The organism is Burkholderia sp. RF4-BP95 (genome assembly GCF_001521985.1).
GTDB lineage: Bacteria > Pseudomonadota > Gammaproteobacteria > Burkholderiales > Burkholderiaceae > Burkholderia > Burkholderia diffusa.
Window position 1 is genome coordinate 1 of record NZ_LOSX01000051.1, and the last position, 43,280, is coordinate 43,280.

General features: G+C 57.4%; 32 protein-coding genes and 5 pseudogenes. 26 read left to right on the forward strand and 11 right to left on the reverse strand.

Annotated features, from left to right (window positions below; all coding sequences use genetic code 11):
* Window positions 1-275: 275 nt before the first annotated feature.
* Window positions 276-554 carry an HU family DNA-binding protein gene (locus WS46_RS18285; protein WP_059534367.1) on the forward strand — a complete coding sequence of 93 codons (279 nt, stop codon included), beginning with the start codon at window positions 276-278 and terminating at the stop codon, window positions 552-554.
* Between the two features lie 1,139 nt (window positions 555-1,693).
* Here WS46_RS18285 and WS46_RS35445 read toward each other — a convergent pair.
* Both WS46_RS35445 and WS46_RS34135 read right to left on the reverse strand, forming a co-directional pair.
* Entirely contained in the window at window positions 1,694-2,086 is a 393-nt protein-coding gene (locus tag WS46_RS35445) for a hypothetical protein (RefSeq protein ID WP_156437315.1), read from the reverse strand.
* 539 nt (window positions 2,087-2,625) lie between these two features.
* Window positions 2,626-2,835 (reverse strand): annotated as a pseudogene (locus tag WS46_RS34135) (zinc ribbon domain-containing protein); the annotation flags it as partial.
* Between the two features lie 332 nt (window positions 2,836-3,167).
* Between WS46_RS34135 and WS46_RS35450 the strand changes: the two are divergent.
* Both WS46_RS35450 and WS46_RS35455 read left to right on the forward strand, forming a co-directional pair.
* A complete protein-coding gene (locus WS46_RS35450) occupies window positions 3,168-4,775 on the forward strand; it encodes a hypothetical protein (protein ID WP_156443153.1) in 1,608 nt (535 codons plus the stop codon).
* Between the two features lie 131 nt (window positions 4,776-4,906).
* On the forward strand, window positions 4,907-6,211 hold the full coding sequence (locus tag WS46_RS35455) for a hypothetical protein (protein WP_156437317.1): 1,305 nt from the start codon (window positions 4,907-4,909) through the stop codon (window positions 6,209-6,211).
* Between the two features lie 1,449 nt (window positions 6,212-7,660).
* Here WS46_RS35455 and WS46_RS35460 read toward each other — a convergent pair.
* Entirely contained in the window at window positions 7,661-8,236 is a 576-nt protein-coding gene (locus WS46_RS35460; RefSeq protein ID WP_156441327.1) for a hypothetical protein, read from the reverse strand.
* 229 nt (window positions 8,237-8,465) lie between these two features.
* On the opposite strand from WS46_RS35460, the pseudogene WS46_RS36495 reads away from it, so the two are divergent.
* Window positions 8,466-8,565 (forward strand): annotated as a pseudogene (locus WS46_RS36495) (IS200/IS605 family transposase); the annotation flags it as partial.
* A gap of 161 nt (window positions 8,566-8,726) precedes the next feature.
* Here the strand turns inward: WS46_RS36495 and WS46_RS35470 are convergent.
* Window positions 8,727-9,008: a hypothetical protein gene (locus WS46_RS35470; RefSeq protein ID WP_156437319.1), complete on the reverse strand. Its 282-nt coding sequence runs from the start codon at window positions 9,006-9,008 to the stop codon at window positions 8,727-8,729.
* 1,748 nt (window positions 9,009-10,756) lie between these two features.
* On the opposite strand from WS46_RS35470, the gene WS46_RS18305 reads away from it, so the two are divergent.
* From WS46_RS18305 to WS46_RS18330, 5 genes are all read left to right on the forward strand, one after another.
* A complete protein-coding gene (locus tag WS46_RS18305; protein WP_059524645.1) occupies window positions 10,757-11,326 on the forward strand; it encodes a disulfide bond formation protein B in 570 nt (189 codons plus the stop codon).
* A gap of 166 nt (window positions 11,327-11,492) precedes the next feature.
* Window positions 11,493-12,557 (forward strand): hypothetical protein, encoded by a 1,065-nt coding sequence (locus WS46_RS35475; protein ID WP_156441329.1) that lies wholly within the window; start codon window positions 11,493-11,495, stop codon window positions 12,555-12,557.
* 171 nt (window positions 12,558-12,728) lie between these two features.
* Window positions 12,729-14,297, forward strand: coding sequence for a hypothetical protein (locus WS46_RS36100; protein WP_175981540.1), 1,569 nt, complete (start codon window positions 12,729-12,731; stop codon window positions 14,295-14,297).
* 67 nt (window positions 14,298-14,364) lie between these two features.
* Window positions 14,365-14,982, forward strand: coding sequence for a twin-arginine translocation signal domain-containing protein (locus WS46_RS18325; RefSeq protein WP_175981542.1), 618 nt, complete (start codon window positions 14,365-14,367; stop codon window positions 14,980-14,982).
* A 61-nt stretch (window positions 14,983-15,043) separates the two neighbouring features.
* Entirely contained in the window at window positions 15,044-16,861 is a 1,818-nt protein-coding gene (locus WS46_RS18330; RefSeq protein ID WP_063888594.1) for a GMC family oxidoreductase, read from the forward strand.
* Here WS46_RS18330 and WS46_RS34140 read toward each other — a convergent pair.
* Complete coding sequence (locus tag WS46_RS34140; RefSeq protein WP_175981544.1) at window positions 16,856-17,455, reverse strand: Ivy family c-type lysozyme inhibitor; 600 nt, start codon at window positions 17,453-17,455, stop codon at window positions 16,856-16,858. The genes WS46_RS18330 and WS46_RS34140 overlap by 6 nt on opposite strands.
* A gap of 785 nt (window positions 17,456-18,240) precedes the next feature.
* Between WS46_RS34140 and WS46_RS35480 the strand changes: the two genes are divergently transcribed.
* From WS46_RS35480 to WS46_RS18360, 9 genes and pseudogenes are all read left to right on the forward strand, one after another.
* Window positions 18,241-18,651: a hypothetical protein gene (locus WS46_RS35480; RefSeq protein WP_156441331.1), complete on the forward strand. Its 411-nt coding sequence runs from the start codon at window positions 18,241-18,243 to the stop codon at window positions 18,649-18,651.
* A 772-nt stretch (window positions 18,652-19,423) separates the two neighbouring features.
* Window positions 19,424-19,564, forward strand: coding sequence for a hypothetical protein (locus tag WS46_RS35485; protein WP_156437323.1), 141 nt, complete (start codon window positions 19,424-19,426; stop codon window positions 19,562-19,564).
* Between the two features lie 98 nt (window positions 19,565-19,662).
* Window positions 19,663-19,956, forward strand: a complete 294-nt coding sequence (locus WS46_RS34145; protein ID WP_082722059.1) for an H-NS family nucleoid-associated regulatory protein — start codon at window positions 19,663-19,665, stop codon at window positions 19,954-19,956.
* Between the two features lie 219 nt (window positions 19,957-20,175).
* Window positions 20,176-20,618: pseudogene (locus WS46_RS36500) on the forward strand (transposase); the annotation flags it as partial.
* A 1,258-nt stretch (window positions 20,619-21,876) separates the two neighbouring features.
* The gene (locus tag WS46_RS18340) at window positions 21,877-23,052 is read left to right on the forward strand and encodes a porin (protein ID WP_059524630.1); all 1,176 of its coding nucleotides are present in this window, start codon (window positions 21,877-21,879) and stop codon (window positions 23,050-23,052) included.
* A gap of 164 nt (window positions 23,053-23,216) precedes the next feature.
* Complete coding sequence (locus tag WS46_RS18345; RefSeq protein WP_059524647.1) at window positions 23,217-23,849, forward strand: thiol:disulfide interchange protein DsbA/DsbL; 633 nt, start codon at window positions 23,217-23,219, stop codon at window positions 23,847-23,849.
* A gap of 118 nt (window positions 23,850-23,967) precedes the next feature.
* On the forward strand, window positions 23,968-25,107 hold the full coding sequence (locus tag WS46_RS18350; RefSeq protein WP_059524632.1) for a DUF2827 family protein: 1,140 nt from the start codon (window positions 23,968-23,970) through the stop codon (window positions 25,105-25,107).
* Entirely contained in the window at window positions 25,104-26,279 is a 1,176-nt protein-coding gene (locus WS46_RS18355; RefSeq protein WP_059524634.1) for a DUF2827 family protein, read from the forward strand. The genes WS46_RS18350 and WS46_RS18355 overlap by 4 nt, the downstream gene beginning before the upstream one ends.
* Window positions 26,280-26,281: 2 nt before the next feature.
* A complete protein-coding gene (locus tag WS46_RS18360; protein ID WP_059524636.1) occupies window positions 26,282-27,250 on the forward strand; it encodes a glycosyltransferase in 969 nt (322 codons plus the stop codon).
* Between the two features lie 172 nt (window positions 27,251-27,422).
* On the opposite strand, the gene WS46_RS36505 is transcribed toward WS46_RS18360, so the two are convergent.
* The 3 genes from WS46_RS36505 to WS46_RS18370 form a co-directional block, all read right to left on the reverse strand.
* On the reverse strand, window positions 27,423-27,674 hold the full coding sequence (locus WS46_RS36505; RefSeq protein ID WP_082722061.1) for a hypothetical protein: 252 nt from the start codon (window positions 27,672-27,674) through the stop codon (window positions 27,423-27,425).
* A gap of 1,240 nt (window positions 27,675-28,914) precedes the next feature.
* Window positions 28,915-32,622: an ATP-binding protein gene (locus WS46_RS18365; RefSeq protein ID WP_059524638.1), complete on the reverse strand. Its 3,708-nt coding sequence runs from the start codon at window positions 32,620-32,622 to the stop codon at window positions 28,915-28,917.
* A 6-nt stretch (window positions 32,623-32,628) separates the two neighbouring features.
* A complete protein-coding gene (locus WS46_RS18370; protein ID WP_059524640.1) occupies window positions 32,629-33,246 on the reverse strand; it encodes a response regulator transcription factor in 618 nt (205 codons plus the stop codon).
* A 712-nt stretch (window positions 33,247-33,958) separates the two neighbouring features.
* Between WS46_RS18370 and WS46_RS18375 the strand changes: the two genes are divergently transcribed.
* The 3 genes from WS46_RS18375 to folC all read left to right on the forward strand — a co-directional run bounded on the left by WS46_RS18375 (window position 33,959) and on the right by folC (window position 36,717).
* Entirely contained in the window at window positions 33,959-34,723 is a 765-nt protein-coding gene (locus WS46_RS18375) for a hypothetical protein (RefSeq protein ID WP_156437326.1), read from the forward strand.
* 108 nt (window positions 34,724-34,831) lie between these two features.
* Window positions 34,832-35,278, forward strand: a complete 447-nt coding sequence (locus WS46_RS18380) for a hypothetical protein (protein ID WP_059524649.1) — start codon at window positions 34,832-34,834, stop codon at window positions 35,276-35,278.
* Window positions 35,279-35,367: 89 nt separating this feature from the next.
* Entirely contained in the window at window positions 35,368-36,717 is a 1,350-nt protein-coding gene (gene folC / locus WS46_RS18385; RefSeq protein WP_082722065.1) for a bifunctional tetrahydrofolate synthase/dihydrofolate synthase, read from the forward strand.
* Between the two features lie 302 nt (window positions 36,718-37,019).
* Here folC and WS46_RS18390 read toward each other — a convergent pair.
* A pseudogene (locus WS46_RS18390) lies at window positions 37,020-38,178 on the reverse strand (IS3 family transposase).
* Window positions 38,179-38,958: 780 nt separating this feature from the next.
* On the opposite strand from WS46_RS18390, the gene WS46_RS35490 reads away from it, so the two are divergent.
* Window positions 38,959-40,284, forward strand: a complete 1,326-nt coding sequence (locus WS46_RS35490) for a hypothetical protein (protein WP_156441333.1) — start codon at window positions 38,959-38,961, stop codon at window positions 40,282-40,284.
* Between the two features lie 223 nt (window positions 40,285-40,507).
* Here WS46_RS35490 and WS46_RS36915 read toward each other — a convergent pair whose 3' ends face one another.
* Window positions 40,508-41,146: a tyrosine-type recombinase/integrase gene (locus tag WS46_RS36915; protein ID WP_373558366.1), complete on the reverse strand. Its 639-nt coding sequence runs from the start codon at window positions 41,144-41,146 to the stop codon at window positions 40,508-40,510.
* Here WS46_RS36915 and WS46_RS18400 point away from each other — a divergent pair.
* From WS46_RS18400 to WS46_RS36920, 4 genes and pseudogenes are all read left to right on the forward strand, one after another.
* On the forward strand, window positions 41,128-41,862 hold the full coding sequence (locus tag WS46_RS18400) for an SIMPL domain-containing protein (protein WP_059533526.1): 735 nt from the start codon (window positions 41,128-41,130) through the stop codon (window positions 41,860-41,862). The genes WS46_RS36915 and WS46_RS18400 overlap by 19 nt on opposite strands.
* Before the next feature lie 84 nt (window positions 41,863-41,946).
* Window positions 41,947-42,111: pseudogene (locus WS46_RS35495) on the forward strand (hypothetical protein); the annotation flags it as partial.
* 88 nt (window positions 42,112-42,199) lie between these two features.
* A complete protein-coding gene (locus WS46_RS35500; RefSeq protein ID WP_156437329.1) occupies window positions 42,200-42,355 on the forward strand; it encodes a hypothetical protein in 156 nt (51 codons plus the stop codon).
* 186 nt (window positions 42,356-42,541) lie between these two features.
* Window positions 42,542-42,667 carry a transposase DNA-binding-containing protein gene (locus tag WS46_RS36920; protein WP_082722064.1) on the forward strand — a complete coding sequence of 42 codons (126 nt, stop codon included), beginning with the start codon at window positions 42,542-42,544 and terminating at the stop codon, window positions 42,665-42,667.
* Between the two features lie 25 nt (window positions 42,668-42,692).
* Here the strand turns inward: WS46_RS36920 and WS46_RS35505 are convergent, their stop codons facing one another.
* Window positions 42,693-43,172, reverse strand: coding sequence for a hypothetical protein (locus WS46_RS35505; protein ID WP_156443154.1), 480 nt, complete (start codon window positions 43,170-43,172; stop codon window positions 42,693-42,695).
* Window positions 43,173-43,280: the final 108 nt, after the last annotated feature.

Below are 43,280 nucleotides of genomic sequence, written 5' to 3' on the forward strand. Positions count from 1 at the left end.
CTGTCCATGGCAACGACCTCCCGGGGAAAGTTCTCAGCAGCCTACTCGCTGAGAGGTGGGGGTGACCATCCCATTACGGCTGGACATTGCGTTTGCACGATGCACCGATCTGCGGCATAACACCGGATGTTCGGTCTCGATGGCGGGGTCACGGCGAAAGTGCACGGCATGCCGGCAGGACGGCGTGATTTTCAGTCCTTCCGATTCCCGCCGGTTTGCCTATTAGCAGCGGTATGCGGTAGGGTGCGACTTTTACTTCGTGAGCAGAACTGTCTATGAACAAGCAGGAACTGATTGACGCCGTCGCTATCGGCTCGGGCATCAGCAAGAGTGAGGCGGCTAAAACCGTTCAGGTGTTACTGGATGTCATCACAGACGCAGTGAGCCGCGGGGAAGCGGTGCAACTTATTGGCTTTGGGGCATTCTCGCAGGGGAAGCGCGCGGCGCGTGCGGGTCGAAATCCCACGACAGGTGCGGAGATCGTGATTGCAGCGGCGAACACTGTGAAGTTCGCCGCTGGTAAGGCGTTCAAGGATGCGGTGAACGCGTCGTGACGCAGCGTGATGCGGGTCACGCTGCCTATGCAGGCCTGCACCCGTGAGATTTCCGGGGTCGTTGCGTGGATGCGCACTGCAGCCGCACGCAGCGTGAATGCTCTGATGACGGTGACTTATTGAGAGATCGGGTGACGGATCGTGGAATTCGAACAGGGTGGCGAAGGAGGGGTTGCTTATGGCGAGGCAATGATTCGGCGCTTGGGTGCCGACTTGTCGGAGCGATTCGGCCGGGACTTCGGTTGGCGGAATTTCGCAAAATGCGCGTTTTACTTGAGCCGGCCGGCTGCCCCGATTGTGCAGACGCTGTCTGCACAATCGCCCAAATCATCAAAAGCGATCGCGAACAGTGCGCTTGACCTGAACACCATCCCCTAGGCGTTCCGTTGCCTTGGTCGGCCTACGTGCGCCTCCTTTCGGTAAAGACGCCAGCCGCGCACGACATTTGACGTCCCCGCCTTTAGGCGGGGACGTCAACGCTACCTCGATGCGCTGGAGCAAGTGCAGTGCACCAACATACCGGACGTTGGTTTGCCAATTCGATCGGATGTGCGACCCACCATCAGCTGACTGAGGTCGCAAATGCTATATCCGGTCACACGGACTGGAAGAATCCATAGGGCAAAGCGGCTTTCCACCCAGGGCGCATGTCAATGCCTCCTTCAACTAAAAGTTTCTACGTAGAAACTTTTCGCAAACGAGACCCGACAAAGGTGAGAGGTGGCTGCGCAAATTCGGAGAGCTGGGTAAGTGGAACAACCGGGGGCTTGAACCGCTTGGGTTTTCTGAACAGTGCCGAGTGTTAGTGTTCGGCCTTTCTGCCGGTGCTACCCGAACACCGGGTTCGCATTCACGCCGTGCCGTCATGCTACGCCTGAGTCCGTCTCTCGCTGCGAACGCTTCTTGCACAATCGTCAGTTTCTCTTCGATGGAACGCCGCCGCTGCTGCAGTTCAGACAGAATTTCAACGCCTTCCACGTTATGCCTAGGCTTGAAACAAGTCACAAGATCACCTCTTATTTTAAGAAGTTGCTCCGCGTCCTGGGATTCGGCGGCCTTCTCCACTGGGCAAGATGGGTTCGATGGTGGCGCGCCTGCACGATGTGAATCAGAACCTGCCGTTTCGCTGGTGCAAGAATTTATCGGGAGTTGCGAACAGTCAACTCGAACTCAAAGCTCAGCGACCAAGCCGACGGCGCATCGACCACCCAATCATGCTGACTATCGTAGGGGAGCGTCAATCGCCCCTGTGCTTCATGCCAGGCAGGCGGATTCATCGGGCACGGCGCGAGCATGCCCGGACGCGGTTGTGGTCGCTCCACGTGCAACACAAAAAAACGTACGGTAGGTCCGGAAGGGGCGATCGGAATCCACTGTGCACGATAGGGCGCGTCGTTGCAGCTTTCTGCCTCCCACGTGCGTGCGATGAGCCGCACCGTCCAGTTTGATTCGTCGGTTTTGACGGGTACGTGCAGATGCCAACGGCGCAGTCCTGTCGCGAGCGGCGGCAATGTGCCCGCCTGTTCGTTCATCCGGTCGGATCGCATGACTGGCCCGCACGCTGCGAGTCCCAGGAGCCCACCTGCCAGTGCGAGCGCGCGCAGCCTTGGCCGCCAATCGAACGACAATGGGCAGCGGAGTAGGGAGGGGATGCACCAAATGCTAACCATGGGTTATCCACGTTGCTCGTGTCAAGTGACAATGATTACGGGTGTGATTCGATGGGGCGGATCACTTCAAAGCAGTGAGCGATACGGACAAGCTTTGCGTAGATAAATCGCCTACGTTGTCCAGTATGTCATGCGATTCCAGCCAGTGATTTCCGAATTCGTTGGGCGATCAATCGGCTTTGGCGTGACCGTGAGGCGCGCAATGTGGGCTGGACTGGCGGATCTCGCGCCACGATGGTGACACGCGATCACGGGATGTGCACTGGTCTGCAGAGACCTCGTTGTTGACATCTCCGGCCTGAATGCATGGGATTCCTACCGCTCCCAAAACGATGATGCTTGCTTCACATCGCCTCGGCGGGTTCCTGCTTCACGGAGGGGCTCGACTGCACCGACTCTCCTCAGGCGGCAACGCGGTGTCCCCGCGCCATGACATTGATCGCGCCGACCACGTCGGCGTTTTCCTCGAAACCGCATTCGATACAGGCGAACCGCGGCTGCGTAAGCCGATTCTCCGCGCTTACGCAGCCGCTTGTGTGCGTGGGCCGCACCGCAATAAGTCAGCCGTCGTTCCATGCCAGCTTGTAGCCCAGTTGGCGACGCAACTCGAAGCAGCATCTTTGCCGGGGACGGCACGGGGTGCGGCAGCCCCGTCGGGTTGCTCGATGACTAGCGTCAGGGAGAGCCATATGATTCGATCAAGGTCGCCGCGTATGCCGACGACGCGACGGTTACGCACTGGATTCTCGCTGAGGTGCGGTTTCTGCGGATTTGCTCCGTGTGCGATGGGGGACCATCTGCCGATCGATTGGCATAGTGTGTGGGGGCGATCGTGAACACATGGTTTTCGACTTCGCCGCCTCGTGTACGCCGTGCAAGCTGGTCTCTTCCATCGGAACAACGTAAGCGTAGTTCGACTATCACAAGCGAGCTGCAGTTCATCGTGCAGGACCTGAATGAGATTGCGCAACGGCACGGCTTGCCCAAGTTTGACTGGATCCCGACGAGTGAGTCCGCCGCAATTGCAGTCCGCTATGGAGCGGTACAACTTCGGAGGAGCCTCGCACACAAATGGCAGACCCTTGACCCTAAAGTTGCTCAAGCGAACGCTCAACGTAGCCAGATTCAGGCACGACTCACATCGGTTGGCCTCACAGCCAGCACGTCGAGAAAGCAATCGGAAATTGCGACAGTATCAGATCCTGCTCGTCGCCGAAGGTCGCTGAACCTGGACGAATGGCCCGATTCACGAGGGCGCGTGGTAACCGGCCTGGATGCGTCGCCTTCCGTCGAAGCGAATGCGGATGACTCGGCGTCAGGCTTCGGTGCTATCGAACAAGAACGCGCCCACCGCATCGGCGAACGTATTGTCCTGGAACAGCATATCAGTCGCATTGCTGAGTACGTCCGACATCTTGAGAAACAGTATCCGGTGCCGTCGCGTTATTCGAGGGCAGGCGGGGCAGTCGAATTGTGCCCGCTTGCTCAAGTTTCATCATCGAACGAGATCCTGGCTTCTACTGGTCTGCGGCGTCGCATCGCGCCTAGGGGGGGCGCCGATGAGGTTGATGTCACGATAGAACAACGCGCTCAGGAAGTCGGCGATCGACCCGTCGCGCTGTCTGCATGGAGGGTTGGCGCGGCGTGGGGCACGCACCTTCTTGTCAGCGCGGCAGTGCAGTTCATTGCAAGAATGAGTGGCAGTTTGGTTGACGTCGTTGTTCAACAGCTTCCCGAAGCCGTGGGTTGCATTGGCGGTTATCTCATGGTCCCGTTGTCGGTTGGCGCGTCCAGTGCTTATCTTGGGCGCCGAATGGCCCGTTATTTCGGATTTGGAGATCGCGGACGTCAAGCCATCTGGATGGTGGTGTCGGGGGGCGTGGGCAGTCTTTTGAGCGTGGCGGGCCTTTTCAGCATGGCGGAACTGATGGCCGAGCAGCCGACCCCGTGTCTTATTGTGATGGGGGGGGCTATACATCACATCGTGCTTTCCTGGATCGAAGCGATTGTGACCGATGCATTGCGCGATTGCGGGCCGCGTCCATTGCGACCAGAATCGGCATGGATGTTGCTGATGCCCCTTGCGAGCTGCGTAGGCAGTCTATCACTGGTTACCCCGTTGGCCTTGACATACCCGATCGGAAGCTTGGGCGGTGTGTTTGCGGCCGACACGCTCGGCGCTATTGGTCACGCTTCCGGCCAGACGTGGTTTCTCTTTTGGATTGCGAATCGAGACGTCCGAGCGTCTCGGGAAATTGTTAGCCACCGGGCATGGATGCGCACGCCACACTATGACGATATCGTCATGCGTGGAACGGCTGGAACCGGGGCAGCTTCCATACAGATTCTTGTTGCGGGTGCGTTGCAGCAAGCGATGCGGGCGGTGGTCGTGGCAGATGAATCGGGTTACCCGATTGCCAACATGATGATGGGCTTCATTGTCCATGATGTTCTTCGCCTTCCGCTCGAACTGAGTGAGGCGGTGCGTATGCGATCGGGCGCGGAGGCGCCATCGGTTGAGCTAGTTCGATATATACGGACAGACGCATGATGGAGCGTATGACAAGTTGTGGGGTGGAGTTGACGGGCCGACAAATCGAAGCCGCACGGCAACGGCGTCGCAACGGCTGGCCGTTTCGGCGTTGACGCCGAGGGCTATGCTGACGATTGATGCACGCAATCATGGATCGACTCGCGGGTTCGTCACAGTTGCAGCACTCGCCATCTCCTGTCGCTTCTGCTTTAGCAACGAAAGAGTTGTTGTCGGTCCTGGTTGGAGATCTGCGCTCTGTGAGGCAATCGATAAATGAGATTGCAGAGCGACGCGGGATGGGTATAAGTCTGCGCCGCGACGCGCGGCTTGATACGGTTGAGGTGGCGTGCGGCGCTGTCGCAAAGAAGCTCACGAGCCGTCATGACCGTGTGGAAAAGGAGCAAAGACGCGTTGCACAGCATATTGATGGTATTCAGAATCACCTAACTGACCTGAAATCATTGCACAGCGGCATGGTCATGTTGGACGATCATGCGTTAATGCAACGCGAGGCTGGTTGGCGCGACTGGTGGAACCGGTTGACATCTTCGTCTTATCGTAGGCGGTGTGAGCGTGCCACGCGTGACTTCGGATCACCCGCCACGGTTGAGCGGGTTCGGAAGCGTCTGATTGATCGTGATCGCTCGTTAATGCAAGAGCAAAGCAATTTAGTTCGAGAGTGCGCGCAATTGGCGGAAGAGGTCGAATGCATCGAAGCTTGCCGTCAGCAGATCAGGAACGCACGGCAGCGTGCGGATGTCCAGTTGGTGCGTCCGCCATTCGAATCGGAGACGGTGATCCGACGGTACGAGCGAGCATTCGGCAATATCTATTCGACCGATGTGGGCGCGCATGTGATTAATCGATTGCTCTGGGATGAGGTGGCCTTTGATACGGAAAAGTTGACGAAGGCGGTTGTGCAGGCACTCGAGGCTCGTCATGGCCCAGATATTTTTAAGAAAGGTGGGCGTGTAGATCGTGACGAGATCGAGGATCTCTTGCGTTACATCGATCGTGCTCAGCTTGAAGAATACCTCAATGAGCGATACAAGCACGGGCGCACATATCCCCAGTCTCAGGAGCTCTATCGCGGTCACGCCGTGTCTCGCGGTGGCCTCGCGCAACTCCGTAAATGGGGGCGCGATACTAGGATCGCGGTGAGGCCTGGTCGGTTATGGTCCTGTACGCCAGTCGAGTCACTCGCGAGAGAATATACAGGGGCGATCGAAGCGACGGCCTCTTCGCCTGTCCTGCTTAAGATTTCCGGAAAGACCGCCTTTCGGGTCCCGGCTGCTTGGCAGCCTGTAACCGAGAAATCTGAACGTTTGCTGGCGCATTGCTGCATGTTCAGAGTGGTCGGAGTAGTACCGCGGAGCAATGGACTATACGTTGTGCTCTTGAAGGAGTTGCTGACCGGTTTTGATCAGTGTCAGGTTTTCCCAATGCCACATTAGCTTACGCGGTTTGCGTGATATTGACTCAAACACGTCGGTACATTTTGACTGCCGTAGTGGAGCCGCTCTCTCAAATTTCAACTGATCAAAAAATTGCCGGGCAAGTCAGCGCTTGATCAGGTTCGCGGCGAAGCCGGCAGATACCTACGTGCAAATGATCCGGGAAAAAAGGTAAACCCGCACGGTGGGGAATTGAGATGAACTGTCGGGCAAGGCACCACGGAATGAACGGGGAGTATCTGATGGATCGGGCGCTGACGGTGCGGTGGGCTGCGCTCAGGCTGGCCGATGGCCATAGGTGATCGGAGTATTTTCGTCGTCTTCATGTAGCCATTTTTTGGGGAGCATTGCCATGATTGCACGAACTACAGAATCTCGTCAGATGATGCCACGGGCATCATCATTACCGTCAGCGTCCGCTAGATCTGCATTCGCGAGCTCGCTAAATGAGGTTTCCGTCGGGTTGAGAGGAATGCTTAATAGCAAGTGTGATGGCTGGCTTCACGTCGATCAACGGAGTGATCTATTTCATTCAACCGTCGCGTTTTGTCGGGACGTGATGGATGAAGAGTTGACCTCGCTGGCGGCGATGCGTGTTGTCGAAAGTGGGCTACCAGGCGGATCGCCATCCGTGTCGAATATCGAAGGGACGGCGCAGTGTTCGACGAGTGGGGTGTCCGCAGGTGGTGCCAGACATCGGTATGCGACCCGAGCGACGGTGCATGCAGATCCAGAACGATCAACATCTGACTTCACTGCCGACGTGACGTGTGCGGAGACGGGGGAGGGGCAGTCAGAGGCGAGCGACCGAGTCGATGAGCATGCTTATGCGAGGCAGCTCGCCCGCTGTTTGGGGCTGCAGGTATTGTGCAAAATGATGAATTACGTTTCTAATGCACATCCTTTAGTCGTCGCCGACGTTGCCTCGGAAGGTGTGCATGTCACCCGATTGTGAGTGCGACGCAAAAGTGCTAACGATGGACGGTGACGTAAGGGGCGTGTTACGACGATCGGTGTGACAGTGTTCACCGAGAGGGCTCGTCGGTGCTGGACCGCATTCCACAGAAGAAGGGCGTATTAGCAGGTGGTATGTACGCGGTCAATTAATGACGCCTGTCAGAGTCGTGGTGTGGAGCGAGAGACTCAGCGCCATTCGGCGGGCATGGCTCAGGGCAGCAGCATGGCGTAGTCGTCGGCAGTCTGCGCGAGCGCAATGCGTTCGTTCATCTTGGCTGCATGAAAATAGGGGCATGCGGACGCGGACGCTCGTGGAACGGCTGTTCACGCGCGTCAAGGCTTGCCCCCCCTCGAGGATGTATTTGCATGCGGGTTGTGCATCTAGGGTATCACTGATTGTCCAACACGCTATGGGCAGCAGCACGTGTCACACAATCAGTGTTTCTCTAGTCCCTGTTCATATTCTTTGCCACTTGGCGCGCTCAGACGAATTCAGAGTATTTCAATGTCGCCTGTGGTTATCGTCTTTTTAATATTTTTAACAAATTCCAGGGTATATTTAGAAATAGCGCTTTTGATTTTTCTTCGATCGGTCGACGAAAGTATTTTTCGTGTGAAGTCAATCTGCGCCTTGTAGACTTCAGAGCTTCGCATTTTTAGTCGGTGTTTAAGGTAATTGGGGCGTTTAACTAGTTCGTTGTTGCAATCGATATAGAAGTGATTCCCCGACATGTTTGAAAGTGAGTCGCTAAATTTTACATATGTGGTTAATGTGGTCATGTCCTCGATAAGGTTCTTGCATGATTCAGTTGTTATGCCGTATTGATCAGGGGACGCGTCAACCGACGACAGTCTCCACTGGCCGTTTCTTATATATGTGACAGTTCCCTTGAGCAGTGGACGACTGACGTCGATGCTGTCGTAAGGCGGCGGATTGTCTGTTGGTCGCATTGGTGCCGACGGTGCGCGTGAGTTACAAGAAGTCAGTTGCATGAGATAGCCCAAGATATCGGTTAAAAAGGTGACTTTAACAGTCACGCTGGAGCTGGAATTGTTGAATTCGCGCATTCCAGAGGGCGCGGGGCGAACAAAATGGGTGCGTGGTCAAGCGTTTGCGTGCACTGATTCGCCGCATGGGAATATAGTGCAATTGGCTTACGGTAGCCGGCTGGCTGCCGGATTTCCCGCTACTCGCGCATGCCGCAAGCGTTATCGAACTCCCGGTCCGGAAAGCGTTCGATATTTGAATATGAAATTGCGGCAGCAGTTTGGAGACTTCCATCCTTGGCTCAGGCGCAGGGGCGTACTGTGGTCCCCCTCGGATTTCGCGTCATCGTGTGGCGGCGCGCCGATAGATATCTTTCGACTATATATTGGAACAGCAATCGCCCCATTAAGGACGCCTGCGGCGTCCGTGCTCTTGCCCCCGGACTAAACTCCGGGGCTTCCCGCACATCTGCTGAACCCGCAATTCTGCCGGCTACGGCGGACAATTCTTGGTCGTTTGCGGCACCTTCTTTCAGCAGAATATCGGTGGCCATCTGAGTGGATTTCGCGGTCACAAGGCCGTGAGTTCTAGTTCGTTGATGTTCTTTTTCACAGCGATCACGCGGGCGCCGTTGCCAAGCCTCATCAAATAGCGAAGTCGGTCTCGTGCCGCTTGAGGATCCTGTTGCATCATCTTGGCGCTACGAGCAAAGCATCGATCGGTATTGTTGACCTTCCGCAGGTGCGTGGCGAAGTGCGAGAAACGAAAGGGTGGGCGAAGCGTGCGGGGCGAGGCAATCACCACCCGACTATGATATCCGCGGAGATAGGCGGCTAGGCGAGAAACAATCATCTTGTGGCACTCCCAAGTTGGCAACAGCTGCACATCACCAAATTTCCCAAGGCTTGCGCTACTCGATTTCGATCGCGGGGATGGCGCGGGTCAACTCGCCCAAGGCGTCATGTGCTTGCGGATTTCAATTGCCATTACAAACAACTTACAATGTTGCGTGGCGTGATTGGTCCGCGGGTGTGGTGTCGTGTGGTCCAGGTTGAGTGGTTTTAAGGTGGAGTGTGGTGATGGCGTCTGAAAAATCGGGTGGAATTTGCAGGTGGCTGGAGTGGGTCTGGGGACGTGGGATGCGTGGGGCCGACGGGCGGGGCGAGTGCGGGAGGCTACTCAGGTGTTTTTCTGATTCCTGGAATGGTCGGGTGCGGACAGAAATGGCGCGCCGAGTCTTACCTGGCGCGGATGCGTGGATCGGAGGCCGTCCTGCGATGTGCGCCCAAGGTCAGCGTGGCAAAGGTCGTGCTCATGCGATGACTGGTTCGTGCCATTCCGTGGTCTCAGTCAATTTTGGGGCGATGGGGGAGGCATTGAGTAATGCGCTTGTCACTGGTCTGACGCCTGATCTGTTGTTCGTCACGATACTGGGCTCCAGTCTGATCGTCGTGGGTCACTTATCGTTCAAGGCCTATTTGTCGCATCGGACGCAGGAAAGGGAATGTGTCGTGGCGGTCCGGCAATGTCTCGCGATGAGTCGGCAGGAGACCAAGCGCCTCGGCATGGTGCTGCAAGCCTTTGGTCGGCTTGGTGACCGGTGTGCCGGGCCACCGCCCCGCGCCGTGCGGGCGACAGCCCCGGATCGTCGCGCATGCAATATGTTGTGCGATCTTCGTCGGGTGCGTAGCGCACAGCAGGTGTTGCCGCGCCTCAAATCACCTTGTCGCTTGCTGCGTGTCGATATCGTATTTGTTGGGCAGGCACATGCCGATATCGACGAACCTTCGCCAAGGCGATTGTCCGGGATTCGGCGATCAATCTGAAGCGCCTTTATTGTTTTTCCAAGGGGGCGGGTTGATCAAGGAGGTCAAAAAAGGCGGGAAAAATGGCGCTCAAGGTACGATAGAGCTCGTGTGAGGCGAAACTTAAGGTAGGCGCGGTGCGGTAGACGCTGGGCGCTTCGAGGAAAAGGTCCGTGGAGGGGGCCGCAGCAGGGTACAGGCTGGAGCGTTAATTGAACGGGGCTGCCGTATAGTAGTTTGCCGCTCGCAACAGACGCCGTGCGCGCGTATGGTTCGTGACCAGTTCAGCAGTGGTGGAGCGGCGCCTCGAGTGTGGTGTCCTATCGTTGTCATGTTTGCGCAGGGTGAAGTCACGCAACCAGCGGGTCAAGGACAGACGCGATGAGTTGACGTGTGCGTAATCCTGGCGATGGTGTTGAACGGGGGCGCTGGGGATGGCTGCTCGGCCTGATGGGGCATTAATATGGCGGCCTTTCCGATTGGCAACTTATGTCGGATCGATGGACGGGGGGCATCTCAGTGCGCAATACTGACGTGACGGGCCTGCTCGTGAATCTTGGTCACTTAGGAATTGCCATGCACGTATGGAGTGGGACAGCATCAGCAGCGGGCTGCGATTGGCGTGGGCCTATGGATTGGGTCGCTGGCCTGTGGGCGTGCATGCGACGTCACGCGGTGGAGTAGCGAATGTGAATTCTCTTTCGCAAAATCAGCCTCATCTGATTTTTGCCGGGGAGTCTTCGTTAGACAATGAACTGTCTCGGATTTTGGGGCAATTTTAAGATGGGGTGGAGTATGCGGCTGGTCTATTCGCGTGCACTTGTAATTGCGGGGCTTTTTGGAATCAACGCAATTTTGTTGGTGGCGTTCATTGAGCAGATTGTTTATCACGATTTGCCGTGTCCGTTATGTTTGTTGCAGCGGGTCGGATATATTGCAGCGGGGATGGGGTTGGCGCTGAATTTGCGGTTTGATGTGCGGCCCAGCCACTATGCGATTACGTTGTTTGGCGCCCTGTTAGGGGGCGGGGTGTCTGCTCGGCAATCCTTGCTTCATATCGTGCCTGGTTCCGGGTCGTATGGTGGCGAGGTGTGGGGCATGCATATGTATGTGGCAGCGTTTTTGGGATTCGTGGCCATTGTCATGTGCGTCGCGTTCATGATGCTGTTCGACAGCCAATTTTACGAAGAAGGCAATCAGATTCGTTCGGGGCAGGCAGCGACGACGCATTCGCTCGGCGGAATGGCGCTGATAGCCGTCGTGTTATTTGCTGTATTGACATTGGGAAATGCGGTGTCGACGGCGCTTGAGTGTGGTGCTGGACTTTGCGTGGCAAATCCGACTTCGTACATGTTGTTCGGCTAACCGGCGTAATGCAGGCGATGAGGCTATTTACGTTGTGTCGGAGGGAGAAATGCCGGAGTCTATCCATGTTTGGCCAAAAAGACCGGCCATTGCCCCAAATGTGACGAAGGCGACAGGCCCCGCACGACGGCACTGTGACAACGCAGAGTGTCCCGATGAAAAATGTTTGATCGATGAATTGGCTGATACGGTCCGTTTCTGGGACGACATGGATGATGCGATGCAGGCGCTCGATGTCCTGATCGATATTGCAGCGTGTCGGCAAAGTCTCGATTCGGCGCGCCGTGCGGTGAATACGATTTTATCCCTATATCGGGATGATCAGGTATCGCTTGGTGTGCTTGATGCATTTGGTGCCAAATTAGCGGATCTATATCGAGTTTTGCGTGATCGTCCGGATGGCAACTTTGGGATGCCTGTCGCACTGCTGCATCTTGGCGCGCAAATTGCGCGAAACGACGGTGGAACGAGCGACGACTTGCTCAGCTCGAAAGAGTGCGATGCAATCGATCAGCGGCTGCAAGAGGCGGCTGATATCCACGACGAAAAATCGCTGCTGAATTTTGCGCGGCAGGTAACCACCGATGAAGTAAGTGCCTATTTCGCTACTGTCTCGTTGGCACTCGATGCCGTGGTCGACATTGGCGCGGATAGGGTGGCGCAGCATGGCGCCGACCCGGCATATTTCACTAGTGCAGTGCAGGCATGGAAACAGGAGCATCGAGTTCACCCCTTGCTTTGGGTGCCACTTATATCGAAAAGTGAGAACCATTTTTTGCTGCTTGCATTTGAGCGAGACCGGAATGGGAAATCGTACGCGACGGTCGTGGATACGCGTGGTATGTTGGCCAACAACGAATCTTCTGGGGCGCGCAAGTTGAGGAATACTATCCAGTGGCTTGTTGAGCAGGTGGTGGGCGGTAATGGTGAAGAGATAAGGTGGCTTTCCCAGGATATTCAGGGGGAGGACAACCCGAATAGCTGTGGACCACTGATTTGTCGACTGGTTTCCGTCATGGAGGGAGGGCGGCACACTGATTATGATGCGGCGTCCTTCGAGATTGCGAAGGCATGGATGGAGGGTGCTGATGTATTTTTGAGGCAGCGTGCTATTGCCGCCACGCGGGCGGAAATGATCGAGGCGGTTGTTGCCCGGCGGCAAAATTTGAGCGGTGATGGATATATCGGTGATAGGAAGCGCGCGCTAGCATTTGTCGAGGTCTCGAATTGAGATGTCGGCCGAGCATATTGTGGAGTACTGCCCGCAGTTTGCAACTCCCCTACCCATGGGCAGCAGTCCTAAGCTGTATGTAATAGGCGTTTCGTGTGTCGTTCTTGGTTATTATAGAGCGATGCCGCTGAGCCGGTACAGGAGGACTGCGTGAGTCGGTGGCGTTGGGTCGTGATGGCGACTTTGGCATATTCCGGGTCGCCTTTTGCTAATGGCTGCTATTCGGCCCCCTATGATTGCCGACCAGTTGGCGACATTGCTCCCGACACGGGGCATAGCTACGCCGAACGGGCTCGCGCGTATGCGCAGTTCGCTTGGCAGGACTTTATGGCGCTGAATTTTCCGGCGGCGACCGGCGCAGACGGTCATCCGCTTCCAGAACCCAGTACGATGCGTGGTCTGGACGATCACGCAGGCTGCTATACCGCTGTCTGGCAAGTTTATCCCGAGGCGCGCGATCTGTTTCGGCCGGGGGGGCAGCCGCCGGCTCAGCCATTCGGAAGCGGACACGATGTGCCAGACATCTGTATCGCGGCAGGGCGGGCCGCGCGATTGAGTGCGTTTCGACGTCGACGTGATCGGTTGGGCGACAACATGGTTCTGGACGAATATATCCAGGCGGATCTGATGGGGCCCGTGATCGATTCGTCCGGGCACTATGTTCGCTACGGCATCCACTTTAATCGGCCGATGTTTAATTACATTGTCGGGAACCAGCTGTATTCCCAGGAAGGTCAGTCGCAATTCGACGCGCATGATTTGCATCGTGACCACAGCAAAGTGCATTTTCCGCGTGGCCGCTATGATGCGACGGTGGGTTCGATTTTCATCAAGGCGGCTTGGAAAATCCTCGACGCACACGATGATCCGTTGACCTTCTATCGAGTACGCGCATACGTCTACGATGCACCAGGTGGGGCGTTTCATGATGAACCGACGGTCACGGCGCACTGCGAGGTCCGGACGATGGGCCTCGTTGGCTTTCATATCGTCCATTTCACGCAATCCGCGCCGCAGGGTGTCTGGTCCACGTTCGAACATCGGGACAACGCGCCGTGGCTGGCTGACTTCAAGATGGGAACGCCGGTGCGTCCCTATTCATTTTTTAATCCCACACGTTGTCCGTCGGTCAGCGGTCAGCCTGCCTGCCGATACAATGTTTTGCCGCCCCAGCCGTGGAATCCGCAACGGCCAGGTCAAGCTCCGACACAACTGGTGAGGATTGCGGCTCCTGGCGCATGGGCGATCGAGGCTAATCGTGCGGTGAGGCGTGCGTTGCGGCAATACGAAGGACAGACCGTATGGGATCACTATTTCCTGGTGGACGTTCAGTTTCCGACCGCGGGCAAGTCTGCTGACGCATCAGGGCGCGCTGATCCCGACGGCGCGCCGACCCCGACGTTGCTGGCCAATACCACGATGGAAACGTACATTCCAGGCTTTCACGCCCGCGAGCAGACGACTAACGGGAAAGCCGTGCCGAGCGACGACCGGATGACGGGCGTGGTGCTCGCACCCGGACCGGTCGATCCGTGGCAGCCACGTCAGTTCAATCGGGCTGGCGGGGCGCCGCGCGTCACCTCGAGCTGTATTGGTTGCCATCTCGATGCGTCGATGGCCACAGGTGCGGCCGGTGATTTCGTGTTTGCGCTGGACCGGGCACAGCGCTTGGCGCCCGTGCGCAATTCCGGCGACGTGTCTCTGCAGCGTCTGGAGCGGACACTGGCCCCAGCTCTTTGATAGGGGCCCCTTCCGCGCGAATACGCATCTTCGATCCTTGATGGGATACAGAACTATGACGCCGGCCATGACCCGAAGACAGTTCTTATATGGCGCTGGTGCGCTCGGCGGCTTGTTGCTGGCCCCCGCTTTGCCCGTATGGGCCCGGGCCGATATGCCTCCCGGCCGTCGCGCGCCGGCGGCGTTTGTCGACCTGTCAGCCGCACTGCTGGGCATTGAGCATTCGGTGCTCGACCCAGCGGTTGCGCCGGACGATTTAGCCTTGGCGAGCGTCTTCTACGACCTCGGCAGTCGGGCGGGACCGGATGGATTGCACCAACTCGAGCGCGAATACATACGATGGTCGACAAGCGGCATGCACGGGGCGGTGATTGCACACGCCCTGTTGACGGCGGGCGTCAACCTGCCACGAACGGATGCGGTCGGAACGTTCGCACGGCTGACTATGCTGATGTGGCTGTATGGAGTCTGGTACGGCGGCACGGAGTGCGATCGTCACTCCGGTGCGCGCGCGCATATCACGGACCCGGCGTATCAGGTCGACGGAATTGTCTCCGGCCGCGCTTATCGGGCTGCGTGGATTTGGCGAGTGGCACAGGCTCATCCCCCGGGCTTCAGTCAATTCAGCTTCGGCAGCTGGGCCGAGCCCCCGCCATCGCTAGCCGACTACGGCATCCACGTGTGATACGGCATTTCTGTCAGGCGGAGGGCGATGGCGTGAAGTAGCTGGGGCCAACGGAGGAGACATGACTTATGACGTGGTGATTGTGGGCGCAGGTCATGCCGGCGCGTATCTGGCTTGGTCGCTCGGTCTGCAGCGCAAGCGAGTGTTAGTGCTCGAGGCGGGCCCGGCGACGCATCGTAACCGCGAAGACTATATGGAGAATTTCTATTTAAGTACCTTCAAGTCGCCGGAATCGCCTTATCCGCCCGATGCCAATCGACTTGATCCAGCTCACACCAATGCGCCACGGCCGACGACTCAGGCGCTGGTGCTTGCCTGGGACCAACCTGACCGTTCCTATTTGACCTACGCATCCGGTTCGATGCCTTTTGCAAGTACCTACGAGCGAATCGCCGGAGGAACCGGGTTGCACTGGATGGGCACCTGCCTGCGGATGGGAGAAGCGGATTTCAAGTTGCGTGAGCGTTACGGACACGGGCGTGATTGGCCGCTCTCGTACGGCGATCTCGCGCCGTACTACGCGCGTGCGGAAGCCCTCGTTGGGGTCGCGGCGGATGTCGCGGCGCAGGTGCCAACGAATATCCCCTTTCCGTCGGACTATCAGTACCCGATGCCGGGGATTCCGCTGTCAAGGGTGGATGGGCTGATCCAGTCGCGCGTGGACGGTCCGCCGCTAACCGATGAAACCTATGCACCACCGCACGCCACGATCGTGACGCCGACGCCGGCGGGCCGCAATTCGGTGCCGTACGACAATCGGCGTGTGTGCCATGGGAACACCAACTGTACGCCCATCTGCCCGATTCGGGCCAAATACGATGCGGCCTACACACTGGATAAAGCCCTCGCGACCGGTTATGTCGAGGTGCGTGATCAGACCGTGGTGGACCGGGTGTTGGCCGATCGTGACAATGGCCGTATAACAGGCCTGCACTATGTCACCTACGACTCGATTGCCGTGCCTGCGACGGCGGGGCGAACCGGTGAGGGTGTCGCGGTTGGGGCAATCTACATTTTGGCTGCCCACGCCATCGAGAACGCAAAGATTTTGCTGAATTCGCCGTGGCGTGACGGTATCACGGTCGCGAATCGGAGCGATCAGGTCGGTCGGAATTTGATGGACCACCCGACGTTTCTGGCTTGGGGATTAATGCCGGCCGACGTGCGTGCCTATGGTTACCGGGGACCCGTGTCGACGGCAGGGATCGAATCCTTGAAGGACGGTGCATTCCGGCGCAAGCGCGCGGCGTGGCGAATCGAAATTGGCAATGAAGGTTGGTTGTGGCCGACGAATGATCCCTATACCACGGGACTGGACTACGTGTATGGTACCAACGAAGGCGGATTGAATGCGGCGCGGCAGGTGTTGGGCAATGCTTCCTATGTCCGGACGCTGAATAACCTGCTGACGCGCCAATTCCGGCTGGCGTTTCTGGTCGAGCAGGACGCCGATCCAGCCAATCGGGTACAACTGTCGCTCGATCATCGCGACCATCTGGGCTTGGCACGGCCGATGCTCTCGTATCGGTTGTCAGACTATGTCAAGGCGGGTTTCGAACAGGCGCGGGCCGCGGCTCAGGAGCTGATGTCACGGCTGGATGCGAGCGATCATACGCGAGTCGATGCTGGCACGGCTTGCTCGTTTGAGTACCGTGGACAGCGCTACAACTACGCCGGAGCCGGCCACGTTTGCGGCACGCACGTGATGGGAGCGTCGCCGTCGGACTCAGTAGTGGACGCCGATCAGCGCAGTTGGGATCACGACAATCTGTATATCGTCGGATGCGGGTCGATGCCAAGCATCGGCTCGGCCAATCCGACGCTCACCATGTTGGCGATGACGGGGCGGACCTGTGACAGGGTCCTGTCAAGGTTATAGCGTGGCCGGCATCGCACGATCGAGTGACACCGACTGGGCAGCAGTCGATCGGGTTGCCACAAACGCCAGAACGCGCCGGACAGGGAGCGCAACTGGAACGGCATCCTGTCCGCACTGGTCCAGATCGAACCGGACTTTCCGACTGGCAGCACGCCTGACGTCCGGTGGTGCGGCGTGTTCGGGCGGAAGGGGCGAGTAAGCGCAGTGCATTGCACAGGCGGGCCAGATTGGACCCGCTTGCCAGATGCTGATGAGCGCGCGTTGCATCTGCCGACCAGGACGACCAAACCAACGCAACTGAAAATTCGGAAAATCGGTCGCGCCTGGTAGGTGCGGAGCGTCTGGTCGTCGGGTGACGAGCAGCCCCCACGCGGCTCGACCGTGCTCGTCGAGCATGCCCCAGAACTGATGATCGGCGCAATCGTGGGTTTGGCACATTGAGCCCACCAAATAGGTTTGGCCATCGATGATGCGATGGGTAACCGGGCTACTGGTGGCCTCGTCGCGATCAAGCCAGTGAGGCACGTCCAGCTCACCTGTCAACATCAGCCGCCACGCATGATCGTAAGGCGATTGCTGGACCAGGTTGGCCATTGTGGGTGATGACTCGCTGGCCGAAACGTGATTCGATTGGCTAGGTAGCACGACCAGTAGTGCGACCACGCACGCGAACGCGCGCGACAAGTATACTATCAACATGATACGGCGCTCCTTGGCAGGGGAGGATGCAGCAAATCAGGTGAGTTGTCCCGGTTTGTTTCGTGGTCCTTCTTGGTTCCGGATCGTCCAAAGTGCTGAAGTTGAACGGAAAGGCACGTCTACCGGCAAGAACGGCAATCCACCATGCAGTGTTGCAGCGGTTCCGAATACCGCAGATCAGGTATGGCTGATCCAGCACGGGAAATTGTTGGTTGTGACCGTGCGTATGCAAATTGGGTTCCAGTCGTCCCGATAGTCGAAGGACGTTCGGCATCGGGGTAACGAAACTCGCGCGACAATCGAGGTGTGGACGCGCTGCGATGCGAAAGCCCGCGTCGATCGGTGGTGCGATAAGTCTCGATAGGTGAGCCCGACAGAACGCCGTTCTGACTTATGTGAACCGCTCGGCGTGTCCATGATTCCCTGCTACGATCCAAGGAAAAATACCCTCGCAACCGTGGCGGACTGTTGGGCCACGATGGACAGACGAACAAGCACATGCGTGCGCGTGTCGGCAAAATATCGCGATGGAGTCGCGGTGCCAGTGGCAGCTCGAGTCGCTCGCTGGAGCGCCGTTAATTTTCTTGGGAGTACTCTCTTCGCACGGCGGATTTCTGCTCGCGGATGATTCTCAGGGATGCCAATTCGGAATCGAGTGTGGAAAGGATTCCATCCAATGAGTGGATTCCGCGAATCCGCAATTGATTGATTTCCCTGATTCTGCGGCTATCTATCTTTTCAAGGGCATTGAGTTGAATCTTGATGTTCTTGTATGCATGATTAATTCTTTGATAATCAGTGTCGTCGGCGTTGGCGATTTCATTCAGATTGGTTGCGATTGCCTGGTGTATATTTTTCCCATCTTCACTGCGAAGTTTGAGGTTGCCGGTGTCGATCCCGGTGGAAATTTTCTCCGACCAAGATTTTATGATGCTGATTCTTCGGGCGTTGCGAATGTCGCTGTCAAAGTATCGCGGGAGAAGGCGTGTGAGAATGTTCATTTGTGGTATTTGACTGGTTTGGTAGTGTTTGTCGATGGCAGGGTGCGCATGGATTATATTTCTTCAGTTTATAAATATCCCGATTTGTAGCGGCTTCAATATTGCACCCAAGCTTGTGCGTACGATCGCGTTGCCTGCTTGTCGCTGTACGGATAACGCTCGTGAGTTGCACTCGCGGCGGTATCTAGTTCCGTGTGGGTATGTCAAATCGGCGGTCCGAGCGCGAGAAGGCGTCGGGGGGGCTTCGCAAAGCTAACCAGTCGTGCAACGGCTTCTTGCTTCGTCGTACCTCGACATATCGAAGTGGGTAAAGTGGGTGGGGTTGCCGGGCAAGCCATAAAATGTGAAGTTGCCGAAGTCGACGACATAGCGCCGATCAGGCACGGCTTGGGTGAACATTTCATGACGACGCTCAATGGATAGTTCGGTAGCCGGAATTGTGCGGGCTAGCCAGTTGGCCGGAGAATGCATGATTGATCGTGTCGATCAGTTGCAGCTGGGTGAGTCCGTGCCGAGACAACTGGATGCCTTCGTCTGAAGCAAGCAATCGGGAGTCGTTGATCAACCGGTTAAATCGCGCTTTTACCTCAATGGTGTCTAGGAGGGCATGTTCTGCAGATCGTACGTTACCGAAAGGAACGCAGTCGGGTTGCAACTTCGGGCAGAGGGCAGAGGCTCGCGGGTTGTTGTTGAGCGAAAGATTGACAGCGGGCTACTGAGATTCGTGTGGAACAACGATGCGTGATGGTGTCTTGCGCACCGGATGGCAACCGGTAGCGCAATGAGGAATGGGCGTGACACCGGTCGTGGAAGGTGAGGTTTTGCGGCATGATTCAGGGCTTCGGTGACGGAAGATTCATCATTGAGCAATGAAGCGATGTTGGGGGGCTATCAGAAAGCGCTGACGATCTCGAGCCGGGCGCTGAATGGTGGGCATCGCGTGCATGGTGACCTGAAATTGAGCATGGTGGTTCAAGGGGCGATCATGCACCTCATCGGCTGAGACGAAGTGGTGGTCCGCTGGCGTTTTTTCCTTGAGTATGCCGGATTGAGATATATTCTGCGCTGGTTTGATTGGATAATTCGAGTGGAGTGAATTGCATGGCAACATATCGAGAACTCAGAGCCCAGGCCGATGCATTGATGCAGCAGGCGGAAAATGCGCGTCAGGCAGAACTGCAAGCAATTCTGGATGAAGTGCGTGCGCGTGTGGCCGAGTACGGACTGACACCGGATCAGGTTTTTGGACGCGGGCCGCGCAAGGCGCGCGCGGTTCAAGCGAGTCTGCCACCCAAGTACCGGGATCCCAAGACGGGCGCGACGTGGAGCGGGCGTGGACGAGAGCCGGCATGGATCAAGGGCAAGCGACGGGACCGTTTCCTGATCGAAGCATAAAGGGCGTCGTTATCGCTCCGTCCTGTTATTTCGTCTTATGGGGCGAGTGGCTTTCATAGTGGCATCACCCATTATCCAGGCGCGTGGTTTGGCGTACGGGTGCGCAGGCGCCAGTCCCGTGCTTGACCTCGTTTGCGATGGCGAGACGCACGTCGTATCTCCGACTCGTAGGGCGAGAAAAAGGCCCGTGTGCGGGAATGGTGGCGGTTGCAACGCGGCAGCGCCCCGAGTTCGACCAAGATTGTGTCGGGCGAACGTGACTCGGAGATGCATCAGAGCAAGAAAGGCAATCTGTGGCACCTCGGCATGAAAGTGCTATCAGCGTGGACGCCAAATCGGGGTTGATGCATACGGTGCGGGGCACCGCGGGCAACGTCAGCAACGTGCCCGAAGCCAATAGTTTGCTTGCTGGGCGAAAAAACCGCCGCGTTTGATGATGCGGGTTGCCAAAGGGTACACAAGTGCCTATACACTCGGACCGGCGTGAACTGGTATATGGCGATGAATCCCGGATACCGCCGTATTCTGGACAAAAGCAAGCGGCTTGGTGATGCGCTCAGCTCACGGATCAGGTCGAGCGAACCAAGGCCAGTATCCGGGCAAAGGGCAAGTGCCCGTTCCAAGTGATCAAGCTGCAGTTCGGCTATGCCAAGGTTCGCTCTTGAGGGCCGAAGAAGAACACCATACGACTCATGACCTTGTTCGCGCGGTTCATCTTATGGAGATGGAGTGCGACAAATTATTGGTCGCTCGGGCATGATCGCGTTCCGGGGTTGCGCCGATGCCTTACGCGCAACCCGTAAATGCTGTCCGGCGCATGCCGACCAGCTTCGATTCGGGCGGACAGATTTGCGTCGTGGCACATTTATCTGCCTGTTAAGCGGCCAAGCACACTTGATTCGGGTTTGTGAAAAGCATCCTTAGTGCTGCTGCTTTCGAAATGAGCGCACCTGATCTCTCAATTTCACAACTTCCTCTGGCGACATTACAGAGAGCATCTTCCACATCTTTGTTTTTAATTCAGCGCTTTCGCTTTCTGAGTGACTGCGCCATTTTGGAATGTCGCGTTTGGTCTCGGCGAGTGCATTTTGGTATAGGCCACTTCGGATATTGGTCGCTACATCGTCGGGAACCGACACGCTTAGAATTGTCATGTTGTTAATAGACCTGATTAAAAGTTGGTGGCGGCTTGGCAGGTCTTGGGTCGTGTTTTTAGGGGGGGGCGGCGTAGTCGCCGTTTCGTTGGATACACGGGTTGGGCGGAGTGTCTTTGACGCATCCCGGGCATGAGTTGATTGACGGGGCTGACGTGCGAGCTTGAAAAACGGCAGGGCAGAGCCGATCAATGATACTGGTGGCATGAGAAACGTCCATAGATGATTTAAGTGATTTGACGATAAAGGTGTCGGTTATTGGGTAGGATGGCTATCAAGGACCGCTCTGTGCAATGTATGGCGGGTGCGGCCGCTGGTCGAATGCGGCTCGACGGGGAGCGTTATGCGCCAGCTGCTGATGGGCATCAATGGCCATGGGTTTGTCGTCTGCGAATTCGGTCGCAAACCATCCGGCCCTTTTGTTTTTGCGCATGCTCGATCGGGTCGTTTCGGTTGGGCTCGGTGTCTGCGGCAGCGCGGGAAACAGCAGTCCAAAGTGTCCGAGGGGCGGACCTATGGGGTACATCTTCACTTCCTCGAAAAGCCGCCTCGACATGGATTCGTTATCGCTGGGGGTGGCGCTTATCCGATGCTGGTTTCGGTGTCGGAATCGATGCGACCTCTTTGGGGTGGGTCTGTGTGTCGTAGATGGGGGGGCGGCTTTTTGATTGGTTCTTGATAGTCCAAAGCACAGGACTTGACCAAAAATGGTTGAATGCTATGTGAAGATGTGCGTCCCGTTTTCTGTGGTTTCCGAATTGTTGCGATGCCGCGATTCTTTGTTTCGACGGTGTTGGTGGGGTGTGGCGTCTTGGTGTGCGGTACATCAGCGCTGGCGCAAAATAGCGTGACACTGTACGGTGGACTCGACACGGGCGTGGCCTACTTCGACAATCGTATGGGCGCTCGTGGGTCCGGCAACAGTGTGCAAACGCAGGCCGGTAACCTATCTCCCAACCTGTGGGGGATAAAGGGGATCGGAGATTTGGGGGGCGGTCTTCAATCGATATTCAAGCTGGAAAGCGGTTTTAATGTCAACAACGGGCGTCTGACGCAGGGCGGGAGACTCTTCGGGCGGACTGCGTCTGTGGGGTTGGGTGATGCGATATTCGGCACCGTAACGATGGGGCGCCAATACGACCCACTAGTCGATCTGATTCAGCCGCTCACCAATGATGGAACATTCGGTTCGACATTCGCGACGCCAGGCGATGTGGACAACTACGACAATAGCTATCGCACCGGAAATTCGATCAAATACGCGACCCCGGATCTGGAGGGGCTTCAAGGGGCCGCCATGTACGCGCTGGGTGGTCAACCTGGCGGAACGGCTGGGCGCACTTATGCTTTTGCGGCTGCCTATCACCATGGTTCGATCGGCGTGGGCGTCGGATATTTCTATGCCCATAGCGCACATGGTTCGGTTGCGTCGTTTGATGGCCTGCGCCCGAACGTCGATGTGGACATCGACTCACCAGCAATCACTGGGGGCTTCGTGTCGGCCAACTCGCTTCAGATTGTTCGCGCTGCGGCCAATTTCCAACTTGATCAATGGATTGCGGGAGGCGCGTTCAGTTACGTGCGGTATGGCGACTATGGGTTGGCCTCTGGCCGTACAGGATCGACAGCGTTCAATACAATTCAGACATTCCTGGATTACCGCTTGAGTGCGGCTGTTGTGGTGGGTATTGGGTACGACATCACGAAAGGCGCCGGTAACAACGTCAGCGTGCGCTATAGCCAGTGGAGTTTGGGAGGCAAATACCGCCTGTCGCCGCGTACCGATCTCTACGTGCTGGCAGGCCTTCAGTGCGCGTCCGGTAGCACGATCAATGTCGCCGGTGTTCTCGTGCCGGCAGTGGCGTCGATGGGGGATTTTGGTAACGATGCCAGCACCAACCGCCAAGCGATGGCCATGATCGGCATCCGTCATGCTTTTTAGTTGGTGGTCAGTCAACACAAAGGGCTGCTCGGGAGAAGGCGATCTCAGATTTATCTGGTGAAAATTGAGGTGGCGTCTTATTTTGGAATGGCGCGATCTTTCCGATAATGTCGTTCATTCCCATTCGTTACAGGGCGCCGAATCGCCCTGTTGAGGAGTCGAACGTGAAACACCGCCTACGAGTCTTGTGGTTGTCCCTGTGTTTGATTGTGCCGGTTGCGCATGCTGCGTCGATGACGCCTGTATCAGGCAAGGACTATGAGTTACTCAAGCCGGCTCAGGCAACTGCGGCGCCGAAAGGCAAAGTCGAAGTCACTGAATTCTTCTGGTATGGCTGCCCGCATTGTGCGGAATTTGAATCGCCGCTGGAGGCCTGGGCCCGAAAAGAGGGCGACAAGATTGCGCTGAAGCGGGTGCCGGTCGCGATGAACAGTGCATTGACGCCGCATTCTCGCATGTATTACGCACTGAATGCGCTGGGCGTATCAGAGCGCATGATGCCGATCCTGTTTGACGCAATTGGCCAACAGGGGCAGCCACTGTTGACGCCGCAGGATCAGGCTACGTTTCTGTCGAAATACGGCGTCAACCGGGCGCAGTACCTTCAAACCTATTATTCAGCGCGTGTCCAGGCCGACGTTGCGCGAGCTGCGAAACTGATTCGCGACGAGCGAATTGTGGGCGTACCGACGGTGACCGTGGCCGGTAAATATGAGACGGGACCTGGCTATACGGGCAGCCTGGAAGCAACTACGTCCGTTCTGGATTATCTCGTCAAGCAGGTTGATGCATCTTGAGTGAGGTGTGTGTGGGCGATGTAATGGTCGCCTGAGTCGGATTGGTGGGCGTGGTCACCCGTGCGGGCGAAGGATCACAGCGAACCGATGCAATGGTATTGACGAGGGTGTATGGGCAATGAGAATCGGCATTTCTTTCCTGACGCATGAGAACCAGAACCTTTGGTCCAATGGGCTGGATCAGAATATCGTGTTTCTCGCCCATTTGCTTCAACAATTGCCCTTTGTTCAGTCGGTGGGATTGATCAAGGTTGGCGATCAGAGGCGACGGCCACCGCAACTTGACTCGGTCGCGGAAGACTTGCCGTTGATGTCGTTACGCGACGCGGGCGAAGCGGTTGATGTCGTCATCGAGATGGGCGGGGCGCTGGATGTGTGTTGGCTGGACTGGATGCGTGCCCGGGGCAAGAAGGTGGTGTATCACTGCTGCGGTCAGCCGTACGTGGCATGGGCGGAGACCGTCGTGTTCGATCAGCCGAACCATTTCACCCGTCCGGACCGGTGCGATGAAGTCTGGTACCTGCCGAAAGACGCCTGCTTCGCGCCGATGCTGCGCACGATGCACCGATGCGAGGTACATGAGGTTCCGTTCATTTGGCATCCGCGGTTTCTGGACGCGCGCATCCGCGAGGTACGGGCGCAGGGCTACGAATATGGGTACACGCGACGAGATGCGAGTACCCGAGGACTGCACGTTGCCATCTTCGAACCCAACCTGTCGGTCGTCAAAAGCGCAGTTCTACCGATGTTGATCTGCGATGCGGCGTATCGGGCAAACCGCGATAGCGTCACGTTCGCGTGCGCACTGAACGCGCGTCGCATGTATGAATGCTCGGCGTCGCAGTCGCGAGTTCGGTCGCTAGACCTCTTTCGTCATCGAAAAATGGGATTGTACGAACGTCACGACACCGTGACCGTATTGGCACAGCGCCCGAATGCCGTCGTGTCACACCAATGGCAGAACGACCAGAATTATCTATATCTTGACGTGCTATATGGCGGCTATCCGTTGATCCACAACTCGCCGTGGCTCAAGGACGTTGGCTATTATTATCCGGCATTCGATGTACAGCGCGGGGCAGCACAACTCCTGCGGGCGGTGGTCGAGCACGACGCCGCGCTGGGTGAATATTACGCGCGCGCACAAGATATCTTTGATATGGTGCATCCGTCGAGTCAGCCCAATCTGGCAGCATATGCCGAGCGGTTGTTGCATCTGTGTCAGGGCGCTGCTTTTGTGCCGAAGGCGGGTGCATGAGCGGCAACTGTTGCGACCGCTTCAGCGGGCGCCCCCGCGATCTGCGGGTCGGCATTGGCATCTCGGCGCGTACGCGCCGGAAATCGCTTTGGCTGGGCAATGGCATCCAGAATGCCCTCTTTCTCGCGATGCTACTGACCTGTGTGCCGACTGTCGGCGAGGTCCACTTGGTGCGGGAGGGTGCAGACGACCCATTCGACGACATCCGCGATTGTCTGGCTCTTGTGCCGGTGACGTTGGTTGGGATGTGCGAGGCGGCCGAGGCGCTCGACGTGATGATCGATCTGGACGCACAACTCGATCCCGAATGGATCGTGGCCTTTCGCGAACGTGGCGGCAAGCTTGTATCGATGCGCTTCGATCACGATTATGTGTGTGATATCGAGCAGATGATCTTCGGCCGGTTGCCGAACGCGCCAATTGTGCCGGGCGCGTATCACGAAATCTGGACGTTACCGCAATACGCGGCTAGCGGGATCCCCTACCTGGGCAGTGTGTGCCGCGTGCCGATCAGGGTGGTGCCACCCTTGTGGAATCCGATATGGCTGCAACACAAGACGGCGCTTTTGCCCGACGGGCGGCAGTTTGGTTATCAGCCAGGCCGGCGCCGCTGGCGGGTGGGGATCTTTGAACCGAATTCCTCCGTGGTGACAACGAGCTTGATTCCGCTGCTGACATGTGAGGCGGCGCATCGTACCGATTCCGGCATGTTCGAGCGCGTTCGTGCCTTCAGCACGTTCGAATGGCGGCAACATCCTGGATTCCAGAATCTCGTATGCAGTCTCGACGTTGTCCGGCATGGGTTGGCTTCGTTCGATCACCCAGTTTCGTTTCACGAGGTCATGGCGGGTGATGTCGATGCCGTGGTCAGCCATCAATGGGAGTGCGGGCTGAGTTCGCTCTATTGCGAGGCACTCTATGGGGGCTATCCGCTCATTCACAATTCCGCTCTGATCGGTGGTTGCGGTTATCGCTATCAGGCGTTCGATTGCGTTGAGGGCGCTCGAGTCTTGTGTCAGGCAATCGCGGACCACGATAGCAGTCTGGAGGCGTATCGTCAGCGGGCCGCAACGTTTCTGAAAAGCCTCGATCCTGCGTGCGAGGCTAACGTTAACGCATATAGCGGGGCGTTGACTGCCGTGGTCGCATCACATGGCAGTAGCGGCGCGTAGCCATGGTTGATCGACTGGGCAAGACAGGAACAATTCAGCTATTCGATGAAAGGCGCAGCGACGCCAAAGGATTCAGTATGCCGTTCTTTACGATCGCGATAGTCACGCGAAATTATGGTCACTTCATTGAGGCGGCGATCCGGTCCTGCCTAGCGGGAGCGGATCAGGATGTCGAAGTCTTGGTGGTCGATGATGGGTCGGAAGACGATACGGCGCAAGTGGTGCAGGCTGTCTGCGCCCATCATCCCAAAGGTGCGCAAGTGCGTTATCACCGTGCCGGCCCAATCGGCTTGGCGGCGGCCCGCAACGAATCCCTGCGGTTGGCACAAGGAGAGTACCTGGTGTGTCTGGATGCTGACGATGTCCTGATGCCCGAAACGTTGACGCGATATCGTCGCGTGTTGCAGGACCATCCGGATGCGGACGTTCTGTACGGCCACGTTGTGGCGACGTACCCCGATCTTGTGCCGCTCGCGCGCCTAAGTACCGAGGTAATCAGGCCCTATCCGTATTCCCTTGCCGTGTTGCTGGGCCGCAATCCCATTCCGCATGCCGGGTCCGCTTCGCGGATTCGGTTGATGCGGGAAATCGGTGGATATCGGAAGGGACTAGACCGCGCCGAAGATTATGCGATGTGGCTGGATCTCGCGGCACATCACGCCCGGTTCCACTATGTGGATGCCTGCGTGGCACTATATCGTCGACACGATGACAATGCCACGCAAAACTTGAAGCCGGAATGGGATTTGCCGGTCATCCAGGCGATGTTGGAACGTTATGAACTGCGCGAGTTGCTGCCAGACTTGGGTTGGCAGCGCGATGAGGCGAGTGCGCACCTGAGTGCGGTGTGTGTCATGGCGCGGCGATTGCTACAGGCGCGGGCGGATGAGGTGTTCGTCCGAGATTTTCTCGCGAATCTTCTGTGCCCATCACGGTCTTGCGGGCAGTCGTCGGTGCGTGATAGCGCTTGACAAGCGGGTGGGCGCAACCGAGGTGCCGGGGCGATGCGCTATCGCCAGCGCGGCAATGCCAGTCTTGTATCGACGGGTTGGTCGTTAAGCGATTGGGTTGCATCAGAGCGGAGCGGGTGCAGCCAGCAGGGCTAGGCTGCACCCCAACGGTCCGCGAAGCCTGTCTGCCCGGTTAGGGCGCGTTGCCCGATCGACAGTAGTTTGCAAAATTGTCGGCAGAGACGGCAAATCCCTTTTGCTTGGCGAGTTCCCATGGCCGTTCACAGCGTTGTGTGGCTTCGCACCAGGCGTAACCAGCGGACGGTAGGCAGCCGTGGGCGTCGCGATCGCCCCCAATCATGGGGGATGGACTTGGAGACACCGCGCACGCGCTCAGGGTAACGGCCATGGCAAGCAGGATAGCGAAAGAGGTGTGACGAAGCATATTTTGTATTCCTTACAGTAAGGATCATTGAATGGGATGGGGCATGCGATTGACTGGCGCGCCCAGACGGTTGAATCATACTACGCCCGAGGGCGGAATCGGGTAGGGATGCGGAACTATCGTCGGAATAGGTGGATGGTGAATCGGATGGTGCTGATAGCTTGCATTGCGCGTTCCGTCTAGCATGACTGAGTCGGGCGGCCGCATGCGCAGTTCATTGACTGCCCATGCGAGCTCGACGCGGTCTGCTCCTTTGTTGAGGAACAAGGAGCAGGTTAGTGGGGTTTGGGGGAGCCGCACTCGGGCGGTTCCCCGCTTTTTGTGCTTGCTCGGCACGCACGTCGTTATCTGCGTGATGTTGGTAATCGTGTAGCCATTGCCCAGGAGCTGGTCGCTATACTGGAGTACCGCCTGCAGGGTCGGTGTGCTGCAGGTAATGGCCGGCTCATTGTTCGGTCATGATGTCGATGGCGCAGCCGACCCGCCAACGTCCTCAAATTTTTGTAGCGCCTCCGCTACGAGTTCATTGAGTTCAGCGCATCCAGCGTCGGTGGCTGGATCGACAGCCGAAGGCCATTTTTCCGTGCATTCTGTCAGTTGTTCCCATAGGATGTCTGCCTTTCTAATTTGTTCGGAGAACTTACTGCTTAGTAAGCTGCGTGTCGCCATGGCAACCGTGCTGAGGAGTGTCCCGTTGGGTTGATTGCCGGTGGTGCTGGAAACGCTTTGTACCGTAGTAGCCATCCCAGTCCGACTCGCCGATGGTGGTGCATCCACAGCGTCTGTGCGCAAATTGCCGGAGAACCTGGCGGGAGAGCAAGAGGTGGGTGGGCGTTGTTTGGCATGGGCCGGGAAGAGAGTTGATCCAATGCATTTTTGAAACGTAAGTCAACGTTGCCCAATTCACCTTTTATAAACCACTCGCAAGAACTGTCTGCCTGCGCGTTGTGGTAGAGAGAAGAGGTTAATAGTTATGCTCGGAAATATGTACTTCGATTGTGGATCGTCGGTTGCTGGCAGAGATGTGGGCACAATATCAGAGCCGCATGAGATGAAATTTTCGAATTCTTACGAAGTGCTTTCGCGTCGACCTGTGGTTCTGACGACGCGGCCGATCGGCCCGACGTGAGACTTGCTGCCTGACTGCACAGCAAAATCTCGCGTGCTGGGGTAATGTGGATGTAGTCGGTAAGATCTCTTTATGTCGGGTGTGCGGGACGAGGCCTTGCTTGGATCGTCATCAATGTGCGTCGGTTTGGGGAGCCTCCGGCTTAAGGCGCGCTTGCAATTTGGCAATCAAGCGCCGTGTAATGTCGACAATGGTCTGAACGACGGCCGCAAGTTCCGCCGGATCCGCTGGCCTGTCACTCCGTGCCAGGCTCTCGGCAGTGTCGGTCAACTGAGCCAGTACGGGCAGACGGCACAATTCGGCGGTCGAATGCAGACGGTGCGCTACGTCGCCGATCGAGGCATAGTCAAGGGTTTGGCTGGCGATATGCAGTGCCGTGATATCCGCTTCGCAGGTCGCGATTAGATTGCGCAAGAGCTTGGACTCGCTCGCGGGATCCAGGCGCGCAATCTGGTCGACAATGCTGTCGGCCGGGGCCGGCTGAGCCGTGCGCACGGGCAAGCCCTCTATACCTGGAGCGCCGGGCGTTTCGCGATGCAACAGTGGTTGCAGTGCGCTGGCGAGTTCGTCGAGTGCAAGGGGTTTAATCAAACAGGTATCCATGCCATTGGTGGTTGCCTCGTGCAAGGTTTCGGGGAGTAGGCTGGCTGTGAAACCGACAATGGTCAGAGGGCGGTTTGTGTGTTGGGTCTTCTCTTGACGGCGGATGGAGCGTGCAAGTTCGAATCCACTCATTCCCGGCATGTTGCAATCCGTGATCAGCACATCAACAGACGTGCGCTCCAGCGCGGCCAGTGCTTCGCCGGCAAGCGTACAGACGATGGTATCGAAACCCAGGAATTGTAGCTGGCGCGACAACACGATCCGATTGGGCGGATGGTCGTCGACGATCAAGGCCGTGCAGCCCTGGAACAGTGTGCCGGGATCCACCCCGGTGGCGGCCGCGGGCGTCATGGTTGGCATCGGCGAATGCGCGGCACGTTGGAGGATGAAGTGCAACGTAATGTGCGTGCCGCGTCCGGGCGTACTCTCAATCGTTAACTTGCCTCCCAATGCGGTGGTGAGATGGTTGCAGATGGGCAGGCCGAGACCGGTCCCACCGTAGTGGGTAGCGATATCGGGCGCAGCTTGCGTATAGGGCTCAAGCAATGACGGGATGGTTGCCGGCTCGATACCGATACCGGTGTCTACGATATGAATATCGACGTGGGTCGCGTCGTCGTCCGATGCGTCTTGGATGTGCACCCGAAATGACACTGCGCCGCGCGCCGTGAACTTGATCGCATTTGACAATAGATTGCTCAGGATCTGCCGCAGTCGCATGGCGTCCGTCATCACCTGCCAGTCGTGCGCACTCGTCGTGTAACGGAAGGCCACGCCCTTTTTCTTGGCAACTTCTTCGTAAATGGCGGCAACGTTGTCGGTGAGTGAATTCAGGTAAACCGGTTGGATATCGATCGTCAATTTACCGGCTTCGATCTTCGAAATATCCAGAATCTCATCCAGCATGGCGACCAGCGAACGGGCCGACTCGAGTGCGGCTACGACATCTTCGGGAGGGATGCCAGTCTGACGTTTGGCATGCCGCACCTGCAATTCCAGAATGCCCAAGATCGCATTCATGGGGGTACGGATTTCATGACTGATGGTGGCCAGAAAGGTCGATTTCGCGTGATTGGCGTGTTCCGCTTCCTCTTGCGCACGCTTGGCCGCGCGTTGCATTTCACCGCGTTCGGATACGTCCATCCAGCCGCATAGCAGGCTGTGCGAAGCCGGTGCGTCACTCACGAACGGTACGACCCAGGCATGGGCATCGAGTTCATGGCCGTTGACACGCAAACGCGTATCCTTAAATAGTGGGACTTGCTGGGCGACCGCATCTTGGAGGATGTCGGTCAATTGTGCGATGAGTGTGTCGTCCGAGGCGGTCAGCGCGTTGAGCCGACTTCCGACGACACAGCGCGCGGGACCGATCGTAGCGGCAAAGGCCTGATTCCAACCGGATAGCCGCAATTGCACGTCGCAGATGAAGAACGGGAACGGCATGCTGTCCAGCAACGTTTGCTGGAGCGCGAATTGTTGCCGGAGCGCAGTTTCTGCGCGTTGGCGCAGCTGAATTTGCCGGGCCAGTGAACGATTCCATGCGAGCAACAGGAGCCCGAACGAGACCGCAATGGCAAGGCCAGCCCATAGCCGTTGACGCCACGGGCGAAATGTGGCGTCCGGAATGCTGGTGTAATTCCAATGATTTCGGATATCGTTTAGCCGCGCTTCACGCGTGCCTTGCAGTACCTTGTCGATGATCAACGCAAGTTCGGGATCGGACGCTGGCACGCCGAATCCGACTTGGGCCGTGTCGGCGGGCTCAAGGTAGCCCGCGACGACTAACTTGCCTTGGTAGCGTTGAGCAATATAGTAGTTTGCGATATTGATGTTAAGGATCGCGGCGTCGACATTGCCGTCGTTGACCGCATGCAGGGCATCGTTGACTGACGGTGTGACCACGTAGTGAGCAGGCGCGCCAGCGCGAGACGGCAAGGTATTGACGATACCGTCGTTAGGAATCGCAATGCGACTGACGGCTGGCCAGCCAATGGCGTTGGGCAGCGTATAGCCCGTGCGCGTGACCACGGCGAAGCCGCTCCACGAATAGGGTGATGTCGGCACAAAGCCCGGTCGCATGGCATTGGCACTCATGACCGGGAGGATCGCCGGCACATCGTCGGGGCCACTTCCGTGGCTGGGCTTGAAGCGGATCCCGACCTGCGTGGTGATCAGGTTCATCATGTCTGCTGTGACGCCTGCCATTTCACCTTTGTCATCGTGAAACAGGAACGGCGGTGCGTCGGGTTCGGCGGCAAAATAAACGACAGGATGGGCTTGAATCCATGCCTTCTCGGCGGGCGAGAGCACCGTCGCCATGTCGAGCGCAACATGATTCGGGCGCCCCTCCCAGCGTGAGCGCGTCTCAGCCAGGTCCTCAATGTCTATTTGCGCGATCAGACGATCGACCAGATCGATCAGCGGCGCATGGGAGGCCGGTGCAGCCAGCTGAAATCCCGGCGGGCTGGGATAGGTTGTGAAGCGCCGGATGCTCAGGTTGAGCAGTTGCAGCCGCTCGATCAGGTAGTTGCTGATGTTGGTGTTGCCCACATATTGGTCCGCTTGCCCGAAGGCAACCGCGGTCAGTCCGGCCGCGGGTGAGTGGACCGGCATCAGCAGCGCACGGGGGAAATGCTGGCGCAGCACGGCGGCGGATACCAGATCCGGGACATACGCGAGGCGGGGGACTGACGGTGTGGGGACGGTGACGAAGCCTTCGCTTTGGTTGCGCTCGACGACCGAGTCCTGATCCGGAAAATACGCGCGACTGAACCGCAAGCCCGATAAAGCGGGAGTGGTCTGGATGATGGTTGTGGCCAGATCGATGTCGCCGCGACGAGCTGCCGCGAGCATGGCGGTGGTATCCGGATAGCGCTTGAATGTCAGGCGAAGATGTGCGCTGGATCGTAGCCGGTCGAGAAGGTCCGCAGTAATGCCAAAGTAACTTCCGGTGGTATCGACGATGTCGAACGGCGGTGCGATATTGGGTACGACACCCACTCGCAGAGTACGCTGCCGCTCGGCTAACCACGCTTGCGTGGCGGCAGGAATCGTCAGGTCGCGGGTATTTTGTGCGAGGTGGACGAGGCGCAGGTCGTCTGGTTCGTCAGGCGATGCATGGCTCGTGAGCGGGCCTAACAGGACCGCGCCGAGCGTCAGCGCCGCGATCCGTGGCCAACGCGCCCGAGCGAATCGATCACGCAGGAAGGCGCGCATGGGCAATTAATCGAAAAGCAAATTCTCGCGCGCGAATTCGGCGAGATCGACGATGTTGGAAATCCCGGTCTTTTGAAAGATGTGCGCCTTGTGGGTACTGATGGTTTTGTGGCTCAGATGCAGCAGATCGGCAATTTCCTGATTGGAATGTCCTTTCACCAGATAACTCAGCACGGTAATTTCACGCGGTGAGAGTGCGGCGGCTGCGCGACCACTGCCTGCGATCGTGCCGTCGTTGGCGACGCTCGGGAAGCAGTCGAACCCGGACAGGGTGGCGCGAATGGCATTGAGCATTTGACTGATGTCCTCGGTTTTTTGTACGTATCCGTTCGCCCCGATCGCCCGAATCTTGGTGGCCATTACCTCGGTGCGGGCCGATGAAAAGACCAAGATGCGGACTTGATTATCAGACACGCGCACGCGCTTGACAAAATCCACGCCGCTCAGCGTCGGCAGATTCAGATCGACGATCATGAGATCGGGCTGATGGGATTTATACATTTCCCACGCCGCTTCGCCGTCCTTCGCGACGGCGATCTCGTCGGAGACGAGCTCCTGAGTGAGGAGAGTGGATAGTGCCATTAGGTATATGGGATGGTCATCGACCAGCAAGATTTTGTGCATGGTGTCCTCGATCCAGCTGTAGCAGGGGTTCGCGCGCGCTAAGAATCCCTGGACTCACTGCGTGTGCAGGATCCCGGTTGCCATATTGGCTGTCAGCAAGGCGCACGCGAGATTAAGCGGCGTATCAAACGGCCCAGCGGGAGACGTAAGGCGCCGCTTGGTTGATGTGAAGCGCCGTGCCGAAGGTCGGCATATGTTCGTTCCCTTATGGTTGGGCCAAATATTGGAACTAGTTCCAATATTATTGGCAGACAAGCGATGGTTTGGTATAGGCAAAGTCTGACTGTGCATAGGTGCTTGCTTATTGTATAGGGGTGGCGCTGATATTCAAAATGTCCGATGCCGGGCGCGGGAGGGCTGGCGTGACTGGGGGGGGCGTTGAAGCCGTTCGGTCGACTTCGTACTGTATCGGGACATGCGAGGCATGGGTCGGCAATGCACAGATGATTCGTTGCGCGAACGGGATGAGTCTTATGGCGGAATGGGAGTGGGCCGATATGTTGCGTATGACAGGTATTTGATAATTGCCGTGACATGCTGTTCACAACCCCCGATGTGGGGGCTGGCGCGTGAGCTTGATGACCCTGCTTGTGGTCGATGCTCTTATCCGCGTGATTCGCTGGGCGGCGACCAACATAACCCTTTCGCGTGCCTCGCCTCTCGCCCACATTGTCGGGGCCGGCGATTGACGCGATCGTGAACGAGGGACTCCATGATGCATCCTGCAGCGCCTTCAATGCATGTGATGGGCGATATTGCCTTTGACACCCAGACTCGTGTGCTGGTCAACCTTGTCGACCAGTCGCTGAAATATCTCTCCCTCAACGAGTCCTTGCTCCTGCAGCAGTTGTTTGACGGTCCGCAGACCAAGGAAGCTCTGATCGAGTGTATCTGGGGCGCGCGTGGTGTCGTTGTCACGGACGCCAGCTATTACCAACTGGTCACGCGGCTGCGGCGCAGCTTCGAAGCGATCGGCTTGCCGCGGGATCTCATTCGGACCATTCCGCGCTATGGCTTGGAGCTCGCGCGTCAGGCAGAGAGGGAGGACAGTATGGTCGACGAATCGAAGGCGACTAACGCATTTCATCGCGATGACGAGATTTCGATTTCGTCGCAGATCGGGGGCGAGGACGCATGCGCGCTCGACAAGAGTGAGCCGGTTGACGATCGAACGACTTCCGGGGTGCGCTGGCGTTTCGGGCGTCGCGTATCCGCGTGGCTTGCGGTTGCGGGGGCGTCGATAGTGGGAGTTTGGGCAATTCTCGCTATCTGGCATGGGGGGCATGTCATGTCGCCCGTGGTGATGCCTTCGCAGGGCGAGGCATGGTTGTCGCAGGCATGGCGTCCACGGGATCCTGGCGTTACTCGCGCAGATGCAACAGCGCTGGAGGATCGCTTGCATGGCGGGAGGCATCGCGTGGTGCATGTTGGTGCGTCACCAGCGCTGCAACCGGATGGTCGTTTTTTGCAAGTGTGACGGGCGTTGCTCGGTACAATTCGGCCCGGTGCAGTAGGCGCTCAAGCGCGGCGCGTATCGCAGGTTTTTATTGTCTCTGTGGAAGTTTTAGCTATGTCGACCTTGGGCATGACGGACCACCAAGAAATCGGAGGCGCGAAAATTGTCGTGTCCTTGGGGCGTCCGACGATCGTTCATCAGTTGTTCTACGAGAAGATGTACGATCCTAAGCCGTTCGAAGATGCTGCCCTGTACTACTACGACAACGGCATTTACAAAATCATTTCGCCCGGTGAAGAGCATTACGGGCTCTACGTGGTCAATGGTCGAATCGAGGATGACGTTTTCGAAATTGACTATATTGCATTCCCGTCGAAGGATTGGGGTGGAAAGACCGCGCTGCATCATTTGCGCTTTGATCGCAAGGCAGCGACATTCAAGCAGCAAGCGACGTGGGAGGGCGATTTGAATATGCCCGCGCAACTTGGGCGATTCGCCGAGCGGCGCAACGACCACGCAGACTCGGAGAGCATTCGCTGGGCGACCCATGGCCGGGCCTGTTTGGCGTGCCGCTAGTTCCGATTTGAGTGTCATTCTGATCGAGTGACGGTGGAGTGCCGGCACCTCATCGGCAGCTTGTTTCATTATTCCGTATGGAAGGGGTTATGACTCGACATGACACGCTTGGGGCGTGGTTGGCCCAGTTGGAGTCCGCTCATCCCATCGAGATCGATATGGGCCTCGATAGGGTCGGCCGCGTGAAGGCGGCATTGCAGTTGTCATTTACCTGCCCGGTGATCACGGTGGGCGGGACGAATGGCAAGGGGTCGACCTGTGTCATGCTGGAGGCGATCCTGCTCACGGCGGGTTATTCGGTTGGATGCTACCTGTCACCCCATGTGCTGACTTTCAACGAGCGTGCCCGCATCGATGGGCGACAGGCAAGCGATGAGGATTTGCTGCTGCATTTCGAGGCGGTGGAGCGGGCCCGTCAGGGGTTGCCGGAGCCCGTAACCCTGACGTATTTCGAATTTACGACACTGGCCGTCTTGCATTGGTTGGCTGCTAGTAATCTCGATGCCGTGATTCTGGAGATCGGCATGGGCGGGCGACTCGATGCGGTCAACCTCATTGATGCGGATTGCTCGGTGGTGACGAATGTGGCGATCGATCACATTGCCTATTTGGGCAAGACACGCGAACAGATCGGGCTCGAGAAAGCCGGGATTTTTCGCGCAGGACGACCGGCGATCTGCGCGGATCCTGCGCCGCCGCAGTCGTTACTCGATCACGCCCAACGTCTCGGCACGGACTTATGGCTGATCGATCGCGATTTCAGTTGCGAGCGGCAGGATGCGGACAGTCAGGCCTGGACGTATGTCGGACGCGAAACGCGGCGTCCGATGCTGCGACGGCCGGCGCTGTTTGGCGCTCATCAGGTGACGAACGCGTCAACAGTGCTCGCATGTCTGGAGGTTCTGCGTGACCGGCTGCCGGTATTCGCGCATCACATCCGTCGTGGGCTCGAAAGCGTTGTGTTGCCGGGGCGGTTCGAGGTGTGGCCGGGACGGCCAGCCGTGATACTGGATGTTTGTCACAACCCGCACGCAGCGATCGCATTGAGGAACAATTTGCAGGATTTGGGCAACTTCGCTCGCACAGTCGCGGTGTTCGGTGCTATGCAGGACAAGGATGTCGCCGGTATCATTCGCCCATTGATCGCAGAGATCGATCACTGGTATGTCACGGATCTTCCCATTCCGCGCGCGGCCACGGCGGAGCAGCTCGAGCGGGTCCTGTGTCATGCGGGTGTTCCGGTTCCCGAGGCGGTGACGCGATGCGCATCACCGGCCTTGGCGTTGGATCAAGCGCTTGAGCAGGCAGCGCCATCGGATCGGGTCGTGGTGTTTGGAAGCTTTGTGACGGTAGGTGGGGTGGAAATGTCGACCGCGAGCACAGTCATGATTTTGCAAGGCGAAAATCAGTGCGCCGAATCTGCCGTAAGTTCGAACTGAACATGCTGTCGATGGGGGCGTAAAACCACGCTTAAATTGCGGCTCAATGTTGAGCAATTCGCTCATGTGAGAAGAGCCCCCGACAGGCCCATTGACGTGATGCGATGGCAGTCCCGTTCAGAACGGCGGATAGGGTTTTCGCGTTCGAATGTCCGGTCGTGACATGCGCGCTGCTCACGTAGCCGGTCGTGGAGTTTGGCACCGTAGAAGTCGATGATTACCGCGAGCAGATCCTCAAGCAGTTCATATGTCAGCCAGCGCCAGTATGGGCGTGACCCTGCGTCGTTTTCGCGTACAGCAACTCATGCGGAGATCAAGCTAGCCTCGAAGTCGACGGAGGTAAGGAAGTCGATCGAGGTATGCAGGCGTTGCCGATTGTAATAGCCCTCTATCCAATCGACGATATCCAGACGGGCGTGGGCACGCGTTTCGTAGTGAGTCTGGTAGATTCATTCGACCTTCAGCGACTTGAAGAAGCTCTCCATCGGGGCGTTATCCCAAGCGTTGGCACGGCGGCTCATTGAAACGTTTATCTTGAAAATTTCCGATAAGCGCGACTGACGTATGGGGCGCCGCGTTCGGAGTGCAGCAGCAATCCCGGTGGCGGTGTGCGTTGCGAGCACGCGCTGCGCAACGCCTGGCAGACCCGGTCTGCGTTGATCCGCTCGGACATCGACAATCGACCAGCCGACGATGCGCCGGCTCGTCAGATCCAGGATCGCCGCCAGATACAACCAGCCCTCGCCGGTTCTGACGAAGGTGATGTCGCTTACCCGGGCTTGATTGGGCCACCAGCCGTCAAAAACGCCGATCCAACAGATTCGGCGCCACCGGCAGGCGATGTGTCAAATCCGTCGTCACCCGGTACGGGCGCTTGTAGACTGGGCGTAGCCCCTGGCGTTGCAGGCTGTGACGCACGCGTTCGGCGCCCGCCGGCCGGCCCTGGGCAGGCAACTGTCGCACGATATGAGGTCAGTCATAGCTGCCGCATTGGCGCGATGAATGGCGGTAACTTGGGCGCCCAGCGCGGTATTGGCTTGGGCTCGCCGACTTCGGACCGGCCGCGCCACTGGCAATAGCCACTGCTCGACACACCGAGAAGCCGGCTGACGCTGTAGCGGTCGCGATGCTGATCGATCCTTGCATACTTCATCGCGACCCCTTCGCGAAGTATGCCGTTGTCTTTCGAAGGATATCGATGTCCAGCTTCGCGCAGACCAGTTCCTTGCTCAGCCTGCTGACCTCAGCTTCCAGAACGTTGACCAGACGACGGCTGCACACCGGCGCATTAGCAACCGGCTCTGCCGCCGCCTGCGCGTTGCCACTGTGCTGATCATGGCACCAGCTTCCTAACGTGGTCACTGGCAGGCCCAGCCTTTGAGCGACCTCGTGCTGGTCGGCACTCTTGGCTCACCCTACCGCCTCTAACTTGAATTCCTTCGCGCATTGCCTTCTTGGCATCAGGTTCTCTGACACGCTTTTCTCCGTACACACAACAAGTTATCAAACTTCTGGCTGTGCGTGGAATCGTGGCAGATCACTGTAGATTTATCTGCAAAACCCAGCTTGCAATCCGGGAGGAGTCCATATGAGCGACTCTAGTAAAAATTATGGGCGTGTGATTGAATTAATGCCCGATATTCCGTTGAAATATTCTTCTTCATAGCTGACGATAAGCTCGGATCTGTCGACAGTCATTTTTTGAAAGCGAGGAACATGGAGTCGGATCGATTATCGAGGGCTTTGAAGTCTTATTCAATCTTGATAATGCCTGCAATTTCACCTATCTCGCCAATCCATATTCCGTTTTCTGTTTCTGCTGAAACCATGCGTTCTCGGGCATCAACGATCGATTCGCAGCTAATCGGAGTCCGAAACGTAACTACCCCGAGTGAGTCTACGCGACCGAATGCAAGGCGGTATGACGGCCCGGACGCATCCCGGGAAGCAAACTTGCGGCACCGCGCCGAAGCCAATTTGTCGAGTTGGCGGACGGCTGACCCGCATTGGCTGTATTCCGTGACTGAAGGACTGACGATCAAGCCTGGAGAAGGCCTCGGAACAAGTGAAACACTGAATCCGATCCTGGCGTCCTCGAATAGAACGAGATCGGACACGCGCCGAGCATCAAAGGCCCCCAAATTGGCTGAATCAGAGCGGCCAGCAACGGAAAGTTCCCGGCAAATACGGGCCACGCGACATCACAAAAGTTTCGGTGAGGTACAAGAGGAAAGTCGAGCTATGGATGGCAGTAGTGGCTTAAAGCACGTGGACTGTCGGGTTGACGTTCTTTCGTGGCGTCCGGCGAAAGGGGGGAGCAACAAAGCCGCGATGATTGCGGTGCGCGAATCTCAATCGGAGGCAGCTTACCGGGTGAAGGACGCTAGGGTGCCAGCGTGGTGGCTGAATCAATTTGAACCACGCTTGGCCAGTTCGATGGATTTGCGAAGCAATTTTTATCCGGCAATGGAGGTAACGATGGCGCAAGTATTTAAAGCGAGTGGACTCGATGCGCCATTGATTCGGCTTGGGAGTGGGTGCGATTACATTCTATATCAGAATGCCACCGATGGTTCTGATGGTGATTTGTACGCGATGTCTAGATTTGATGAAAATTACATTGATCTGGGAAAATTTCTCACCAGTGCGGAGGGTAGAAGTCAAATTATCAATCAATTTCCTCAAAATACGGAACAGTATCGAGAGGCGCAGCGTCAATATCAAAAAATTGTAAACAAATACTATTCGGTGTGTGAAAGGCAAAAAAGCATTCTTGCTGGAAGGCGATATTATGAGTTGGATGGGCGCGACAGCGCATCAATCAACTTGTACCGAAAGTTGGATCGCGAGCGCTTTCATGCACTCGAACAACTCAACCAACTACTCCCGGATGATCTTCTGCTTGAGCAGGAGCAGCATTACCTAATGTCCCGATTCATTGATAACTGGGATCACTTGAACTTCCGCATGGAGAATTTTGGCTTCACAAACACTCCTAGCGGGTGGCGAGGCGAGACCGTCGACTTTGACGTGACAGGTCCGCTTGGCTACATGGGCGTTCCGAAAAGTATGGGGCATCGCATTGCAAATTTGCAACGACCACCAGCACTCTTTGTACTAAAACACAGATCTGAGGCGTATGATGATTTTTCACAGAATCATTCGCCAAGCCTAATTGGGCTTGGCGAACAGCCCTATGGCGAACAGTCGGCTACGTCCATACAACGTGTACGGGAAGGTATGGATAATGCGAGATATTATCATGACAAGAGGAGTCGCCATTTGTCCGATCCCCGTTGTCGCGCCGCACTGGAATTTGGATATCGATTGACAAAGCTGACCGATGATGTAATTAAATCAATAGTTCTGCATAACTGGCAGGCTGGACCAGCTGAGTTTGATCTTAATCCGGATCGTTTGAGTGATATATTGATGATGCGACGAGATTCGATGTTAGATCAAATCGGTCTAACGTGGATTGAAAAGTGGCGCGACCTGAACCCGGAGCGCGTGGCCCGGGTTGATGCGCAGGTCGAGAATGCTATGTCTGAACTGAAAATTGGTTGAGAACGGTGGGGGTGGTCGAATGACGGGTATGAACAAGGGTAGCGCTTAAGTGCTGGAGAGCATAAGCGCTTTTAGGCACCGTTCCCGGTTACGCCCAGTTCGTCGGTCGGTGCCCGCCAGCTTTGGATCGTCGGCGACGAGACTGTAGATAATCAGAGGTGTTGCAGGAAGGCAAACACACTATCATAAGGCTTGAACCGGAACGAGGCGGCTTCCGCTGGCGTCAGTTTCTCGAGTGCTCGCTGCTTCGTCGCCAAGCCAGAGAGCGATGAGACTGATGTCGACGCTCGATTGCAGTAGATACATGGCCGCCGTGTGGCACACGACATGCGGCGAAATGCGTTTGCCAGTGGGGCTCGGGCGTATATTCAGCCTGATTGGCGACCTGCTGGAGGATGTAATCGATCCCGTTGTGCGACAGTTTCCGGCCGTGATGACTTGGAAACGCGATCGGCGTGCGAGTGCTCTCCAGTTCGTGGAACCACGTCTTCAATTCCTGGGCCGTGTTTGACCACAACGGGATGCTTCGTTCCTTGCGGCCATTGCCCATCAGGTTGATCGGCTTGCAACCGCTGAACCGGACCTGTTCCTGTCGGAGCGCGATGACTTTGGAAACGTGCGCCCCGGTGTTGTACATCGTCAGAAGCAGTGCGTAGTCGCGGCGACAGCACCATAGGGACCGGTCGGGTGCTACAAGCAAAGCATCAATTTTGGCATACGGTCGTGTGGCGCTAAGCAACCGCTGTCGGCCGATCGGGCCGGCTGTTATTTTCTTCGGCGCGCGGTCCACCCGCGTCGCGCACGCGTGATCCGCGTGCGCGCACTCATACAAGGAGTCCAACAATGACCAAGAAATCCGCACTCGCGCTGTCGCTTGCCCTCGCCGTTCCCGTCGCGCTGACGCTCGCGTCGCCCGCCGTGCACGCGCAAACTGCGAACCCGCATTTTCCGGAACCGGCGGGCGTGCTGTCGCTGTCGTCACAGGCCAGCGCCGATATGCCGCAAGACATCATCCACATCACGCTGTTCTATGAACAGCAGGCCAAGGATCCGGACAGCCTCACGGCCGCGCTGAATCAGCGCGCCGATGCCGCGCTGTCGCAGGCGAAGAGCGTCTCGGGCCTCTCCGCGCATACGGGCGCATTCTCCGTGTATCCGAGCACCGATCGCGACGGGAAGATCTCCGCATGGCGCGGCCGTACCGAGGTCGCGCTCGAATCGCGCGATATCGCTGCGGCGTCGAAGCTTGCAGGCCAGCTGTCGAACCTGATGCAGGTCGCGAACGTCGAGTTCTCGCTGTCGCCTGAAGCGCAGCGCACGGCCGAGCAGAAGCTCACGACCGAAGCGATCAAGTCGTTCCGCGCCCGCGCGGACGAAGCCGCGAAGGCGTTCGGCTACAGCAGCTACACGATCCGCGATGTCAATGTGGGCAGCGGCCGCAACGTACAGCCATACACGCGCGTGATGGAGATGGCTGCGGGACCGATCGGTAGCGCGAAGATGAGCGCGCCGATCGCGGTCGAAGGCGGCAAGGCAACCGTGTCGGTGACGGTCAACGGTTCGGTGCAGATGAAGTAATGCGCGCATCGCGGCGTGTTGCCACCAACTAACGCGAGAATGCCGGCCCGAGGGTCGGTATTTTCCGTTACGCACGGGCAACGATCACCCGTGCTGCATCAAACGATCGTGTTCGCAGCGCAGATGCTCGGCTATCCACGTCATCCGTCGCAGCACTCGGGCGGCTTCGTGATCAGTCGCAGCGAACTCACGCGGCTCGTGCCTCTCGAGGATGCCGCGATGGACGATCGCACGATCATCCAGTGGAACGTAAGCCCCGGCAATGTCACCTTGAATCGTCGGGGTGATGAAGGCACGATCGTGTCCACCAAATTCTTTAAATGGACACGTGTACGCTATGGACGAGAATGAGGCGATTTCGGAAGCGGTGCAGCCGACGCGGCGTCGCCGCCGCAGTAAAGAGTTCAAGGAAACGGTGATCCGTGCGGTGACGCGTAAGCGCTCTTTGAAGCTTGCTGTTATCCACATTTTTCTGCCTTTCTCTGTTAACTAGGATTCATTCATGTTAACGTCGTTGTGTGCTCCTTAGATGAAGGAAGGGCGCAATGACGAGCGGAGGCAGTCGAAAGCGTACACTGGGAGAAGCGTTTGGGGCTAATGCTTGGCTGAATGAGGAAGCTGGGCAGAGCCGGTTTCGCGATGAGCGTCTTGGCATAAGATTTCGCCTGGTTCCGAGCGCTTGTGGTCGTATGTCGGGCAGAGCATTCCGATGGCATTTCAGGACTGGTGCAACACGAAAGCAGCCTACTGGTTTCTGTCCTATCCCAAGGTGAGCGAACAGGACATACTGAGTGGGCGACTTTGAAGTCGCGCGAGGCCGGTTCGCTTCATCAGAAGGTCCCGTACTGAACTTGCAGGATACGACTGAATTCTCGTACAAACGGGACCGGCCTGAGTTGATTGATTCGACACGCAAGGTGCCGAGTCGTCCTGACAAGAAGCGGCAAAGCCCGGCATACGGTTTGCGGGATCCTGATGCGTTCGAGTCTGGCTGTTAGCCTCGCGATCGGCACCATCGCCCGTAGCGATGCACCCCGTGTGGTCCCGAACCAGAATCCCAATACTGGCGCGGTCTCGCGCGCAAAGTACATCAGCAGGCTGCCCGCTGTTGCTGCAATGGCCGGATCCTTCAGTGTGCCGTCTGCCACTCCGGCCATCACCCGGAACACGATCCGACCGTCGACGCCACGATCGCCAGGCTCAGCGTCGGTCGCATCCAGTCCTGCGACTGCTGCGCGGCCAGCTTGCGCGCTGTCCCGATCGACTGCCTCGGCGGCATCGGCCTGCAGGCGATGCTGCTCGACCGTCACGATCAGTTGTTGCAGCAGCCACTCGCGTTCGATGTAAGCGTGGAGCCGATACCGTGTTGACGGCGTGAGTTACCGGTTTCCCCAACGATTGGAAGCCATGCGTAGCAG

Bases quoted from the DNA above. Each gene is read 5' to 3' on its own strand.
- WS46_RS18380 (WP_059524649.1), top strand. From the start codon at position 34,832: ATGACGGACCACCAAGAAATCGGAGGCGCGAAAATTGTCGTGTCCTTG.
- WS46_RS34145 (WP_082722059.1), top strand. From the start codon at position 19,663: ATGGCAACATATCGAGAACTCAGAGCCCAGGCCGATGCATTGATGCAG.
- WS46_RS18350 (WP_059524632.1), top strand. From the start codon at position 23,968: ATGAGAATCGGCATTTCTTTCCTGACGCATGAGAACCAGAACCTTTGG.
- WS46_RS18330 (WP_063888594.1), top strand. From the start codon at position 15,044: ATGACTTATGACGTGGTGATTGTGGGCGCAGGTCATGCCGGCGCGTAT.
- WS46_RS35455 (WP_156437317.1), top strand. From the start codon at position 4,907: ATGGATCGACTCGCGGGTTCGTCACAGTTGCAGCACTCGCCATCTCCT.
- folC (WP_082722065.1), top strand. From the start codon at position 35,368: ATGACTCGACATGACACGCTTGGGGCGTGGTTGGCCCAGTTGGAGTCC.
- WS46_RS35500 (WP_156437329.1), top strand. From the start codon at position 42,200: ATGGACGAGAATGAGGCGATTTCGGAAGCGGTGCAGCCGACGCGGCGT.
- WS46_RS34140 (WP_175981544.1), bottom strand. From the start codon at position 17,455: ATGGCCAACCTGGTCCAGCAATCGCCTTACGATCATGCGTGGCGGCTG.
- WS46_RS36505 (WP_082722061.1), bottom strand. From the start codon at position 27,674: ATGCTTCGTCACACCTCTTTCGCTATCCTGCTTGCCATGGCCGTTACC.
- WS46_RS18375 (WP_156437326.1), top strand. From the start codon at position 33,959: ATGATGCATCCTGCAGCGCCTTCAATGCATGTGATGGGCGATATTGCC.
- WS46_RS18355 (WP_059524634.1), top strand. From the start codon at position 25,104: ATGAGCGGCAACTGTTGCGACCGCTTCAGCGGGCGCCCCCGCGATCTG.
- WS46_RS18370 (WP_059524640.1), bottom strand. From the start codon at position 33,246: ATGCACAAAATCTTGCTGGTCGATGACCATCCCATATACCTAATGGCA.
- WS46_RS18360 (WP_059524636.1), top strand. From the start codon at position 26,282: ATGGTTGATCGACTGGGCAAGACAGGAACAATTCAGCTATTCGATGAA.
- WS46_RS18305 (WP_059524645.1), top strand. From the start codon at position 10,757: ATGCGGCTGGTCTATTCGCGTGCACTTGTAATTGCGGGGCTTTTTGGA.
- WS46_RS35490 (WP_156441333.1), top strand. From the start codon at position 38,959: ATGGATGGCAGTAGTGGCTTAAAGCACGTGGACTGTCGGGTTGACGTT.
- WS46_RS35460 (WP_156441327.1), bottom strand. From the start codon at position 8,236: ATGCGCGAATTCAACAATTCCAGCTCCAGCGTGACTGTTAAAGTCACC.
- WS46_RS18285 (WP_059534367.1), top strand. From the start codon at position 276: ATGAACAAGCAGGAACTGATTGACGCCGTCGCTATCGGCTCGGGCATC.
- WS46_RS18365 (WP_059524638.1), bottom strand. From the start codon at position 32,622: ATGCGCGCCTTCCTGCGTGATCGATTCGCTCGGGCGCGTTGGCCACGG.
- WS46_RS35445 (WP_156437315.1), bottom strand. From the start codon at position 2,086: ATGAACGAACAGGCGGGCACATTGCCGCCGCTCGCGACAGGACTGCGC.
- WS46_RS35470 (WP_156437319.1), bottom strand. From the start codon at position 9,008: ATGATTGTTTCTCGCCTAGCCGCCTATCTCCGCGGATATCATAGTCGG.
- WS46_RS18325 (WP_175981542.1), top strand. From the start codon at position 14,365: ATGACCCGAAGACAGTTCTTATATGGCGCTGGTGCGCTCGGCGGCTTG.
- WS46_RS18340 (WP_059524630.1), top strand. From the start codon at position 21,877: ATGCCGCGATTCTTTGTTTCGACGGTGTTGGTGGGGTGTGGCGTCTTG.
- WS46_RS18400 (WP_059533526.1), top strand. From the start codon at position 41,128: ATGACCAAGAAATCCGCACTCGCGCTGTCGCTTGCCCTCGCCGTTCCC.